The organism is Aerococcus sp. 150760013-2 (assembly GCF_053627715.1).
In genome coordinates this window covers 1-57671 of record NZ_JBSEYI010000005.1, presented here as the reverse complement: position 1 = coordinate 57671, position 57671 = coordinate 1, and the positions used below count along the sequence as shown (strand labels likewise).

Here is a 57671-nt window from a genome sequence, read left to right as displayed (position 1 = left end):
TGAAAAAAGAGGCACTACTATCGGTTGCTGGATAGTATTGACTACGGATGGACCGTGCGCCACCACCGCGCCCAACAATGGAAGGGTAGGCTGCATTAGCCACAATCAGTAAATCATCCGCAAATTCTGTCACATACGCTTCAAGGCGTAAGGCCTGCGCGTCATCTTCAAGTCCGGTAAAAGCAATTTGCCCACTCATCAAACGCTGGTTGACCTGGCTTTTAAAACCGCCTGCCTGCTGGATAATTTTACCGCCATTTGAAGCAGCCGCAATCACAGAAGGTTCCTCAGTCACCATAGGAATGTGGATTTCTTGATCGTTTATTAGAAAGTTTAAGGCCAAACCATAGGGAAGTCCGTAGGTTGAAAGGGCATTTTCAATCATATTATCAGCAATTTCAGTGGGTAAACCTTGGCCGTTTTTTAAAAATTCAGCTTGGTCACTAGTGATATGCTCTTGGTCCACTAAGACATCGATACGGTCTTGACGAGACTTTTTATAGTAGGATTTGAATGGATTTTCAGACATGATAACTCCTTTTTCAATAAAGAAACGGACCAGTATACCTAGCCCGCTTGGTTAAAAATAATATATATTATGACGCTTTTTGTAGGTAGATATTATCGTTCATTACATGACCATCAACGATTAAAATGAAAACTTGTCTAAAGTCATCGAAATCAATGCGGTTATCATGGCCTAAAAATTTTAAAGCACTCTTTCTTACGTGAACTTGGCCAATATGGGTTTCTAGTACCTCGTCGTAGGCGGAAAAATCCGTCTCATTGGTCCGCAAAACCAGGTCAACTTCCTGTTCATTAGAAATATGTAAATATTGTGTATCATTTAAACAAATATGTTCAAATTGTGATAATGATTGCAATTTATTGATCGCTTTATTCGAAAAAAATAGCTTCAAATTTCATCCCCCCATAGGCCTCAAAATAAAAGAATGCAAAAAATACGTTCTTAAGAATATATCATATTGATGATATTAATACAATAGTGTGGTTTTGATGAACCAGCGCTCAATTCTATTATACAATAAGTAAGAACGATTATAAAATGTTTGGGTTACCACTTGCTAAAGATGCAAGATTAGCATATACTAAAAGAAATAATATACTTGTGTGCACTAGGGGAGCTTTTGCTGAGATGTTTAAAAACAGACCCTCATAACTTGATCCGGTTTATACTGGCGAAAGGAAGTGTTCAATAGCCATTTGTTGGTGAATGATTTAATGCGTTAAATCGTTGAATACATTGAGAGGTCGTGTTTGTCACAATTGTGATAGATGCGATTTTTTTATTTGCTTTGATGATATTTCAAAATAGCTTTCAATGTGCTTACAAAGGAATGGAGAAGAAGAAATGAGATCAGTTAAGTTAAATGAAAATATCGAGGCTGCTATTGCAGCAGTAATTGCTTTTATAGTATCAATGATACCGATTGAAATTGGCCCAAGCTTTGGGGTCCAAATTTCACTAGCCATTATTTATATTGTAGCGTTTAGAAGAGGGATTCGTGCTGGTTTATTGTCAGGATTCTTGTTAGGACTGATTAAATTTATTTCTGGATTTGCCAGTATTTTAACACCAGTACAAGGTATCATAGAATATATATTTGCCTTTGCCTTAGCTGGATTAGCGGGTATTTTTGCCCTACAAATCCAAGAAGCAGCAAAGAATAACCATGAAAAAAACTTATTCCTATATGTAGGACTAGCAACTTTCATCGCCATATTTGCAGAATACTTTGTCCACTTCCTAGCCGGTGTAGCTTTTTGGGGCCAATTCGCACCAGAAGGCATGAGCCCATGGGTATACTCAGGTGTAATGAACGCCATGTCAGGACTTGCGACATGGGGCGCGTGCTATGCTATTTCTTACCTACTAATCAAAACCAATAAGAAAATTATCCTAGTTGAAAAATAAATATCCGCAAGCAAAACAGGGCCGTGACGTAGAAATCACGCCCTGTTTTTTGATGCATGTAGTTATTTGGTTAATGACGTAAATTCTTTGAAAATGTGCAGTGCAAATGCAAAACTTTGGTAATTATTGTTCTTAAATAATGCGTTACGTAGCGTTATCAATCTTGTGTTGAATAGCGGAGTAGCGTACGAGTGGTTTGACACTGTTTTTGAGAGCGAATGGATAGAATTATTAAATCGAATTAATATATTGACGGTAAAATGACTTGAAATAATATCCTTAGGGAGTGCAGAGTAAGGCAACGTTTCATGTAACCCCTAATTGTCCAAAATAAACTAGATTTTTCAAAATGATCTACAGTTAAAAGAAATTTTAAGTACAGTTTTTTCGAATAGCATTCCCGATATAGGTTGAAACTTACCTGGCATGCCGTCGCAGTGAAGTAGGATAGTCAGCCAAGCCCTTAGACTAAGGCTAAGGACTTGGCCCCGATGGATTTAAGGGCATGACAGGTAAAGTGAAAGCCGAAGAATTTCTAATTTTTAAAGAAAACAAAAAACCAGAGTGAAATAAATCACTCCGGTTCTTATGTAATGAAAGGAATTGAAAAAATATTAGTTTTCAGTATCTTCTACAATTTGGCCTTCTTTTTCATCGATTAATTCTGGTTCAGCAACCTCTGCATCTGGGTCAACTTCTTCTGGCTCTTCAACTGGAGCAGAAATAGCTACAACAACCTCTTCAGCATCTGTTACTAATTCAATATCGCTAGCAAGTTTTAAGTCACCAGCAGTTACTGAGTCACCAATAGCTAAGCCTGTAACGTCAACTTCAACTGAATCTGGCGCAGTTGCTGGGTCAGCAACAACGTTAATTTCAAGTGTTGTCGTAGAAGCTACACCTTCTTGATCTGCTAAAGCATCTTCGTTAACAATAACGATAGATAATGGCATTTCAAGTTTTTGGCCTTTTTTGATTGCTTGTAAAGAAATGTTGTAGATAGTTGGTTTCAACGCTGATTGTGAAATTTCACGTACGTAAACTGTATGTGTCTTACCATCTAACTCTAAATCAAATACTGAGTTAAGACCTAATTCACGACGAATTTGTTCTACATCAGATACTGACAATGAGATGTTAACTGGATCTAAGTCACTTGCGTACACAACGCCGGGAACTAAGTCTTCTTTACGTAATTGTTTAGCTGCTGAAGTACCAGCGCCATCACGTTTTTGAGCTGTAAATTTCATTCGAATACCTCCTGAGTATATACGTTTGTATTTACGTTTCCTACAATTTAAAAATTTAGAAACACACTTAATGTTAACATATATGAGTAATAAAATCTATTTTAAGCTATAAACATGCAATAATTCATTTGGATTGTCTAATAAGAGAATTATGAGAAAAGTAGCCCACACTGCCATAAAGGGACCTTCTGTGGTAAAATGAAGCAAATATAAAGAGTGACTGGTATGGATAAAAAGGGTAAAACGAGTCGCTTAGGAGGAATATGATGCAATTTAAAAGTACACGTAACCAGGATAATATCGTGACAGCTTCACAAGCCATTGTTCAAGGATTGGCAACTGATGGCGGGCTTTACGTCCCAACAGAATGGCCTAGCATTGACCTTGATTGGTCTGAATTAAAAGAGATGACCTACCAAGAATTGGCTTATTTTGTTATGTCTATCTTTTTTGATGACTTTTCTGAAGCAGATTTAAAAGCTTGTATTGATGGTGCTTACGATGAAAAATTCGATACAGATGTAATTGCGCCATTAGCAAAAGTTGGCGAAGACTACTATTTAGAATTATTCCATGGTCCAACGATTGCCTTTAAAGACCTAGCGCTACAAATCTTACCTCATTTAATGAAAAAATCAGCTGAAATGAATGCCAACGACAAAGAGATTGCCATTTTGACAGCTACTTCAGGCGACACTGGTAAGGCAGCAATGGCTGGATTCGCAGATGTACCAGGTACAAAAATTATTGTCTTCTACCCGCAAGGTGGGGTTTCTACCATTCAAGAAAAACAAATGGTAACACAAAAAGGGGGCAACACATTTGTGGTGGCAATTGAAGGGAACTTTGATGATGCGCAAACAGAAGTAAAACGCTTATTTAACGATGAAGCTTTACGCGCTGATTTAGCGGCAGAAAACATCCAATTCTCATCAGCGAACTCAATGAATATCGGGCGCTTAATTCCGCAAGTGGTGTACTACTTCTACGCATATGCCCAATTAGTGAAACACGAAGAAATTGAAGCGGGCAGTCCGGTCAACTTTGTGGTCCCAACAGGAAACTTCGGGGACATCTTAGCTGGTTACTATGCACAAAAATTAGGCCTACCAGTTGGTAAATTGGTTTGTGCTTCAAACGATAACACTGTCTTATACGACTTCTTCAACACAGGCGTTTACGACAAAAACCGTGAGTTCAAGTTAACTATTTCGCCATCAATGGACATCTTAGTTTCAAGTAACTTCGAACGGATGTTATTCCACGCTTTAGGGGATGACGTGGCCCAATTGTCAGGCTTGATGAATGACCTAGATCAAAAAGGGCGGTACGAATTCCCAGCTGAACTGAGCGAGAAATTTGCATCCTTCCTTGGCGAATTTGCCGACGAGGACCAAACTAAAGCTGAAATTGACCGCGTATACCAAGAATACGATTATTTAATGGATCCGCATACTGGTGTTGCATCAGCGAGTCTACAAAAATTGAAAGCCAAAGATGCCCTAAGTGGACCGAGCGTTGTTGTGTCAACAGCTAGCCCATACAAGTTCCCGCAAGCTGTTTTGACAGCTATTGGACAAGGTGTTGAAAATGCGACTGACGATGAATTGGTAGCCAACATTAAATCTGCAGGAAACCGCGATTATCCAAATGCCATCAAAGAAATCCAAATTGCTGAAGTACGCCACAACCGTGTGTCGACTGTAGCGGATATGAAGGAAACAGTTGTGGGTATTTTAACTAGAGAATAAGTCAATTGGAAAGTGTAGGAGACCATGCTTAAAGGATTAAATTTAACAGTCGTTGTCACAGGCGGCATCGCAGCGTATAAAATCCCAGATTTTGTCCGTACCCTCATTAAAGCAGGGGCTAATGTGCGCGTTGCCTTGACACCGTCTGCCAAGCAATTTGTCACACCATATACCTTTGAAGTCCTAACCAAATATCCACCATTAGTTGAAGGTGTCCACTGCCCGGATACCGTGGCCCATATCGCTTTAGCCGATTGGACTGACTACGCCATCGTTATGCCAGCAACCGCCAATACAATTGGGAAATTTGCCAATGGCATTGCGGATAACGAAGCATTGTCCATGATGTTGGCGCTCAATTCGCCACTTTTATTTATCCCGGCGATGAACGAGAAAATGTGGGCCAACAAGGCTACTCAACGTAACATAAGCCAACTCCGTTTAGACGGCCACATTGTGGTTGAACCAGATACCGGCTTCCTAGCTGAAGGTTACGAGGGGAAAGGTCGGATGCCAGCACCTGAAGCTGTATTCCAAGCCCTATTAGCCTATATTGCCATCGATAAGCAGGGGCAAACTCTTGATTTAACCGGGCATAAACTACTGGTATCAGCTGGCGGGACTACAGAGAAATTAGACCCCGTCCGATTCTTGACCAACCGTTCTTCTGGCAAAATGGGTTTGGCTATCGCCAATGCGGCCGCACTAGCTGGCGGACAAGTGACCCTAGTCCGTACTGACCACGCTAAAAATCTGCCTGTTCTACCCGGCATAGAAGTGGTCACCATCGAATCAGCTCAAGAATTGTATGACACCATGCACAAACATGTCACAGACAAGGATATTGTTATCATGTCTGCCGCTGTATCTGACTATCGATCTGCCCATCCAGCTGATCAAAAAATGAAAAAAGACCAGCTATCTAATCAAGATGGGTTGACCATTCAATTGGCCGAAAATCCTGATATTTTAGCTAGTTTGCCTAAAGAAGGCCATTATACAGTGGGTTTTGCAGCTGAAACTCAAAAGGTGATTGAATATGGCCGCAACAAATTATTTAAAAAAGGGGTCGACATGATTGTCGCTAATGACGTTTCAGACCAAACAATTGGCTTCAATACAGATGACAACCAAGTGACTTTAATCACTAAAGATAGTGAACGACCTTTAGAAAGACAAAGTAAAATCGGTGTAGCAGTTGAATTGTTAGCCCGTATACAAGATGAAATCAAATAACGCAAAAAAATGATGCCGGAATTAAAATCCGACATCATTTTTTTATATATACATAAGTAATTAAACTTAAATTACTCGTCGCCTAACAAGTTGGTATGCTCGTCAAGGGCGAATGGTGTTTCTTCACTGATGTGATCGTAGAACATGATCCCATTTAAGTGGTCAATTTCATGTTGCAATACGATGGCTGGGTAGCCAGAGAAACGTTTCTTATATTCGTTACCGTCAATATCGTTGTAAGTAACTGTAATGCGGGCGTGACGAGGGACATAACCTGGTACGTCGCGGTCAACGGATAAACAACCTTCACCTTCGCGAAGACAAACACCTTCAACAGAGTGGCTGACAACGCGTGGGTTTAGGAATACACCGTTTAATAGTGGCTCGGCATTTTCTGGATCCATTAAGTCTGGTACTAATAGGGCAGTCATTTGAATAGATACATCTAATTGTGGCGCAGCAATCCCAACACCACCACGTAAACCATATTTTTCAGCTAATTCTTCATCTTGGCTATTGCGTAAAAACTCCATCATATCATCCGCTAACTGACGAATTTCATCAGAAACTGGGAAAGTAATTTTTTCAGCTTTCTTTCGTAAGGTAGGATGTCCTTCGCGAATAATGTCTTTCATAGTAATCATCTGAACAACTCCTTTTCTTCTATCATAACTGATATATTTTCTCATAAAAAGTCCCTGAATGCAAAAATACCAAATCATGTATTCTTATTCACGAGATGTAACAGAAGATAAAAATAGACTAGTACAGTTGGTAAACACCTTAAAAACATTTGTTTTCTTAATGCGTTGAAAAATCCTATTATTTGGCAAAAGATAAAGATTACTACAAAATTAACAATGGAAGGGGTTTCTAATTGCGGTTTCTGTATTATAATAGATTTTGTTGCAAAAATTGCAAAAAGATTGAAAAGGCTCGCATGATTTGATAAAGTAAATCAGTAAGGTAAATAAAATAACACAGATTAACGATAGTATGTGTAATTTTTATAAAAGAGAGGAATGTGTTACAAATGGCTAAATTACCAGTGGATTATGAAGCGCAGCTAGATGCTATCAGTGCTCAATTTCAAATGGTTCAAATTTTAGATGAAGATGGAAATGTTGTTAACCCTGACATCATGCCTGATTTATCAGATGAAGAATTAGTTGAGTTAATGAAACGGTTGGTTTTCTCACGTACACTTCATGAACGCTCAATGGCATTGGCAAAACAAGGTCGTTTAGGTTTCTACGCGCCTACTTTAGGTCAAGAAGCTTCTCAAATGGCAAGTTCTTATGCATTTACAAAAGATGACTGGTTGTTCCCAGGATATCGTGATATCCCTCAATTAATCGCTCACGGTTTAAAAATCTCTCAAGCATTCTTATGGTCTCGTGGACATGTTGAAGGTAACAACTACCCAGCTGATCTAAATGCATTGCCGCCACAAATTATCATCGGTGCACAATATATTCAAGCGATGGGTTCTGCACGTGCACAAAAATTAAATGGTGACAAAGCTGTAACATTTACATATACAGGTGACGGTGGTTCATCTCAAGGTGATGTATACGAAGGTATGAACTATGCTTCTCGGTATAAGGCACCAGTCGTATTCTTTATCCAAAACAACGGTTTTGCAATCTCAACACCTCGTTACAAACAAACAGCTGCTGAAACTTTAGCACAAAAAGCTGTATCTGTAGGTATCCCAGGTATTCAAGTAGACGGTAACGATGCTTTAGCAGTTTACGCTGTATCTAAACAAGCACGAGAATGGGCATTAGCTGGTAATGGACCTGTTTTAATTGAAACAGTTACAAACCGTTTAGGCGCTCATTCTACTTCAGGTGATGATCCTAAGATCTACCGTACGCAAGAAGACATCGACAGCTGGACTAAACGTGAACCGTTAATCCGTATGCGTGTATTCTTAGAAGGAAAAGGCCTATGGTCTGAAGAAATCGAAAATGAATATGTAGAACAAGTTCGTGAAGAAATCAAAGAAGCTGCGAAAGAAGCTGACATGGCACCTAAACAAACAGTTACTCAATTCTTAGAAAACATGTTCGAAGTGCCTGGACAAAATATTCAAGAACAAATTGAAGCATATTCAGCAAAGGAGGCTAAATAATTATGGCTAACTTAACAATGATCGAAGCAATCACTGAAGCGCTAGACCAAGAAATGGCTCGTGATGAAAAAGTATATATTTTTGGTGAAGACGTTGGTAAAAACGGTGGTGTTTTCCGTGCGACCAAAGGATTATTCGACAAATATGGCGAAGAACGTTTAAGCGATACACCATTATCTGAATCAGCTATCGGTGGTATGGCAATTGGTATGGCATTACACGGATTCCGTCCAGTGATGGAAATCCAATTCTTTGGTTTCGTATTTGAAGTATTTGACTCAATTGCTGGTCAAATGAACCGTACACGTTTCCGTATGGGCCAAACTCGTAACTTACCCATCACTATCCGTTCACCATTTGGTGGTGGTGTGCATACACCAGAAATGCATGCGGACTCATTAGAAGGTTTAATGGCACAGACACCTGGCTTGAAAGTTGTTATTCCATCAAACCCACGCGATGCAAAAGGTTTATTAACAGCTGCTATTCGTGATAACGACCCAGTATTATTCTTAGAACATATGAAACTTTACCGTTCATTCCGTGAAGAAGTGCCTGAAGAACAATACGAGTTAGAAATTGGTAAAGCTAACCTAGTTCAAGAAGGTTCTGATGTAACAATCATTGCTTATGGCTACATGGTTCGTGAAGCAATCAAAGCGGCTGAAGAATTAGGTAAAAATGGCGTTTCTGCTGAAATCGTTGACTTACGTACAGTTTCTCCATTGGATATGGAAACAATTACAAAATCAGTTGAAAAAACTGGTCGCGTAGTAATCGTACAAGAAGCACAACGTCAAGCAGGTGTTGCCGATAAAGTAGCTTCAGAAATTTCTCAACGTAGCATTCTATCTCTAGAAGAACCTATTAAAGTTATAGCTGCGCCAGATACAGTTTTCCCATTTGGTATGGCTGAAAATGCTTGGTTACCAAATGCAACTGACATTGTTGCAGCTGCTAACGAAATTACAGGTAAATAGCAATTAGGGGCGTGACACCAATGTTAAAGCCCCTTTATTACTTGTTAAAATATAAACTTTAAGCTCAAATTAGAAGGGATGAATAAAAAATATGGCCTTTGTATTTAATTTACCAGATGTCGGCGAAGGTATGGCGGAAGGCGAAATCGTTTCATGGCTAGTAGCTGTAGGCGACCAAGTCAACGAAGAAGATCCAATCGTTGAAATCCAAAACGATAAATCAGTAGAAGAAATTTACTCACCAGTTTCAGGTAAGGTAACTGAATTACATTACAGTGAAGGTGATGTTGCCATTGTTGGTACACCATTAATCACTTTTGAAGGTGAAGGATTAGAAGACAACGCAGCTGCATCAGCGCCTGCAGAAGAAGCTGCACCAGCAGCGGAAGCACCAGCTGCACCTGCAACAGGTGGGGGCGTATACCAATTCACTTTACCAGACGTTGGTGAAGGTATGGCTGAAGGTGAAATCGTTTCTTGGTTGGTTGCTGAAGGTGACGAAGTAAATGAAGAAGATTCATTAGTTGAAATCCAAAACGATAAATCAGTTGAAGAAGTAGCTTCTCCTGTAACAGGTAAGATCGTTCGTATCTTAGTTGAAGCTGGAACTGTTGCTAACGTCGGTGATGTATTAGCTGAAATCGATGCACCTGGTCATAACTCAGAAGCATCAGCACCAGTTTCTACTCCAGAATCACCTGCACAAGAAACTAAAGCGGCAGATCCAGCAGCTGGCATATCTACAAACACATCGGCTGGTAATGTACCAGTTGCTTCAGACCCTAACAAACGCGTATTAGCAATGCCTTCTGTACGTCAATTTGCTCGTGAGCAAGGTGCTGACATTACAGCTGTTGCTGGTACTGGTAAAAATGGTCGTGTCTTACGTGAAGATATTGCCAACTTTAACGGCGCAGCAGCTGTTGCACCTGAAGCACCTGCTACTGAAACTGCACCAGCAGCAGCGACAACAGAAGCACCAGCAGCTAAACCAGCTAAGAAAGCTGCCGCAGTTGCTGACAACTCAGACCGCGTAGAACGTATCAAGATGACACCAATGCGTAAAGCAATCGCTAAAGCAATGGATACTGCTAACCATACAGCACCATCTGTTACATTGTTCAAAGACGTTGAAGTTTCTAAATTATGGGATCACCGTAAGAAGTTTAAGAACATTGCGGCTGAACGTGGTACTAAATTGACATTCTTACCATACGCAGTTAAAGCTTTAATTGCTGCAGTTAAGAAATACCCTCAATTGAACGCGTCAGTTGACGATGCAAGCCAAGAGTTTGTACATAAACATTACTACAACATTGGTATCGCAACAGATACAGATGCTGGTTTATACGTACCAAACATCAAGAATGCAGACACTCGTTCAATGTTTGATATCGCTGATATCATCAACGAAAATGCTGCTAAAGCACACGCTGGCGAACTTAAAGGTCCAGAGATGGCTGACGGTACAGTTTCTATTTCTAACATCGGTTCTGTTGGTGGAGAATTCTTTACACCAATCTTAAACTACCCAGAAACAGCGATCTTAGGTTTCGGTGCAATCAAATCTGAACCAGTAGTTAACGCTGATGGTGAAGTTGTTGCTGGTCGCGTATTGAAATTATCATTAACATTTGACCACCGTATCGTTGATGGTGCAACAGGTCAACAAGCGCTTAATGAAATCGCTCGTTTAATGGCTGACCCTGAATTATTATTAATGGAAGGATGATTTTAGAATGGTAGTAGGTGCATTCGCAATTGAATTAGATACAGTTGTTGTTGGTTCTGGACCTGGTGGCTATGTAGCTGCCATCCGTGCCGCGCAATTGGGGCAAAAAGTAGCTATCGTTGAACGTGAGTTCATCGGTGGTGTCTGCTTAAACGTTGGATGTATTCCATCTAAAGCCTTGATCCAAGCTGGTCATGCTTATCATAACGCTAAAGGCGGCGACGCTGTCTTTGGTGTAACTTCTGGTGACGTTAAATTAGACTTCGCGCAAACACAGGACTGGAAGAACAATACAGTAGTAAATACTTTAACTTCTGGTGTTGAAATGTTACTTAAAAAGAATAAAGTTGAAATCATCCGTGGTGAAGCTTACTTCAACAACGAAAATGAATTTACTGTAATGGGTGATGATGATTCTCATCAATTATACTCATTCAACAACGCAATCGTTGCAACAGGTTCTACACCAATCCAAATCCCTGGATTCAAATTTGGTGGCCGTGTTGTAGATTCAACAGGCGCTTTAAACTTTGAAGAAGTTCCTGAAAGCTTAGTTGTTATCGGTGGTGGGGTTATCGGTTCTGAATTAGGTATGGCTTACGCTAACCTAGGCTCTAAGGTGACAATCTTAGAAGGTTCTCCTCAATTATTACCAACATTTGAAAAAGATATGGTAAAAGTTGTAGAAAAAGAAATGAAGAACATCGGTATCGAAACAACTGTCAACGCTATGGCGAAAGAAGCCGTAGACAACGGTGACTCAGTAACAGTTAAGTACGAAGTTAAAGGTGAAGCTAAAGAAATCACTGCTGACTACGTATTAGTATCTGTTGGTCGTCGTGCGAATACTGCTGATTTAGGTTTAGAAGCAATTGGGATTGAGTTAACTGAACGTGGTTTAGTGAAAGTTGATAATCAAGGCCGTACTTCAGTGAAAAACTTCTTCGCAATTGGTGATATCACACCCGGTGCTGCTTTAGCGCATAAAGCATCTTACGAAGGTAAGATTGCTGCAGAAGCGATCTCTGGTAAACCAGCAGCTATCGACTACAAAGTGATGCCATCTGTAGCTTACACTACACCTGAATTAGCTTCTTACGGTTTAACTGAAAAAGAAGCTAAAGATCAAGGTTTAGACGTGAAAACTGTGAAATTCCCACTAGCGGGTAACGGTCGTGCATTATCATTAAACGCTGGCCAAGGTTTCATCCGTTTAGTAGCGACTAAAGAAGATGACGTATTAGTTGGCGCGCAAATGGTTGGTATCTCCGCTTCAGACGTTATGGCTGAAGTTGGTTTAGCAATCGAAGCAGGTATGAACGCAAAAGACATCGCCTTAACAATCCACGGTCACCCTACATTATCTGAAGCTGTAATGGATGCAGCTGAAGGATTATTGGGTATGCCAATTCACATGTAGGCCATTTTAATGAATCACAATTTGAATATTCAGACGAGAAAATCCCGTGTAAGTTTAACTTACGCGGGATTATTTTTTTGACCTTATCCCAAATGAGTTCTCTGAGTTTTATATTAAAAAAAGCCTCTAAAAGAAATTTGAATAAAGGTAAAAGGAAAGCCAACCAATATCAGCCTCAAATATAAACTAGCATCTGCCATAATAGTTTGAGCTCCTTGTGCAATATTTGCAGAAAACTAGGCGTAAAGATCAGTCCAAAGGTTAAAGCAAATGCGAATGGTATAGCGCCAAATAATAGGGTACCAGCATTAAAGTGCAATGAAAACTTGAAAAACTGATGGCTAAGTTATCTCTTTTACATATTTTCCGCTATAATAAAGATGAAAACAAAAGCGGAGGAATACGATGACTAACAATTATCAATATCCGATCGATTTAGATTGGACGAGTGAAGAAATGGCGATTGTGGTAAAAATGTGGAATGGCTTGGAACAAGCTTATGAATCAAGCATCAACCGCGAAGAATTGTTGAGTAGATATAAGGCTTTTAAGCAAGTTGTGCCAAGCAAAATGGAAGAAAAACAGTTAGGCAATAGCTTTGAAAAGATTTCTGGCTACCAACTTTATGGCACGATCAAAAAAGCTAAAAATTTAGAAACAAAATCCATTTCAATGCCATAAGGGTGAAATGGTAAAGTGTTGTAAGTAAAGTAGGAGGCATGTTAATAAATGTTAGAAGTGCGGGCAGCATTGGTGAGAGAGTGGATTGAAGAAGCAACAGCTTACATACATGATCAATTGGATGGTGAAATAGAAATCCAGAGTAAATCAAACCGAAAAGATTTGGTCACCAGTGTAGATAAGGAAGTCGAATTATTATTTAGACAGAAGATTGCAGAGAACTTTCCAGATGACCGTTATATCGGTGAGGAGAAAATGGGGGACACCCCGTCCAATCTGGCTGGCGGTGTGTGGATTGTAGACCCTATTGATGGGACAGCCAATTTTGTCTTACAACAAAATCACTTTGCCATCATGGTCGCTTACTACGAAGACGGCCTTGGAAAGCTAGGTGTCGTGTACGACGTGATGAATGACGATTATTTTGAAGCCACCGCTGGTCAAGGTATTAAACGAAACGGCCAAGTCTTTCAACCACCATTCAAGGACAAAATCCTAAAAGACTCTTTGATCGCGGTCAATGGGGGTATGGTCATGACTGACGCTTATAAAGTACAAGAACTAGTCAAAGAATCTATGGGTCTTCGCATTTATGGGTCAGCGGGCATTGAAATCATCGCCTTGTTGAAGGGTGAAATCGCCGCTTACGTATCACCAAGGCTGCAACCCTGGGACATTGCTGCCGGCCAAGTCTTGGCAAACGAAGTGGGCATTCAAGTGTCGCAATTTACTGGCGAACCGGTTGATTTATTAAACCAAAATCGGGTATTAGCAGCCTACCCGTCAGCATACCGACGAATGATTGAAAATTTGAAGGGTTCAAGATAAGCAAGCATTGTACTTTTCATATCAAGAGGGACTTGAACTTTGTGATTTATTTGGTCGACATAATCGAAAAAACTAGTAATTTCAATTGATAAGTGATACGATATTATGGCGGTTTTATTACGAGAAACTTTGTTAAAGTTTATAACTATGGGTTTTACGGTAAAACGGTTTCATAAACTTGACAAATAATTGATACAAATTTTGTATTTATTATATAAATGGAGGAATTTTTAAAAATGGCAAAACGTGAAGATATTCGTAATGTTGCAATCATTGCCCACGTTGACCACGGTAAAACTACTTTGGTTAACCAATTGTTGGAACAATCAGATACCTTAGATGAACGTACAAAAATTGATGAGCGTGCAATGGACTCTAACGATATCGAGAAAGAACGTGGTATCACCATCCTAGCTAAGAATACAGCTGTAAACTACAAGGGTCACCACATTAACATCATGGATACTCCAGGACATGCGGACTTCGGTGGTGAAGTTGAGCGTATCATGACAATGGTAGACGGTGTAGTTTTAGTTGTAGATGCTTATGAAGGTACAATGCCGCAAACGCGTTTTGTATTGAAAAAAGCGTTCGAAGCGAACTTAACACCAATCGTTGTTGTAAACAAAATTGATAAACCATCAGCTCGTCCATCAGAAGTTGTTGACGAAGTATTAGACTTGTTTATCGAATTAGGTGCAGATGATGAAATGTTAGACTTCCCAGTAGTATACGCTTCAGCTTTAAGTGGTACTTCAAGTCTTTCTGACGATCCAGCTGACCAATCAGAAACAATGGACCCAATCTTCGATACAATTCTTGATGAAATCCCAGCACCAGTTGATAACTCTGAAGAAGGTTTACAATTCCAAGTATCATTACTAGACTATAACGACTATGTTGGTCGTATCGGTATTGGTCGTGTATTCCGCGGTACTATCCGTGTAGGGGACCAAGTTACCTTAATGAAACTTGACGGAACTGAGAAAAACTTCCGTGTAACAAAACTATTTGGTTTCTTAGGTTTAGAGCGTGTTGAAATTAACGAAGCGAAAGCCGGAGAGCTTATTGCCGTTTCTGGTATGGAAGATATTTTCGTTGGGGAAACAGTTGTAGATTCAAGCATCAAAGAGGCTTTAGAGCCATTACGTATTGATGAACCAACATTACAAATGACTTTCTTAACAAACGATTCACCATTCGCAGGTCAAGAAGGTAAACACGTAACTTCTCGTAAACTAGAAGAACGTTTACGTTACGAATTACATACTGACGTTTCATTACGAGTAGACAATACAGAATCTCCGGATGCATGGATTGTTTCAGGTCGTGGTGAGCTTCACTTGTCTATCTTGATTGAAAACATGCGTCGTGAAGGTTACGAGTTACAAGTATCTCGTCCAGAAGTTATCATCCGTAACATCGACGGCGTGAAATCTGAACCATTCGAGTTAGTTCAAATCGATACACCTGAAGAATACCAAGGTTCAATTATCGACGCCTTAAACCAACGTCGTGGTACTATGGTAGACATGATCTCTACAGGTCTAGGTACAACTCGTTTAACTTACCATGTACCAGCTCGTGGTATGATTGGTTTCACAACTTACTTCATGTCATTAACACATGGTTATGGTATCTTGAACCATACATTTGACCACTATGCACCATACATTAACGAACCAATCGGTGGTCGTCGTAACGGTGCCTTAGTATCAACTGATACTGGTAAAGCAACTACTTACGGTATCATGCAAGTTGAGGACCGTGGTACAATCTTTGTTAACCCAGGTACACAAGTATACGGTGGTATGATTGTTGGTGAAAGTACACGTGAAAAAGATATTGTTGTAAACATTATCCGTTCTAAAAACTTAACTAATGTTCGTTCTTCAAACAAAGACCAAACAGCTTCAATCAAAACACCGAAACTACTGACACTTGAAGAATCATTAGAATTCATGAATGAAGATGAGTACTGTGAAGTAACACCAGAAAGCATTCGTTTACGTAAATCAATTTTAAACGAAGCTGAACGTGCAAAATCAGCTAAGAAAAAGAATCTAGGTTAATCAATACTCTATGAGGGTATAGAAGTAAATAAGATGATAAGGCGTGGACAAATTGTCTACGCCTTTTTTTGAGATTTAGATTGAGTAGTAGATCAGGTGCTAAAACCTCTTTTATTTTTTATAAAATGAAATAGGATGCCGTTAATGTAGAAGCGGATTATGCTATAATGGATAACTGAGTCATGGTTATCTATACCAATACTGACTTCTGGTAGCAATAAATGTATGGCATCATTTAAAATCCATAAAGGAGGGCGATTGTGTCAATGGAATCCAAGGAAAAAAAAGCCCAATCAAATAAGCAAAAACAAAAAGAAGCGAAAGTAAAGAAACAAGCAAAAAAAGAACGTAAAAAAGGCAAACAAGTTAAAGGTGGACCAAGCACGTTTCAGCGAATACTTGCGCATTGTGAGGATTTAAACGGAAAGATTTTGATACTATATGGCTTGTTATTAATAATTGGGTTACTGATGGTGACAACTGCTTCATCCTACCTAGCTACATCATCTGGACTGCCTACATACTACTATTTAGTGAGACAGGGCGGCTTTGCGGTTGTGGGTATGTTAGCTATCATTATAATTTATATTATCAAGCCAGAAATATGGCGACATCAACGTTTTCAAAGGATGTTATATTTAGGTATCACAGTCCTATTAGTTTTTACCTTCATATTTGGGGAAACTATTAATGGGGCTCAAGGTTGGATTGGCGTAGGCGCCTTCTCCATTCAACCCGTCGAGTTTGCAAAACCTGCCTTGGTTATCTTAGTAGCGAATTTTTTAGCTAAAGATGAAGTTCAGGCGGAGATTGCTGAAATAAACAGTCCATTTAAATTGATTACTCATTACAAAAAAGAGACGGCAGCTATTGGTATTTGGTTAACGCTCGTATTCTTCTTCCCTGATGTAGGTGGGGTGCTCATTCTTGGGTCTTTATTTGTCATCCTCCTATTGAATTCAGGTCTAACAATGAAATGGCTGACCAAAACAGTTCTAATAGCAATTATTATGTATATCGCAGTTATTATTGTCTTGAATCTATTTGATTTATCGCATATAGATAATTATCAGATTGCCCGCTTTACCTCTTTTATTAATCCATTCGCGGATGCACAGGATACAGGACTGCAATTAGTTTATGGCTATTATGCCTTATCAAATGGTGGGATCCTTGGCCGTGGTGCAGGAAACTCTATCCAAAAACTTGGCTACTTGCCTGAAGCGCATAATGATTTTATTATGGCAATTATTGGAGAGGAATTTGGTTTGTGGGGCGTGATGCTTGTACTTGTCTTGTACTTTTCACTAGTGGTTTATATCTTCCACAAGGCTATTAAAATGCGCCGTATATTTGACCAAACCGTTCTTGTTGGTGTTGGTTCATACTTTTTAATTCAAGCTTTTGTAAACTTGGGTGGGGTATTAGGCTTAATTCCCTTAACAGGTGTTACCTTCCCCTTCATGTCTTATGGAGGGTCTAGCCTTCTTGTAACGAGTATAATGACAGGTATCGCCTTATCCGTCATCGCCTCTGATCGTTCATGGCGGCGTAGTCTCCAGATGAAAAAGAAGCAAGCTCATCAAAATAGTCTGGCTGAAAATGAAAAATAACATCATCTCTAAGAGCAGATCTTTTAAAAGGTCTGTTTTTTTTATATTTACGGATAAAATTGAAAATCATTTCATTTTTATCCAGAAATAAACTTGCAAATTAAGTAAATGCAAAGGTAGATTCTAAAAGCGATTGCCAATAAGGGTTTTTATTACATTTGACTGATGCTGTTAAGCTTTATCAAACGAATTCTTTCATTATTCTGATATACATTAAGAGAACGATACTGAGGATGTAGGTGTCTATCTCTTAGGGCCTTAATACCATTCCTAACGGGGATTTTTGATAAAGATACCTAAATGACTTAGGTGACAAAGCCGTACTTGAAGTACAAAAGGGTGTTCAAGCTATATTTGGCGGTAAATCTGATATAATTAGCTAAAAAATCAACCAAATTTTAGGTCGAAAAGAATAAAATCAACAAAGAAGTTAGGTGTATAAATCCAGTTTCTTTTTGTTATAGGTTTCGTAATAGCTATCAATATTGATATAATATTCAGAGAGAAATGTAATCGGTTAGTTGATGATGAACTAGCGGTTACAATGGGAGGAGAAAGGGAATGAAACGTTTAATTTCGGCTAGTGCCAGTGAAATCAATAAGATGGATGCTAGTCAATTGAAACAAGCAATTTTTGCCAGTGAAGGACGGACAATTGTTGCTGAAACCGTAGTGACATCGCCACCTTTGATTCAAGGGCTGTCAAACCCTGAAGTGATGGCGACGTTTGGTGCAGACATCATTGTCTTGAATGAGTTAGATGTCTTCAACCCAGAAATTCCAGGTCTGGAAGTATTTGCGGGGTCAAAAGAGATCATCCGTGAATTGAAGCGATTAATCGGGCGATCGATCGCAATCAATTTGGAGCCTGTTGATGAAGAGCAGGAATTGCTTGAAAGTCGGGTGGCTTTAAATCCAGGTCGCTTAGTGTCTAAAGCGAGTTTACAAGCGGCGGATGATTTGGGTGTAGACATGATTTTACTGACAGGGAATCCAGCTACGGGCGTGACTATGTCAGCAATCAAGGCTGCTGTCAAAATGACGAAAAGCCATTTTTCAGGGCTAGTCCTTGCGGGTAAAATGCATGGGGCGGGGCTTACGGAGAGTATCGTCAATGAAGAGGCCTTGCTTGGTTTTATGGATGAGGGCGCTGATGGGGTCTTGATTCCGGCTGTGAATACGGTGCCTGGGGTGAATGAACTTGAAAACCAGGTGGTCACGAAAGGTGTGCATGCACGCGGTGGATTGGTGATGGCGACGATTGGGACTAGTCAAGAGTCTGCCCAAGCTTCGGTGATCGAGGCGATAGGTTTATCTAATAAACGTGTTGGCGTAGACTGTCACCACATTGGTGATGGTGCCTACGGTCGGATGCCTGATCCAGAAAATATCACCGCTTTGAGTTTGGCGGTGCGGGGTAAACGTCATACTTATTTTCGTATGGCTCAGTCCGTTAATCGTTAAACGTCATCAAAAAATATAAAAAACTGTCTTTATCAAAAGGGAGGATAAGATAATATGAAAAATTATTTACAAAATTTAGGGAAATCGATCATGCTACCGGTATCGATTTTACCTGTTGCTTCATTATTAATGGGGATAGGTTATTGGATTGATCCAGCTGGACTTTCTGGTGACGGGTCGAACCAAGCGGCTGTATTCCTGATTCAAGCAGGGACTGCCATTATCAACAATTTACCGATTCTATTTTCAGTCGGTATTGCTACTGGATTATCTAAGGATTCCAATGGGGCGGCTGGTTTATCAGGTTTAGTCGGTTACCTAATTGTAACAAACCTATTATCAACAGATGGTTTAAGTGTCTTACTCGACATGCCAGTTGAAGAAGTACCGATGGCTTTCGGCGCAACACAAAATGTCTTTATGGCCATTATTTCTGGTTCAGTATCGGCAGCCTTATATAACCGCTATTCAGGTACTAAATTGCCAACAGCGCTCGCATTCTTCTCAGGTAGACGGTTGATTCCAATCCTAACAGCAGGCGCTATGTTAATCATATCCTTACTGTTGTATTTCGTTTGGCCAGTAGCTTATGACGCTTTAGTAGCATTCGGTACTTTCATCTCAGGCCTTGGCGCGCTAGGTGCTGGTATTTACGGTTTCTTCAACAAGTTACTGATTCCAACTGGTCTACACCACGCCTTAAACTCAGTATTCTGGTTTGATTTAATTGGGATTAATGACATCGGAAACTTCTGGGCCTCTGAAGGGGTGAAAGGGGTTACTGGTATGTACCAAGCCGGCTTCTTCCCAATCATGATGTTCGGTTTACCTGGGGCAGCTTTAGCCATGTATAAAAACGCAGAATCAAAGGCTAAGAAAATTGCAGCTGGTACTATGATTGCTGGTGCTTTCGCTTCATTCTTTACAGGAATTACTGAACCACTAGAATTCTCATTTATGTTTGCAGCGCCAGGATTATACTTGGTTCACGCCTTCCTAACAGGGGTTTCAATGTTTGTCGCAGCAACCTTCCACTGGACCGCTGGATTTGGGTTCTCAGCAGGGTTAGTTGACTTTGCATTAAGCTTGAATGTGCCGATTGCTAACCAACCATTAATGCTGTTAGTTCTAGGTTTAGTGATGTTCGTGGTTTACTACTTTATCTTTGATTTTGCTATCCGTAAATTCGATTTTGCCACACCAGGACGCAGAGAAAATGCCGTAACTGAAGCAGCGATTACAGAATCTGATTCAGAAACTATTGCTGGCAAAGAGGGTGCTGCGTCCCAAGCTAGCGATGACAAATATTCACGCATGGCCAATGTCATCTTTGATGCCGTTGGTGGACAAGACAACATTCGAAGCTACTACAACTGTGCAACACGATTGCGTTTTGAATTAGATGATGTTGACCAAGTCGATCAAGCAAGAATCAAAGGTCTTGGTGTTCCGGGCGTCAATGTCTTAGACAAAAACCACCTACATGTCATTGTGGGTACAGACGTTCAATTCGTTGCCGATGAAATGAGAAGAATTAAAGCATAATTAATTTGAAAAAGAAGATGAGAAACTATATTCATCTTCTTTTTCAAATAGTCAGATATTCTTCCATCTTTCCCATCTCCTATGGTTTACTTTATATAAAAGGTGGACATTTTCTCTTATTAATATCTGGGATATTATCATTTGTTAATAACAAACTATACCTAGTCCTACCACTCATGAAGTTGAGATAGACAACATCTTGAGATATACTTCCCTTTGTTGTGATGTCGATATAGATAACAACTGTGGTGTTATAGAGATTGCTCTACCCGAAAAAAACATTGAAGAAAGACATAAATTACCTCAAAAAAATTGTCGTTAATATTTCTATTAAGGAGTCAAACGTGAAAAAAATAATAATTTTAATTTTTTGTTTATTAACTTTTAGTCTAGGTGGATGTACTAAAAAAACTTTATCCAATTTTGAAGGGACTTATAAATATGGTCAACCATTGGCAATTATTTTTAAGGACAGTGAAAGTATTCAAAAACTGGGAGAATTAGATGATAAAGAACTTATAAATACTTATGTTGATTGGATTGAAAATCCAGAAGAGATTCCAAATGTTGAAAAAACAGATGATTCATTTAACAACAGACAATCCTGGAGAGTAGATTCTGACGATAATATCTATCTAACAAATGAAGATAGCACAACTTCCAAAGATTCATTAAAAAATGATATAGCCTATAAAAATGCATTTATCTCAGTAAATAAAGGGTCAAATAATGTTCCAAATAATACATATTTATTCAATAAAAATAATTTATTTGTCATATTTACTAGCGAAATTCAGGGAGAAGATATTTTAGTTATTACTAAATACTTTAAAGAAGATTCTGAAGAATATTCTAATAGGGAGTCAGAATTTATTGCTGAATCAAAAATTGAAGCTAGAAAAGCCGAAGAAACCAGTAAGCAAGCAGCAGCTGAAACTAGCAAGGCCGAAGAAAGCAGTAAGCAAGCAGCAGCTGAAACTAGCAAAGCCGAAGAAAGTAGAAAGCAAGCAGTGGTTGAATCTAAAACAAAGACAAAAGAAGAACAGAAGATAAAGGAAAAAAACTCATCTGATATCAGTTCGGATAAGACATCTAATTACAGTAGTACTAGTGAACCAAGTTATTCCGAAGGTACCTATAATGATTTTTCTTCCTATAATGAATCAATCAAAGTAATAGATGAAGATATTAAAACGGCTTTAGTTGTTGTGACTCAAAAAGCAGTAAGAGAAAACGAAGGTTTAAGTGATATCTCTTGGCCATGGGGTCATGATGACTATAATATAAAAGAGATTGCACCAGAGATGTATTCTACTCAAGGTACATTTGAACATAAAGGCATAATCTATAATTTTGAATTAATTATTATCATGAGAGAGGATACGACTGGATATATCTATTTCTATAATGTTTACTAAGATCAAATAAAATATGTAAAATGAAGGGAATATCATATAGGATTTTTTGATTCTAAAGAAGAAAAAAGAGTTGAAATAAAGGGCCCCCGGTAGTTAGACTAATTTATGAGTGTTGGCTAAGTAAATCAAGCTAAAATTAAAGGACTTGGTGTCAATGTCTTAGACAAAAATCACTTGCATGTTATTGTCGGGACAGATGTTCAATTTGTTGCAGATGAAATGAGAAAAATTAAAGCATAATTAATTTGAAAAAGAAGATGGGTATACAAATCCAGCTTCTTTTTTTACGGCCAAAACGATCAAGAATAAAATAATATCTAAATAAATGATCTTTAATAGTTTTTAATAATTATGATAATAAAATGAGATTTCTTTCATTTTTCTATATCAAAATTGTTCAAAATATGGCAAACTATGATACAATTGGCAAGTGTAAACAAGCGTCAAGTAGTTAGAGACGTAAGAGAGGGAGTTACTATAAATGATCAAAAAAGTATTAGTTGCGAACCGTGGAGAAATCGCAATCCGTATTTTCCGAGCGTGTTTTGAACTAGGAATTAGTACAGTCGCAGTTTATTCACAAGAAGATGAAGGATCAGTTCACCGTTTCAAGGCGGATGAGTCTTATTTATTGTCTAAGGATAAAAAGGCTGTGGAAGCTTATTTAGATATCGAATCGATTATTCAAATTGCGAAAGATGTGAATGCCGACGCAATTCACCCTGGTTACGGCTTCCTGTCTGAAAATACTGAATTTGCGCGTCGTTGTGAGGAAGAGGGCATCAAGTTTATCGGTCCTTCACACGAAATTTTAGATATGTTCGGGGATAAAGTAAAAGCTCGTGAAGCAGCTAAAAAAGCGAATATTCCGTTGATTCCAGGTTCTGATGGACCAGTTGAAAGTCTTGAAGAAGTGGTTGAATTTGGTAAAACTGCTGGTTACCCAATTATCATCAAAGCTGCCCTAGGTGGTGGTGGACGTGGTATGCGTGTGGTACGTTCAGAAGATGAAGTAGCAGAACAATACCGTCTAGCGGTTTCTGAAGCGACTAAAGCTTTTGGTTCAGGTGAAGCCTACGTTGAGAAATACGTAGAAGGACCTAAACATATTGAAGTTCAAATCATGGCAGATGAGCAAGGAAACACTATGCATTTATGGGAACGTGACTGTTCAGTTCAACGTCGTCACCAAAAAGTGGTTGAGGTTGCGCCAACTGTAAACATGTCAATGGAACTACGTAACCGTATCTGTAATTCTGCCCGTGACTTCTTAGATTCAGTGGACTACGCTAATGCCGGAACTGTTGAGTTCTTGTTAGATGGCGATGACTTCTACTTTATCGAAGTAAACCCTCGTGTCCAAGTAGAACATACAATTACAGAGCAAATCACTGGTGTGGACATTGTCCAAACACAGATCCGTGTTGCAGCAGGTGAAAGCTTAAGTGAAATTGGTTTACCAGCACAAGAAGACTTACCATTAAATGGTTTTGCAATCCAATGTCGTGTAACTACAGAGGATCCAAATAACAACTTCTTCCCAGATACAGGTAAAATCAACACTTACCGTTCTCCAGGCGGTTTTGGTGTCCGTTTAGATGCGGGTAATGGTTTCCAAAACACGGTCGTTAGTCCGTACTTTGACTCAATGATCGCTAAGTTAATCACTTACGGTACAGATTTCGAAGATACGGTAGCAAAAACAGACCGTGCCTTAAGAGAGTATCGTGTGCGTGGTGTTAAGAACAATATTCCGTTCTTGCGTAACGTTGTAAATCATCCTGTTTTCCAAGAGGGTACTGCAAACACTGTATTCATCGACAATACACCTGAATTGTTCAACTTCCCTAAAGAACGAAACCGTGACCGAGGAAACAAAGTCTTACAATACATCGGGGACATTTCTGTAAATGGTTTCCCAGGTATTGAAAATGAAAAAGCAGAATTCTTAACGATTCCAACACCTAAGATTGAATTGGTGGACCGTAGTGGTTTATCTGCTAAACAAATTTTAGACCGTGATGGCGCAAAAGGTGTACAAGAATTTATTAAAAATTCAAATGACTTATTATTAACAGATACGACAATGCGCGATGCACACCAATCATTGATTGCGACTCGTATGCGTACGCGTGACATGGTGAAACCAGCTAAAATTATGGAAGATGCTTTGCCAAACCTATTCTCTATGGAAGTTTGGGGTGGGGCGACATTTGATGCAGCCTTCCGTTTCTTAACTGAAAACCCTTGGAGCCGTCTAGAGCAGTTGCGTGAAGCAATGCCAAATACCTTGTTACAAATGTTATTCCGTGGTTCAAATGCGGTTGGTTATACTTCATACCCAGATAATACTTTGAAAGCTTTCATTGACCAGGCTGCAGCTTCAGGAATTGACGTCTTCCGTGTGTTTGACTCATTAAACTGGACTAAACAAATTGAAAAACCAATTCAATATGTGAAAGATGCTGGTAAGATCGCTGAAGCGACAATGTGTTATACAGGTGATATCTTAAATCCAGAGCGTACTAAGTATTCTCTAGACTACTATGTAAATTTAGCCAAAGAGTTACAAGCTATGGGCGCAGATATTATTGCAGTTAAAGATATGGCTGGTTTATTAAAACCACAAGCAGCTTATGCTTTAATTTCAGAATTGAAAGACCATATCGATGTGCCAATTCATTTACACACGCATGATACAGCAGGTAACGGTATCTTAACTTACACTGAAGCATCACGTGCAGGTGTAGACATTGTGGATGTGGCAAGTTCTGCATTTGCTTCAACAACATCACAACCATCTATGCAATCACTATATTATGCGATGGAGTATAACGACCGTAAACCAAATATCCATGTACAAAATGCAGAGAAAATTAACCAATACTGGTTAGGTGTGCGTTCTTACTACGATGAATTCACTTCAGGTTTAGAGGGTCCAGAAACTGAAATCTACAATACAGAGATGCCTGGTGGTCAATATACAAACTTACAACAACAAGCTAAATCTGTTGGTTTGGGTAGTCGTTGGGACGAAGTAAAACAAATGTATCATGATGTAAACTTCTTGTTTGGTGATATCGTTAAAGTTACCCCTTCATCTAAAGTTGTTGGTGATATGGCCTTGTTTATGGTTCAAAATGACCTAACAATTGATAAATTCTTCGCAGAAGGGAAAAAATACGACTTCCCTCAATCTGTTATCGATTTATTTAAAGGTAAAATCGGTCAACCAGAAGGTGGATTCCCGCAAGATGTATCTGACATCATCTTAAAAGGTGAAGAGGCTTCTACTGATCGTCCAGGTGAACACTTAGCGCCAATTGATTTTGAAGCTACTCGTCAAGAATTGATTGCTAAATTAGGTGATGAAGATGTAGACGACCAAGATGTCTTATCTTACATTATGTATCCTGATGTTTTTGTAGACTACCGTCATAAACTTGAACGTTATTCTGACGTTTCAATCATCCCAACACCAAGCTTCTTCTATGGTATGAAGACTGGTGAAACTGTGAATGTTGAAATTCAAAAGGGTAAGGTCTTATACATCCGCTTAATCCAAATTGGTGAGTTGGATGAAACTGGTCAACGGATTGTCTTCTTTGAATTTAACGGACAATCTCGTGAAATTATAGTACATGACGCCAATGCTAAAACAACGGCTGCTGTTCGTCGTAAGGCTGATCACGGCAATATAAACCATATTGCAGCGACAATGCCTGGTACAATCCTTGATGTTCAGGTGCAACAAGGTGATGAAATTGAAGAAGGTCAATTACTGTTGATTTCTGAAGCCATGAAGATGGAGACTACTTTGAAAGCACCACGTAAGGCTGTTGTGAAAGAATTACTTGTTGCCAACGGCGACCAAGTAAATTCTGGTGACTTGCTATTAGTATTGGAATAAAATAAGAGGTAAGAATAGCGGGCCAGCAAGTTGAGGCCCGTTATTTTGCCATACAAAGGTTTAGGGGTTACGGACTTTGGAATTCCTGTTATAATGAAATTAAAGCGAGTGATTAAAGGAAGTCGATGATATGAGTATTTATGATGAAAGACAGTCACGGCAAGCGTTGATTGTGTGGATGTATTCTAATAAAAAGGTGAAACAGTTACAGAAGTATGGATTCGTTTATTATGTCTCGCGGAAGATGAAGTATGCGGTTTTGTATACGGATGTGTCGGAAGCGGACCATATTCAAAAGAATCTTGAGAAGTTACATTTCGTGCGTCAGGTGGATGTGTCTCCTAGACAGGCGATGGCGACGGATTATGCGACGGCTTTTGATGCCTATGCGGCAGACTTGATGGCCAAGAAGGATTCGGATGATAAAGATCGTTTGAATGAGCGGTATGCTTAATATATAATCAAATATATAGTAAATGAAAGTTTGAAGGGACCTTGGGATTGAATGTGCCCAGGGTCCTTTTTCAATAATTGGAGGAGAGTCAGGATGGAGTTTGCACCATTTTTCTATTTGGAACTTAAAGAACATATTTTAGATGTGCCTTATACCTTGGCTAAGCGGCGAATTCGTGTCCTCTTACCTAAGGACTATGAAGAAAATACAGATAAGCATTATCCCGTAGTTTATATGCATGACGGACAGAATGTGTTTCATTCCAGGGAAGCTTTTTCGAAACATTCTTGGAAAACAATTCACGCGGTCAAGCGGAATCCGGATTTACCAAGTATGATTATTGTCGGCATTGATAATGGCGAGGAGACACGGACCTTGGAATACCTACCGTGGACGGTTAAAGAAGCTTATGATTCAAGCCTATCTGGTCAAGGGGGACGGGGCGCTGAATTTTCTGAATTTGTGGTGACTATAGTCAAAGATTTTGTCGACAAACACTACCGGACTATACCGGACGCTGCCCACACGGCAATGATTGGGTCTTCCTTTGGGGCGACCATTTCCACGTATCTTGGCGCTGCCTATAAAGATCAAATTGGTCGTTTAGGGATTTTTTCTTTGACCAATTGGGCCGTTGCGCAAGATTTTGACCGCTATATCCAGCGAATTACTTTGCCCAAAGATCAACGAATTTATATTGAATGTGGTACTGAAGAAGGCGATGAAGTGGATGAGATGATTATTGGTCCATATACTGAACAAGCTTATATTACGGATGCCATTAAATATAGCCAACAGGTGATTCAGGCAGGTGTGGCGCCAGAGAATGTGTCCTTGAATATTTTCCATGGGGACGAACATTCAGAAGAATATTGGTCTAAGCACCTACCAGATTGTCTACGATTTATTACACAGGGCTGGCCATTATAAACTTTTATGATTTGGTTAATATTTGTTGGGTATTCTAAAAGAATTTAAACTTATCATTTATATAAATTTAGATAAATGACAATTTTACAACTGAAAGTTTACTCTTTATGACTTAATCGTATTTTAACGACTATGTCTTGGAAAATATTTATTGTCAAAATAAGAATACTGTAAATATCGATATGAGGATTTACATAGTCAATTTAGTTATTTAACTAAATCGACCATGCAAACCCTCTTTTTTTGTGGAAAATTTGAGATGACTATTATTTTTAAGGATAATAATTAGTTTTGAAAAAATGACTAAAATAAGAAATCTTAACTTTTTTATACTATGTTTATAAAATTGATGCGCATCAATTTTATATCTTTCAAAAATGAATACACTGTAGTTGTACAAAAGTATAGGAGGGGTTTATATGCAACAGATTATTTTGAAACATAAAAATCATATTACAGTTATCAGTGGTTTACTTATTATTATAGGTTTTATTGCACATTTCATTTTTACTAATACGGTTATCTTTAACAGTGCTTTTATCATTGCTTCCATATTGGGTGTTATGCCCATTGCAATACAGGCTTATCAGGCTATGAAAGTAAAAGTAGTGAGTATTGATGTTTTAGTAACGATAGCGGTTATTGGTGCTTTCTTTATTCAAAATTACGAAGAGTCAGCTATTGTTACTTTTTTATTTTTATTTGGCTCATATTTAGAGCAGCGTACACTTAAGCAAACACGATCTGCGATTAAAGAGTTGACAGAAATGGCTCCAGAGACTGCTTTTAAGCAATTGAACGAGGGGCAATTTGAAGAAGTAGATATTGATGAAGTAGAGGAAGGAGATATTCTTTTAGTAAAAACTGGGGCTAAGATTCCAGTAGATGGTAGGGTAACCACTGGGAAGGGACATGTAAATGAGGCTAATATCACTGGCGAATCTTTACCTCTAAAGAAAGAAAAAGGTGACGAAGTATTTGCCGGTACCATTATGGATAATGGGACTATTCAAATAGTCGCTGATAGAATTGGGGAGGATTCTACATTTGGTCGAATTATTGAATTAGTAGAAGAGGCACAAGATTCTAAATCGGAAGCTGAGCGATTTATTGACCAGTTCTCTCGTTGGTATACACCTGTAGTACTTTTCATTGGGTTATTAGTTTGGGTATTAACCAAAGATACGGCACTAGCAGTTACTGTATTAGTACTTGGTTGCCCAGGTGCCTTGGTCATTGGTGTACCGGTTTCAAATGTGGCGGGTATAGGAAATGGTGCAAAGAATGGTATTTTGTTTAAAGGTTCTGAAGTGATTAGTCATTTTGCGAATGTAGATACAGTCCTATTTGATAAAACAGGTACCTTAACTGAAGGAAAGCCTGAAGTGGGCGAATTTGTTTACTATGGAAATAATCAAGAGGAGGATTTGTCTCTACTATTCTCGGTTGAAAGGGAATCTGATCATCCCTTAGCAGACGCTATTACGAATAAGTTAGCGCAATATAAACTACGACCTGTAGAGCGTACACAGGTTATAAAAGGTGGGGGCATAATTGCTCACGTTGATGGACACATCGTTGCAGTAGGGAATAAAAACTTAATGGAACAAGAAAGGATACCACTATCTGCTGATGTGCTTAAAAAATTAGATACATTAGAAAGAGACGGTAGTTCAATTGTATTAACAGCAGTTGATCATCAGTTAATGATTTTAATGGGAATCCGTGACCAAGTTCGACCAGGTGTTAAACAAGACCTACAAAAATTAAAATCACTTGGTGTTAAAAATCTCATTGTATTATCAGGGGATAATCAAGGTACTGTTAATTTAGTTAAAAAGGAGCTAGGATTAACCGAAGCCCATGGCGATATGCTGCCTGAGGATAAGCAGTCATTTCTAAAAGAAAGACAGTCTACTGGTGAAATTGTTGCGTTTATTGGTGATGGTGTGAATGATAGCCCTTCTCTAGCTACTGCAGAAGTAGGGATAGCTATGGGAAATGGAACAGATGCAGCCATTGAAAGTTCAGATATTGTTTTGATGAATTCCAATTTTAATCGTCTCCCCCATGCTTTAGGCTTAGCTAAAGGGACATATGCGAATATGCGACAAAATATTCTTATTGCTGTTGGTGTGGTGATAATATTACTCTTTAGTTTAATATTCAGTGAATGGATGTCTATGTCAATTGGTATGTTAGTTCACGAGGCAAGTATTTTGGTTGTTATTTTAAATGCAATGAGATTAAGAGGATATCAATTAAAATAATTGATCTGTATCAATTATTTTAAAAAAAATACCTTATATAATTTATTTAAAGGAGTGATAGATATGACTAAAGCAACATTAAAATTAGAAACATTAACTTGTCCATCATGTTTACAAAAAATTGAAAGTGGTTTAAAACAGACCGCTGGTGTAGAAAAGGATTCTGTAAAAGTACTGTTTAATGCAAGTAAGGTAAAGGTGGATTTCGATGAAAAACAAGTCAATTTGAGTACAATTGAAAACGCTATTGAAAACTTAGGATATTCCGTTATTAGTTCAAAAGTAAAGGAAGGTTTATAAAATGACAACAGTAAACGAAAGACAAGAAAAATTAGCTGCTGAACAAGCCTATAAAGAACACATTCACCATACCAAGATTAATGCTGCAGCTGTTACAGATCATATACTGGCCAATATTCATACCTTACATGTAAAATTACATCAATATCACTGGTATGTAAAAGGGGCAAATTTCTATTCATTGCATGAGTTATTTGAAAAACTGTATAATGAGAATGAAACATGGTTTGATAAAATTGCAGAACGTTTACTAGCTTCGGGATTTAAGCCAGCATCAACAACTGCTGAATTTCAGGAATTTACAATAATTTCTGAAGATCCGTCTGAAAAATATTATTCTGCTGAAGAAATGGTCTTGCAGTTAGTAGAAGATTTTAGAACTAATCGTGAATTTACCGTTCGTGCATTGCGTTTAGCTCAAGAAGAAGCAGATGATGCGTTAGAGGATTTACTAATTAGTTATAAAGATTATTTAGATGTAAATATTTGGCAACTTCAAGCCTTTGTTAATAAGGATGCGTTAGAAGACGATGATTATATAGATAACGATTAATTAGGAGGAAAGTTGTATGGCACACCATCATCACCATAGTCATGTAGATTGTATACGGTTAGTACCAATTTTTAACCATCTAAACGAAGAACAAATGAGTTTAATTGCACAATCAGCGCATGAAGTACATTATGCAAAGAATGCGTTGTTATTTGGAAATGGTGATAAAGATGACACATTATATATCGTAAATAATGGGCGTGTACGTATTTATAACTTAAATGAATCCGGTCGTGAACAAACGGTACGCATACTAAATCCTGGTGATTTTATGGGCGAAGTGGCTATTTTTCAAACTGACAGTTACCATTCTAATTATGCTGAAGCAATATCAGAAGTAAGCATATGCAGAATCCATAAAAAAGATATGGATAACTATCTAGACATTTACCCAGAAATTATGAGACGAATACTTTCAGATGTTACGAAACGTTTACAGGTATCAGAAAAGCAAACGATGCAGGTTGGTATGGAGCAGGTAGAGTCTCGTATTATTAATTTTCTAGCAGAATATGTTGAAGATGAGGAAAATCATACTTATGTGACATTACCAATGTCAAAAAAAGAACTAGCTTCTTATTTGGGTACAACGCCCGAAACAATAAGTCGGAAATTCTCTTCGTTAGAGGATAAAGGTTTAATTAAACAACATACACATAAATATATTGAGATATTTGATCTAGATCAATTGCTATTTACTTTAGATTAATAATGGCCATATAGATACTTCGCTTTTATAAGAAAGATAATTCTGTATGGAAAATGATAATGTACATATTTATAAGATCTGATGCAATGAAGAATTTATAGGATGATAGTGTTGGCAGGGAGTCTTAGAGGATACCGCCAACACTATTTTTTTGATAACTAATGCTAAAAAAAACGAGAAATTCTACCATCATTAAATTAATCACAAAAAATGATAGGAAATTCTCGCAGAAAATATGTTTATTAACATTACCCATTTAGTAGAAAGATGAAATTATTACTTTTGTACTGAAAATGAGGGTGATAGAGAAGAAAATTAGAAACAGATTATCGATGTCATATTAAGCTAAATTAGATGTAGATTTCCGGTGTTGTCGAGTCTGTGGCTAGAGCATGACATCGATAATATAAGTGTACATATTGTAGATATATTAAGTGATCGAAGAAAAGTTCATCTGCTAAACTATTTCCTTGCCTATCCATTGCAGACAAGGAAATATGTAAAAAGTGTAGGGTCTGACATGTTTACGCCATATATGGAAATTATTCCAGTATTATTATTGATTATCATAGATGAAAAATTCAAAAGGTTCAGTACTTTTTGAACCATCAAACGGTTCAAATAGACCGGGTTGATGATAAGTTATGTTACCTGCACGGTGCATGCCTTTGTGGTCATAGAAAGGATAATTACATGAAGAGTCAGTGAATAGGTAGTAATTTTCCACATTTTTAGCTTCAAAATAATCTTTAGCGGCTTGGAATAATTTGCTGCCGATTCCTAGACCTTGAAAATTTGGATCCATAATAAATAAAACGATGCGACCATCATAGGCGGTACTTGCTTGCGCTTTTTCTAGTAATTTTGCATCGTATTCACTTTCTATTTTCATCCGGTCATAAAAATAGTCGGCAATTTCCTGACCTTGTGCGTGGATAGTTGCAGCTGCATCAACTGTTGACCGCATTAACATCCGTCCGTATTTAGGTTCTGAGTCAGCAGACGCTAAGATAACGCCAGCGATTTGTCCATCTACCTCAGCCACTGTTGCCATTGAGGCATCACTCAATGAGTTGTTTAAGTTTAAGTCAACGTAAGCGTTAGTTGCCTTCGGATATTCTTCATAGTCTGATTGAAACCAAGCGCCTCGGTTTAATGCGTGTAATGCTGGATAGTCTGCAGCTTGGGCAGATCTTAAAGTAACTTCTTGTGTCATAAAACACCTCCACTTTCTATTCTAACCGATGAGCATATTAAGTTCAAATGATATAGAGTGACCGTTATGTGGGGCTTTAAGAGGGGGAATGAATGCGTTTCCCATAACTTAGATGCAATTGCTTTTAGATAGATTACCGCTTATAATGAATGAGAGATTCTAATCAAAAATTAATATAAAATATAAGCAAAAGACCTTGAGCGGAGGAGCTTACATGAATTTTATTGTGACATCACCTTTTTATCCAGAGAATTTTCAATTATTTACTAACCGGTTAAAACAGCAAGGGTTCAACGTTCTTGGCATCGGTCAGGAACCCTATGATCAATTATCTCAATCTTTAAAAGATGATTTGACTGAATACTACAAAGTCAACGACTTAGAAAATACTGAAGAAGTCAAAAAAGCCGTTGCGTATTTATTTTTCAAGCACGGAAAAATTGACCGCATTGAGTCGCAAAATGAGCATTGGTTGAATTTGGAAGCTGAGATTCGGGAACAGTTTAATATTCCTGGCAACAAGCCCAAAGATTTGCGCAAGGTTAAATTTAAGTCTGAAATGAAGAAATTATTCGCCAAGGCAGGGGTTCCAGCTGTCCCTGGAAAGATAGCCAATAAGAAGGGGACGGTTAAGCGAATTGTAAAAGAATTGGGTTTACCCTTAGTGGCTAAACCCAATTCAGGTGTTGGTTCTTCAGGGACATACAAGTTAAAAGACCAAGGAGCAGTGGATAAATTTATTGCAGAGTGGGATGAGAAGGAGGCCTATTTCTTTGAGCCTTATATTGAAAATGCAAAATTACTATCTTATGACGGTTTAATCGACCAAAATGGTGAAATTGTCTTTGAAACAAGCTTGTATTACCGTGACCCAACTTTGGAGGTATTAAAGTACCAATTAGACTACGGCTATATTATTCAAAAGGAAATTCCAGAAAAATTACGGGCGTACGGTCAAGCTATCGTCAAACAATTTGGTATGAAGGAGCGGTTCTTCCATATTGAATTCTTTGAAAACGGGGACGACTACCTAGTGGTTGAATACAACAACCGAGTGGCCGGTGGTTATGCTATTGATATGTATAACTATGCCAATCATGTGGATTTATTCCGTCAATTTGCCCGCATTGTGGACGGTCAACCTTTTGAAACACCGACTGTACCTGCTCGTTATTGCGTGGCTATTACTCACCGTGATCAAAATACGTATGCCCACGATGAAGCGGCTATACGCAGTCATTACGGCGACCGTTTTGTCTTCTCAAAACGTTTACCAGATGCTTTTGCGGCCTTACAAGGTAACCAATTCTATGGTATTTTAGCGGATACAGAAGAGGAGGTTGAAGATATCTTCAACTACGTCCACCAACATAAAGAAGGCTAGCTTTACATTGACTGTCATTTTACCCAAAATTGGAGGAAACCCCATGAACGCAGAATTCTTACATCATTATTCAGGTCAGTTAAATCAAGAAATGTACTTAAATCGTTACGGGCACGCAGGTATTCCGGTAGTGGTATTCCCGTCATCTGGTGGTTCTAAAGATGAATTTGCGGACTTCGGCATGATTGAAGCCGCACATTATTTTATCGAAGAAGGAAAAGTCCAATTCTTCACCTTATCATCCCATGACCAAGAATCTTGGTTACACAAGGGCAAGTCCCAACATGACCGAGCTGAAGCCCACAATGCCTACGAACGTTATGTTATTGATGAAGCTATCCCATTCATCAAGCACTATACAGGTTGGTTTGACCCAATGATGACAACAGGTTGCTCAATGGGTGCTTACCATGCCCTGAATTTTCAATTGAAGCATCCGGATGTCTTTAATAAAACCCTTGCCTTATCAGGTGTTTACGACGCCCGTTACTTCGGTGGTGACTTCGGCGGTGACCTAGCCGTTTACTACAACTCTCCAGTGGACTATATTTGGACCTTAAACGATCCGTGGTTTACCGACCACTTGCGCCAAGCAGATATCATCGTTTGTACCGGTTTAGGTGACTGGGAGGCAGACGGTCTGCCCGGTTACTACAAGTTGCGTGAAGCTTTTGAGCATAAGAATATCCCAGCCTGGTTTGCAGAATGGGGACCAGATGTGTCTCATGACTGGATTTGGTGGCGCCAGCAACTGCCGTATTTTCTAGGCTATATGGTGTAGAATCTTTTAAATATTGATTGGAAAAGGACGTCAGGTGGTTAAGCAGGGCGTTCTTTTTTATGTGCTTCGAATCAGAAAAATGCTCAGCTTTATCTTGGAGATTCTTTTTTCAAAGGGTCACTTATAGGTGGGCGGTCTTTGATATGGTAAAATATAGACAAATTTTAAATCGTGGGGTGACAAGTCTATGCGCGTTATAGCTGGAAAATTTGGGAAACATCGTTTAAAGGCGGTGCCAGGGGATAATACCCGACCAACTACAGATAAAATCAAAGAATCATTATTTAATATTATCGGCCCTTATTTTGATGAGGACACAAGGGTTCTGGACTTCTATGCGGGGTCTGGGGCGCTTGGAATAGAAGCCATTTCAAGAGGGGCAGCAGTCGTTTACGGTTTTGAAAAGAACCGGCAAGCACAAGCGACGATTAAGGAAAACGTGGCTGCCGTGCGGATTGAGGACCAATATGTTTTGAAGTCAGGGGACAACCGCAAGGCCATCCAACAATTACGTCAAGCAGATAAGGACCTGCAATTTGACTTGGTTTTCTTGGATCCACCTTATAAAGGGCAACAATTAGAAGATGTGATCAACGGCTTTTTAGCAGATCATTGGCTGGCACCGGATGCCCGCTTAATTTGTGAATTAGACAAGCGAGACAAACTGCCGGAAGCTTTTGGACCACTCAAACAGATCAAAGATGTGACTTACGGAATCACTAGAATCCTGGTATACCAAATGGAGGAAGACTAGATGACAACAAAAGGAAGGGCCTTATATGCCGGGTCTTTTGACCCCTTAACAATGGGCCATGTGGACATGATTGAACGGGCAGCCAAGATGTTTGACTACGTCTACGTCGCTGTCGCAACAAATACCACCAAAACCTCTTTATTTACTGGCGAGGAGAAATTTGCTTTAGCTCAGGAAGCCACTAAACACCTAGATAATGTGGAAGTGATCTACTTAAAATCTGGCTTAACAGTGAATTTTGCTAGAGAATTGGACTGCGGTATTTTGATCCGCGGTTTGCGTAACGGCAGTGACTTTGAACAAGAAACCAACATCGCCTTAATGAACAAGCATCAAGCACCAGATATCGAGACCGTTCTCTTGTTATCAAGTGAGAAATATCGTTTTGTTTCAAGCTCTATTATTAAGGAAGTGGCGAAGTTTAACGGGGACGTGTCTGGCGTTGTGCCGCCAAATGTCAACGAAGCCATTAAAGCCAAATACGATGAATTAAATGGTTAAATTTTTTGGGTTATAGAACGATAAAGCAATACCAAATGAATAAATATATCAGTTATAAAAGACGTCTTCAATTAATTCAATCTAGGCGTCTTTTATTATATTTTTTTAAACCGTTTCATTTGAAATATGAATATATGTACACTACCATTGATTATGTAATACTTATTTAGAAGAAATTAATGCGACGTATGACATTATAATACATTAGGAGGACTGTCACATGTACATCAGAAAAGCAAAATTACAATATCATGCAAAACCTGAGAAAAGTAATCCTATTCTCGCACGACGTTTACAGGAGATTTTAGGGGGTCAATGGGGAGAAACTACAGGAATGTTGGCTTATACGCTTCAAGGTTGGAACACTGCTGGCAATGAAAGATATAAAGATTTATTATTAGACACTGGTACGGAAGAAATAGGCCATATGGAAATGTTAGCTACCATGATCAATGACCTATTACGTGACGCTCCTACTGATACGATAGAAGAATTTGCGAGAAATAGTGATCCAGCGACCGCTGCAATACTTGGTGGTATGGACCCTCAACATGCATTCGTCAACGGTCTTGGTGCCGGGCTATCTGATTCTAACGGCAATCCTTGGAGCGCAAATTTCATCATTTCAAGTGGGAATCTACTCGCTGATATGCGCTTCAACGTTGTCCGTGAATCACAGGCACGCCTTCAAGTATCACGAAACTTCTTGCAAACGGAGGATAAAGGTGTTCGCGATATGCTAAGTTACCTCATGGCTCGTGAAACGCAGCACCAACTTCAATTCTTAAAAGCTTGTGAAGAATTGGAAGAAAAATACGGTCCAGTTGTACCACATGGTACTCAAGACTTACAAAAACAAGGTAAGGAGTTTACACATACACTTTACAACTTCTCAGAAGGAGAAGCCTCTCAAGCACTCGAGGGGGAAACTGCCCGTGATGGAAACAAATTCCACTATAGTAGTGACCCCATTATGGCAGGTGGTGAACCTGATTTAACAGCTGCACCAGAAATATTAAGAAATACGCCGCCTGAAGATCCAAACACTGCTGTTGAAGAAGGACGCAGAATGCTTGAAGGTGAACAAAATACAAGTAAATAGTTAAAAAATAAAAATATACTTGGCTTAGACTTATGTGATATGCATAAGTCTTTTTTTGTGTGGCTTTTTCGCCGAAAGGAGATATGCCCAACAGACAGGGAAATATCCTCATTCCCTAAGGTCGAATATATGAGAAGTGTATTTTATGAGATTTCCTTATTTTGATTGACCTATATTAGAAAAGGAATGTTCAAAGTTTTGAAATATGAGCCGACGCTTTTAACTGATCTTGCCGTATATAATAGGTGAGGTGATCATCATGAAGCAGTTGCGGGCATGGCTAAGTCAATTTGCATTAGATACGAAAGAAAAGAATATCCAACAAGTGTGGTTCTTGTATAGACCCTACTTGCTGGGTATTTTTGTCGTCTTTGTGACTGTGAGTGGACTAGGGATTTACGGACTTAGTCAGGTATTTCAAGGCAGACAAGGCCAAACTAACGCCTTAGTGGTAGAGGCAGAAACGGACGAAGGAACATCTGACTTGCTAAGCTCAGAAGAGCACCTGTCGGAAAATGTTGTAGTTTCATCAAGTGCGGTGGGTGGTACAGCCAGCGAAATCTCTAGAGAAGAAGCTGATGAAGAAGCTGATGAAGAAAGCGAAACTATCGCGAGTAGCGCAGCCAATGAAACCTGGTATGTAGACATTAAAGGGGCTGTAAAAATCCCGCAAGTTGTCCCAGTGATCCCAGGTATGCGGGTTCATGATGTGGTTGAAATGGCGGGTGGGGTAACTGGTGAGGCGGACCAAAGTCAGGTGAATTTGGCGCAATTAGTCACTGATCAAATGGTGATTTATGTCCCTAAAATGGGCGAAGAGGTTAGTCCTTCAACTGAAGCATTGGTTGCTGATTCTCAGGTCACAGAAAGTGATGTATCCGTGCGTTCTGGGGATCCCAATAGTGACGGGGGCCTGGTCAATATCAATACTGCAGATGCTACAATGCTACAGACCTTATCTGGTATAGGCGAGAAGCGGGCGGCCGATATCATTAATTACCGGGAGACGAACGGTCTATTTGAAACCATTGATGACCTAGACCAAGTGTCAGGAATTGGGGAGAAAACGATGGAGAAGTTACGGCCTTTAATTACGGTGGATTAAGATGCAATATAAGTTAGTCCTCCATAGTTTAGGTGTTCTTCTACTTGCAGTTGTGGTCCTGACCAATAGTCCTTGGGTCTGGCTTTCTTATGGCTTATTTTTGGTCCGTGTGCTTGCTTTAAAAGAGGGTAGATTTCTGCTACAACTAGTGTTTGTACATTGTTTACTCGGCGCTTATTTTGCCTATCAAGATGCTAGTCGACACAGTATCCTAACTGGGGCAGAAGAAGAATTGGTTATGGATGTGGCCATCACTGATGTAAAAGTTGAAGGCAATCTGTTGTCTTTTCGAGGGACTACGCTCTTAAAGGGACAAAATGAAAAGGTACAAGTATTTTATATGCTTGAAGACGAAGATAACCAAAAAGCTTGGTTAGATAAAGAACAATCTTTTCAGGCTACCCTTACTGGCACATTAGAACAAGCGGATGAAAACCAAAATTTTCACCTGTTTAACTACCGGACTTATTTAAAACGGCAGGATATTTATTGGATTATGTCACCGGATGCCATTAACATTAATAGGGATTTGAATCACTGGCAATTTTGGTTAGCCAACCAAAGACAAGCCATAATCAATTGGCTGGGGACCATTCAAAATCCGACCGTATCAGCCTATACTTTGTCTCTCTTTTTCAATAAAATGGATGCACTTGAAGGGGAGGTGTTAGACGCTTATCAAGCGATTGGCCTGATTCATTTATTTTCGATTTCCGGTTTTCACGTCCAGTATTTCTTAACTTTTTTCAAGAAAATCCTTCTTCGATTAGGCATCACAGTAGAATCTTTTGATTATTTCGCCATTGCCATCCTACTCCTATATACCGTCTTTTTAGGTTGGCCCTACGGTATGATTCGGTCCTTTGTGGCCTATACCTATAACGTCCTCCAGAAGCGGCGGGGCAGGAAACCTTCATCACTCGTAGGCACTTCCTGGTCCATGATTTTACTCCTAATGATAGACCCACGCATCATCTTTACCCTGTCCTTTCAGTTGACCTATGCCTTGTCCTATACTATTTTATTTACCGGGAAATTTATCCAAGCCAAATGCCGGCACTCCCTACAAGTCGAAATCTGGCAAAGTTTCATCTGTAGTTTAGTCACCATTCCCTTTTTAACCATGACCTACTTTGAATTCTCTTGGGTGTCCCTTATCTTAAATTACGGCTACTCCTGGCTATTCGCCACCTTTTTATTTCCCGGACTCCTTTTGATTTTACTCATTCAAATCACCAGCTTAGGCACTTATTTCACCTGGCTACAAGCTGGATTAGCTTATTTGATTGAGGGAATAGAAATGCTAGCTCTTTTCGCTGAAAAATGGACTTGGTTTCAGTGGGTGACGGGTAGGCCACAAATTGCTGTCTTGGTATTTTTTGTGGTCACTTTGCTCATATATCTAGCGGACCTTTCAAAAGCGAAAGTTACTAAAAGCTTGCACGGACTATTAGCGTTTAGCTTAGTTTTACTGTATTTGAACCCTTATTTACACAGATACGGGCAAGTAGCCATGCTAGCGATTGGGCAGGGGGATACCTTTTTCCTAGAAATGCCTTACCAAAGAAAGGTCTATTTAATCGATTTGGCGGGGAAAATCAACTTCACTACACTTTTAGCTGACCAAGATCCGTCCAAATCATGGCAATTACGGGATAGTGAAAGTGTCGCTGAAAGGCAAATAATTCCTGCCCTTAAAGCAGCGGGGACAAGGACGATCGATGGGGTGTTTTTAACTCACGGAGACTTCGACCATATCGGATCATTTGGTGAAATTGCCAAGGCCTTTAAAATCGAAACCTTATATTTACCAATCGGAATGGACGCGGACACAGAATCCTTAACTAGCTTGCAGGAAGCAATCGAGGCGGGGAAAAATCCTAAAATGAAGATTACCTGGCTCAAATCTGGAGACCAGGTGGCCCTTGACCAAAAAACCAATTTACAGGTTTTAGCGCCGAATAAATCAGGTGCAGGAGAAAATGCGGATTCTTTAGTCTTATATGGTAGAATAGGACTTCATGACTTTCTATTTACAGGAGATATAGACGGGGCAGCTGAAAATGCGCTCCCGAGTCTACCGGTGGATATTTTAAAAGTGGCTCATCACGGATCAGACCATTCAACGCCAGCTGACTTTATCGAGAGAACTCACCCAAAAATCGCTTGGATTTCAGTGGGTAAGGACAACCGGTATGGCCATCCAGCTGACCGGGTGGTGGCTGATTTAGAAGCCAATCAAACAAAAATATATCGTACGGATACAATGGGCGCTGTCCACTATATTTACTGGCCCAAATCCGCTAAAATAGACAGTGTGCAATTAAATTAGGAGGTAGGTTATGGAATTACAAAAGGCATTACAGGCGCTAAATAACGGGCAAATTGACCCCATATATGTACTACAAGGGCCTGAAACCTACTTAATCAACCGGTTTCTAACGGCCATTGAAGCTCAGTACTTACAAGAAGACGCTAACGCCATGAATTACATGTCCTTTGATATGGAAGAAGATAGCTTGGCGGACGTGATGGTTGAAGCCAACACCATTTCATTTTTCAATGAACCAAGATTGATTTTAATGCGGCAACCAGCTTTTTTAACGGGGTCACAGAAGAAGAATGCCATCAAGCAGGATGACACGTCCTTACTCGAATACCTGGATAATCCAGCAGATGATGTGGTATTAGTCATTGTGGCTGATTATGAATCCTTAGATGGCCGGAAGAAAATTGTGAAGCAACTCAAGAAGAAGGCCACATTTGTGGATACCTCTGTCATGGCCGAACCTCAAGTGAAAGACTATATGCAGCGGTACGTGGCTTCAGAAGGCGTTGATATGACCAGAGAAGCCATGGCCCTATTCTTGAAACGGACCAATTACCAGCTTACCCAGTCCATTCGTGAGATGGACAAGTTGATTTTATATGTAGGGGACGAGAAAAGAATCAACCAGCGAGATGTTGACTTGTTGGTGACACCGTCATTGGATGACAATATCTTCCATCTGACGGACCATATTATGCGTCAAGATTCAGCCGCTGCTTTAAGGTTATACCGCGAACTAATCGCACAGAAAAATCAACCCATCGCCATTCTTGGTTTACTCCAGTCTAACTTCCGCTTGTATACGCAAATTATCCAATTGAAGAAAGCGGGTTATGACCAAGGATCAATGGCTGAAACCATTGGCGTTCATCCATACCGGATTAAAATGGCTGGCCAATCGATTAATCCTTATTCGCCGAATTTACTCATGGTGGGTTATATGAAGTTGATTGAATTAGACTTTGATATTAAACAGGGGAAAGTAGACCAGCATCTTGGGATTGAGTGGTTTATTTTAGACTTTTGTTCAGGTAGGGCAGCTAGTTAAGGCATATATGTGAGAAAAACAGGCAACAAAAAAAGCAGGAAAATGCGTACGTCATTTTCCTGCTTTTTATAATGATCGGTTTTGGTAACACCATTTACCAAGGTCGATTATACTTTTTTAGCTAAGCGAGCTTTTTCACGAGCAGCTTTGTTAGCGTGGATTAATCCTTTGCTAGCAGCTTGATCTAACATTTTAGAAGCGTTACGGAATAATTCGTCTTTGTTGTCTGCGTTTTCTGCAGCAGCTTGTTCAAAACGTTTAACAGCTGTACGTACAGAAGCGATTTTCGCGCTGTTACGAGCGTTAGCAGTTTCGTTTTGACGAGCACGTTTGATTGCTGATTCAATATTTGGCATTAAAAACACCCACTTTCCTGTCAAAATTATAAAAGTGAACTTGTCACTAACAGACAATATTATACAGAAATAATAAGAGATAAGTCAAGGTAAATTTAATGAGTCTTATCTAACCTGCTATAAACAAGTGATAATGTCTTATATATTCACAAGGGAAAATGTCTTGGGCAGATCAAACTTGGTGGAAATAGCGAACTAATAGATACCATCAAGAATATGACTTGTCTCTTGTAAAAGGATTTTGTTCAAAAATTTATTGGCATTGGCAAGGAAAAAAGGCTGGTGATTTTGAAAACTGATACCTGTTTCAATTGGACCGTCAGCCAAGTCGCGGACCCCCTTTTTCCAAGTGTTAAGGTTTCGGCTTTAATCACTTAGATGGTATAATATTAGGGTATGTAATTGTGTATTTTAAAAGGAAGAGAGGTTCATGATGATAAACCAATTTGATTTAGTTTCGGAATATGAACCGAGTGGGGACCAACCGGAAGCCATCAGAAGAATTGTGGAACAAGTGGAGGCTGGCGATAAGGCGCAAGTTTTACTAGGTGGTACGGGGACTGGGAAGACTTTTACCATGGCCAATGTGATCGCCCAAACCAACCGACCAACTTTGGTTCTAGCCCATAATAAAACCTTGGCAGGTCAGTTATACGGGGAATTGAAAGATTTCTTCCCGAATAATGCGGTGGAGTATTTTGTATCTTACTACGACTACTACCAACCGGAAGCATATGTGCCGTCAAGTGATTCATATATTGAAAAATCAGCTTCCGTGAATGACGAAATTGATAAGCTACGCCACTCTGCGACGTCTTCCATTTTGGAGCGACGGGATACGATTGTCGTTGCCTCTGTTTCATGTATTTATGGTTTGGTGAACCCAGTCGAGTACCGCGATCATGTGATATCAATTAGACAAGGGCAAACATTATCCCGCGATGCCTTTATGCGTCGTTTAGTTGAAAATCAATATGAACGGAATGATATCGACTTCCAGCGTGGGACTTTCCGTGTGCGTGGGGATATTGTGGATGTATTCTTATCATCTCATGATTCTTCATCGATTCGAGTGGAGTTTTTTGGTGATGAAATCGACCGCATTCGTGAAGTGGATGCTTTAACAGGTGAGGTCCAGTCTGAAGTAGAACATTATCCCATTTATCCAGCGACTCACTTTGTGGTGGACCATGAACAAGTAGAAAAATCAGTTAAATCAATTGAGGCTGAATTAGAAGAACGTTTGAAAGAGTTGAATGATGAAGGGAAGTTGCTTGAAGCGCAACGTCTAGAACAACGTACTCGCTATGATATAGAAATGCTTCTTGAAATGGGTTATTGTAACGGGATCGAAAATTACTCTCGTCATATGGACGGGCGTAAACCTGGGGAAGCACCATATACCTTGCTTGATTTCTTCCCAGAAGATTTCTTATTAATGGTGGATGAGTCACATATGACAATGCCACAGGTGCGCGGAATGTATAACGGAGATAAGGCTAGAAAACAAGTTTTAATTGACCATGGTTTCCGTTTACCATCAGCCTTGGATAACCGACCATTAAAATTAGAAGAGTTTGAAGGAAAATTAAACCAGACACTATTCGTATCCGCAACACCAGCGGATTATGAAGTAGAAAAAGCAGGCGAAGATGACATTGTAGAACAAATCATTCGACCAACCGGCCTGCTTGATCCTACTGTGGAAGTTCGTCCAATTGAAGGTCAAATTGATGACATTATTAGTGAGATTAATGACCGAATTGAACGAGAAGAACGGGTATTTATCACCACTTTAACGAAACGAATGGCAGAAGACCTGACCGACTACTTGGAAGAAGTGGGCATTAAGGTGAAATATCTGCATTCTGATATCAAGACGTTAGAACGTACAGAAATTATTCGTGACTTACGTCTAGGTGTATTCGATGTGTTGATTGGGATTAACTTATTGCGTGAGGGAATAGATGTACCTGAAGTATCCTTAGTCACGATATTAGATGCGGATAAGGAAGGATTCTTGCGTAATGAACGGTCGCTGATCCAAACTATTGGACGGGCAGCACGTAATCAAAATGGGCATGTAATTCTGTATGCAGATGGTATCACCGACTCTATGCGCCGGGCAATGGATGAAACGGCCCGTCGTCGTGCTATCCAACAAGCTTATAACAAGGAACATGGGATTGTACCGCAAACAATCAAGAAAGAAATTCGTGATGCTATTCGAATTACCCATGTGAATTCTGAAGAAATGAGTAATTCTCTAACAGAACAATTACGGGCTTTAAAACGGGATGACAGAGAACAAGCTTTACGGAATGTGGAATTAGAAATGAAACAAGCTGCCAAGGACTTAAACTTCGAAAAAGCGGCTGAACTGCGTGACATTATTATGGAATTAAAGGCAGAAATGAAGAAATAGCTCTTACTTGTCTTAGCTATCAAGTAAGAGTAGCTTGCGTTCGATATTTCATAAAATTTTTAATAACAAAAAAGGCATCGCTTTGTCGGCGGTGCCTTTTTCTTTGACTATTATTCTTTTAAGTTATTATTCTTTACTTCATTTTCCAATGCTATTTTATTTGCTATAAAAAGGTTAAAGTAACTCAAGCAGAGGATCAACCAAGTAGCGCCTATAGACCAACCGGCGATGATGTCAGATAGATAGTGGACGCCAAGGTATAATCGAGATGCACTGATGGCAACCACCATGAAGATGGTAAAGCCAATTAAGTAGGGCATCATCTTTGGGTACTTATCCTTAAAATAATACCAAATTAAGAAAGCTAGGGATCCCCATGCTAGTACTGCACCAGTTGCATGTCCAGAAGGGAAGGAGTAGCCCCCTTGGTCAACAAGGTGCGTCACGTAGGAAGGGCGCGCCCTTTGAATAATATTTTTAATTAGGTCAACAACAGGCCCAACGCCAACTAGAATAGTGAAAACTATCCAAAGTAATACTTGCCATTTTTGGCTGATACAATAGAAAATACCAGCTATAATCATCGTGAGAGGAATGATTCCTTGGGCATTACCAATGAGGGTGAAAGATTGTACAAACGTTGTAAAAGGCGCTGGACCCCATTGATAGAGATGTTGGCCAATATTTTGGTCGATTACTGTCAAAAAATCAACGTCAATCATTGCTGTTAAACAGATTAAAATAAAGGGTATTGCGGTGATGGCGGATGCTATTAAATAAGGTAGAATTGGATCTTTTTTCATTGCTGGCCTCCATGTCGATATTAAGCTTTATTGTATATATTGTATGAACATTTCGCAAGGGAATAAAGGCTGATGATTTTTTTGAGAATCCATTTGCATTATAAGTTGATTATGTGTATAATGTCAGATGACCGTTTACTTCGCGAGTTGAATCACCAACGCTTGTCGCAGTTTACGGCGAATATTATGAAAGAGGTGTTGTCACATGGCAATTTCAAAAGAACGTAAAAACGAATTAATCCAACAATTTGCACGTCACGAAGGAGATACTGGTAGCCCAGAGGTACAAATCGCTATCTTAACTGAAGATATCAACTCTCTTAACGAACATGCACGTACGCACAAAAAAGACCACCATTCTTACCGTGGTTTAATGAAAAAAGTAGGTCACCGTCGTAACTTGTTAGCTTACTTACGTAACAAAGATGTTCAACGTTACCGTGAATTAATCAAAGCATTAGGCTTACGTCGTTAATTCTTATAAATATGATCTTAAAGCGGGATACTTTTGTGTCTCGCTTTTGTTGATTTTTAACCCTTTTTATAGGAAAATAAACTAGTATGGAATAAAGGCGCCAACAGTTGTTCACTACTATGCAAATTTGTGAGTATCAAGTCTTGATCTTAGAAATTTGTTTAGTAGCAAACTTGTTGGCAGTATGCAAATAAAGGAGCATGTTAGAACATGGAAGAAAAGCAAGTGTTTAAAATGAATTGGGCCGGCCGCCCGTTAACGATCGAATATGGTCAGGTAGCTAAACAAGCCAATGCAGCGGTATTGGTTCGTTACGGAGATACTGTCGTATTAACTGCCGTAGTAGGGGCAAAAGAAGCTAAGCCAGGACAAGACTTCTTCCCATTACAAGTAAACTATGAAGAAAAAATGTACTCAGTAGGGAAAATTCCTGGTGGTTACATTAAACGTGAAGGTCGCCCAAGCGAACATGCAACATTAACAGCACGTTTGATTGACCGTCCTATCCGTCCAATGTTTGACGAAGGGTTTACCAATGAAGTGCAAGTGATTAATACTGTTTTATCCGTAGACCCAGACTGTTCACCAGAAATGGCCGCAATGTTTGGTTCATCAGCAGCCTTAACAATCTCAGATATTCCTTTCGATGGTCCTATCGCAGGGGTAAATGTTGGTCGTGTAAATGGTGATTTGGTGATTAACCCAACTGTAGAACAGCAAGCACAATCTGATTTAGAGTTAATTGTTGCTGGTTCTAAAGATGCCATCAACATGGTAGAGTCTTCAGCTGCAGAGTTATCTGAAACAGAAATGCTTGAAGCCTTAATGTTTGGTCACACATCAATCCGTGAATTATGCTACTTCCAAGACGAGATCCGTGAAAAAGTTGGTCAAGAGAAAATGGACGTCCAATTAAATACACCGGACAACGTGTTGGTTGCTGAAGTAACAGCACAATACAATCAACAAATGGTTGACGCTATCCAAACTTTTGATAAATTGGAACGTGAAGAAAATATCGAAGCGGTTAAAGCAGCGATTATCGACCACTACAGCGAATTATATGCGGAGCATGAAGATGTTGCAAAATTAATGGACCAAGTGCGCCAAATCGCTCACCAATTAGAATATAAAGAAGTTCGCCGTTTAATTACTGACGATAAAGTACGTCCTGATGGTCGTAAAATTGACGAAATCCGTCCATTAGCTTCAGAAGTTGGCTTATTACCACGTACACACGGTTCTGGTTTATTCACTCGTGGACAAACCCAGGCCTTATCAGTAGCGACATTAGCACCATTATCTGAAGAACAACGTATTGATGGTTTATCTGGTGACGTTACGCAACGTTTCATGCACCACTACAACTTCCCTCAATACTCAGTAGGTTCAACCGGCCGTTACGGTTCGCCTGGTCGTCGTGAAATTGGTCACGGTGCTTTAGGTTACCGCGCCTTAAACGAAGTATTGCCAAGTGAAGAAGACTTCCCGTATGCAATTCGTTTAGTTGCTGAAGTATTAGAATCTAACGGTTCATCATCACAAGCATCTATTTGTGCGGGTACTTTAGCCCTTATGGACGCAGGTGTGCCAATTAAAGCACCTGTTGCTGGTATCGCAATGGGTCTAATCATGGATGAAGACGAAGAAAACTATACAGTCTTAACCGATATCCAAGGTCTAGAAGACCACTTAGGTGACATGGACTTTAAAGTAGCCGGTACAGAAAACGGTATTACTGCGCTACAAATGGATATCAAGATTAAAGGGATCACGGAACAAATTCTACGTGAAGCTTTAGACCAAGCACATAAAGCGCGTGTTGAAATCTTGGGTCACTTAGCAACTGCAATTGACGCGCCACGTGCTGAATTAAGTCCTTATGCACCAAAAATTGAGCAAATGCAAATTGATCCAGATGACATTAAAGTGGTTATCGGTAAAGGTGGCGACACCATCAACAAAATTATCGATGAAACAGGTGTTAAAATTGATATCGATCAAGAAGGTGGCGTGAATATCGCTTCAGATAATGCGGCAATGATCAAACGCGCGAAAGAAATTATTGCTGAATTGACCCTAAAAGTTCAAGCAGGTGAAGTGTATGAAGGAACTGTCAAACGCATTGAAAAATTTGGTGCCTTTGTTGAGATCGCTAAAGGTAAAGATGGTTTAGTGCATATTTCTCAACTGCAAGAAGAACGAACCAATAATGTGGAAGACGTAGTGTCAATGGACGAAAAAGTCCGCGTAAAAGTGACAGAAATCGACAACCGTGGTCGTATCAACTTGACGATGAAAGGTTTAGACGCTGAGTAATATTCAGATATTTTATATAAGAGAGCATCCAGTTTTTTAACTGGGTGCTTTTTTATATAGAGATAAAGAAAAATAGGTCCAGTATCATCAATAAACGTCATCAATTGAAATATAAAAATTCGACTATTTAGGTTTCCATTCAAATAAAATGAGGTTGATGTTGTGCTACATTTACATAGTTCAGAGAAAATTTTGATGTGCTAACGGTATAAAATATTTATAGGGAAGTAATGAATTTGAAGAGATTAACTTCTAAGAAAAGTGAATAAATCAAAATACTGATACTTTTTCTATTCTCATGATATGGACTAAATAAGGGTGAAGACCATTAAATTGTTGATCGTGCAAACTGAAGAAGGGTAACAGATAATTTTTATATTAATTGAGTGTTTTCTCATTTTTATTTCATAATACTGTCATTTTCATTGAGAAAAAGGCTAAGCTCTGATAAAATGAAACAGCGAGTGCGAATACTATCGAATATAAATAAAAGGATGAATCAATTATGGCAAAAGAGTATAATGTAGCAATTGTCGGAGCAACAGGTGCAGTTGGGGAACAATTACGTCACTTGGTTGCAAAAGCAAATTTCCCAGTAAAAAATGTGAAACTATTAGCATCAGCGCGTTCAGCGGGTACAGCATTACCGGTGGGCGATAAAAATTATGTTGTTGAAGAATTGACAAAAGATGCTTTTGAAGGTGTGGATATTGCCTTTTTCTCAGCTGGTGGAGACCGTTCAATCGAATTTAGCCAAGCAGCTATTGATGCCGGTGCAGTTGTCATTGATAATACTTCTGCCTTCCGGATGGATGAAAATACGCCTTTAGTAGTACCAGAGGTAAACCCACAAGCATTGAAAAATCATAATGGCTTGATTGCTAACCCTAACTGTTCAACAATCCAAATGGTTGTGGCTTTAAATCCAATCCGTGATGCCTTTGGATTAGACCGTGTGATCGTGTCTACTTACCAAGCGGTATCAGGTGCAGGGGCGACAGCTATTGAAGAAATGCGTCAACAATACCGTGATATTGAAGCAGGTAATGATATTCAAACACCTGGCATCTTGCCAGTTGGTGGTGATGAGAAACATTATCAAATGGCTTACAACGTATTGCCGCAAATCGATAAATTCCAAGACAACCACTATACTTATGAAGAAATGAAAATGACCAATGAAACCAAAAAAATCTTAGGTGATGAGACGATTGGGGTATCAGCGACTTGTGTGCGTGTACCGGTTGTTTACGGCCACTCAGAGTCTGTTTACTTTGAAGTAGATAATGATGACGTGACACTTGAAGATATCCAAAATGTTTTACGAGATGCACCTGGTGTTGTATTGGAAGATGATATCAACCAACAACTTTACCCTCAAGCAGTAAATGCTGAGAAGAAAACGGAAACATTTGTTGGCCGTATCCGTAAAGATTTAGACTTCCCACGTGGATACCATATGTGGGTTGTTTCTGACAATTTATGGAAGGGTGCCGCATTGAATTCAATTCAGATTGCAGAACAAATGGTAGCTGATAAATTAATCTAGTTTATGTTATACTTAAGCTAGCGATGTGCGGGCAATATGGCGAAGCGTCATTGCACCGCACTTTTTTTGAGTAAAAAATATATCCGACCTGATTAACAATTTGCGTCAGCTTGGATACAGGCTGCACTAACTATTTAGCGTGCATCCAGACTTTATAAAAATAAACCCAATATATTAGGAGGCAATAATATGAGTGATATTAATATCATCGCTCTGGGTGGTGTCCGTGAAAACGGGAAAAACATGTACCTAGTCGAAGTTGACGAAGCAATCTATGTCTTAGATTGTGGTCTTGTATACCCACCAGATGAATTATTAGGAATCGATATGATGATTCCAGACTTTACATACTTAAAAGAAAACCAAGACCGTGTAGCAGGGGTATTTTTAACCCACGGCCATGCGGATGCTATTGGTGCTTTACCGTATTTATTAAAAGATATTCAAGTACCCGTATTTGGTACTGAATTAACAATTGAATTAGCGAAAATTCAAACCAAGAAAATTGGCTTGAAGAATTATCAAGACTTCCATATTATTTCGGAAGATAATGAAATTGATTTTGGGAATGTCGTGATTAAATTCTTTAAAACGACTCACTCTGTACCAGAATCAGTAGGGATTGAAGTATCTACACCAGAAGGCTCAATCGTTTATACTGGTGACTTCAAGTTTGATATGACAGTTTCAGATGCATATAAGACAGACTTTTCGCGTATTGTTGAAATTGGTCGTGACGGTGTATTCGCCTTACTATCAGATTCCAATGCAGCAGAAAATATGAAACCCAACGCCACTGAAATTGAAATTGAACAAGGTTTGTTGAAGGAAGTGCGCAATGCTAAAGGTCGTGTTATCGTTGCGGCGGTGGCTTCAAACTTAATGCGTATTCAACAAGTTTTAGATGTTGCAAGTAAACTAGGTCGTCGTGTTTTCTTAGATGATACTGAATTGGAAGAAATTATTGACGTAGCTATTCGCTTAGGCAAACTATCGATTCCGTCAAAAGACTTGATTACCAACTTGAAGGACCTTGGCCGTTTTGAAGATCATGAAATTATTTTCCTAGAAACTGGAAAATCTGGTGAGCCATTAACAACCTTACAAAAAATGGCCTCAAGCCGTCACACAACTGTATCCATTAAAGATGGTGATAAGGTCATTATTGTGACAACACCTTCTTATGATATGGAAAAAGTGGTAGCAGAAACTAAAAACGATGTTTACCGTGCAGGCGGTGAAGTGGTTGAATTAGCTCAGGCGTATGCGTCAAGTGGTCATGCGAGTCCAAAAGACTTACAATTAATGATCAGCTTATTGAAGCCAAAATATGTGGTCCCAATTTCAGGTGAATACCGTCTAATGTCTGCCCACAAACACTTGGCAACAGAGGTAGGTATTCCAGAAGAGAGTGTCTTCTTATTAGATAAAGGGGATATCTTGACCTATAAAGATGGCAATATCCATATCGGTGGTGCCGTACCAGCTTCAAATGTATTGATTGATGGATCAGGTGTTGGAGATATTGGTAATATTGTTCTTCGCGACCGCCGTATCTTATCTGAAGATGGTATTTTCTTAGTTGTCCTAACGATTTCGCGCCGTCTAGGTAAAATCTTATCTGGTCCAGAAATTATTTCTCGTGGTTTCATCTATATGAAGGCTTCTGAAACCCTATTAGATGAATCAAAAGACCTTGTCGTTGAAGTGACTGAGGAAAATCTTAAAGACAAGAACTTTGAATGGTCTAAATTAAAAGGTGACATCCGGGATGCGCTAAGTAAGAAATTATATAGTGAAACTCAACGCCGTCCGATGATTTTACCAGTCATTATGGAAGCTTCAAACTACCATCCTGACAAAAAAGATAAGAAAAAAGGGAAACAAAACTAAGGGGGTCCGGCATGAACGCGTCACAAAAATTAGTAGTCTGGGTTGAAGGATTATTATTTGTCATCCTGGCTTTATTAATTGAAAGTATCTTCCCAGTAACCATTACAAGTTACAATATTACCGTAGCGATTTCATTAACCCTATTGGTTTTCTATTCATATAGAAGAGGATCAACAGCAGGCTTTATCGCTGGTGCAGTACTTGGAGCAGTAGTGGGGTATTTACAAGTAGAGAATGTACAAACAGAGTGGATGGTGCTAGTGGCTAGTGCAATCCAAACAGCTATGGTTGGGTTATCAGGTAAATTTGCCCGAAACTTACAGCGGACGTTATTCAACCGCCGTATGTCTAGTGTATACCTAAACCTAATTACCGGGACAGTTATGACTTTTGCCGCATTCTTCATCCTAAAATTTATCTTTAATCAATATGTGCTAAATATTGGTCAAGTGGCTGACGGTACATATGCGATGAGTATGTTATGGTCATTCTTGGCTAACTTAGCCTTAGCTTTAATCATCCTAGTAATCATCTTGAACGTATCATCGAAATTTTGGATTCCAAAGAATACGCCATATATTTCGCGCAAAGAACGTTCGCGTTTATTGAATGACTAACTCGTTCATCATATCTTGTAACAATAAATAGTAAGTAAGAGCAAACAACTAGTCCTCGGCATTTTCAATCGACCATTTTGTTTGCTCTTTTACTTTTAAAAAGGGGAAAACATGGGTTTATATATTTTTTATGGGATTTTAATTCTTTTAGTGCTAAATACCATCGCCGCAGTTATTACCATCCTTAGACAAGACCGTCCTGTGGCGACTATTTGGGCTTGGCTACTGGTCCTTATATTACTACCGGGTGTTGGGTTTATCATTTACTACTTTGTAGGCCGGAAAATTTCCGACCAAAATATCTTTAGGATTCGTAACCAAGAAATTTATGGTTTAAATGGTCTAAAAGAAAAGTATTTAAATAAAGATGGTAAACAGAAAAATGTTGACCATTATCCGCGTGGTATTCAAAAAATGATGCGTGTCTTGTTTAAGAGTGACTATTCAATCTTGACTGAAAACAATCATGTCGAAATCTTTATTTCAGGCCAAGAAAAAATGGACCGACTAGTTGCGGATATCTATGCCGCGACAGATTCAGTGCATGTCCAGTACTACATCTTTACTGATGATGAAGTGGGTATGCGGGTAGTGGACGCCTTAATTGACCGAGCCAAAGCGGGATTAGAGGTCAAGCTGATGGCTGACGCAGTAGGTAGTCGTCGGCTAAGTAAGAAATCAGTCAAACGCATGGAAGAGGCAGGGGTACAGTTTGAAAGTTTTTTCTCAAAAAGTCCCTTTTTTATTTTTAATTTTCGCCTAAATTGGCGTAATCACCGTAAAATTGTGGTGATTGACGGTTTAGTCGGTTATGTAGGAGGCTTTAATGTAGCCAAAGAGTATATTGGAACAGGGCCTTTAGGATACTGGCGCGATACTCACTTCCGTCTAACAGGAGATGCTGTCAAAACCTTACAAAGTCGTTTCATGGTAGACTGGTTTGCTTCTAAGAAAGCTAAACCAAGTGATTTTGACCATGAATATTTCCCAGACCCAGAAGTAAATGGTGAAACAGCCATGCAAATTGTTTCATCTGGACCAGATGAAGAGTCAGACCAAATAAAAATGGGTTACCTGCAGATGATTAATATTGCAGAAGAGTATATTTATATTCAAACACCTTACTTTATTCCAGACGAAGCCATCTTTGAAGCAGTTGAGATGGCAGCCTTATCAGGTGTGGAAGTCCACATCATGATTCCATCAAAACCTGACCACCCATTAGTATATCGAGCAACAGAATACTATGTAAAGTCCTTACTGCCAGCTGGTGTTCACGTACATAAATACCGTGAAGATGGGTTCTTACATGCCAAAACAGTATGCGTAGACGGTCATGTTGCTAGCGTTGGGACTGCTAACTTTGACATTCGAAGCTTCGCCTTGAACTTTGAAATCAATGCCTTTGTGTATGACCGCAAAGTCGTTACCCAATTAGAAGGAATCTTCAAAAATGATTTGAAAGAATCAACTCAAGTCGACATGGACCATTTCGAAAACCAAACAAAATGGAAGAAATTCCGTCAAGGGTTCTCGAGATTGTTCTCACCAGTTTTATAATAGGCAAAAGAAAAAAACCAGCTATCTGATTAGCTGGTTTTTGCGGTGTTATGGAATTGTTGGTGATAACGATGATTAATTTAATCGGCGTAAACAGAACGAACAGCCATGATTTCATCGACTTTAATGATGCGCATAACATCATTATCAACATCTTCAAATAGGATAATGTCTTTATCTGTATATTTTGACCGGAAGATACCAAATAAAATATCTTTGGTGTTCATAGAACCGATTTGACGAGTAACGGTAATATATAGGGGTTCACCTAATTCGTTAGAATAGTTAATGTATTTGATTATGTCTTTGATTGGCATAATAGTTGTCAATACGTTGCTTTCCTTTTTCGCTTTGCGCTCTTCACTATTGAAAGAAAGGATATTTGACTGGCTAGATTGTTCAGCTTCAAGCAACATTGGATCAACTGGGATGAATAGATTACGGATTGATTGATAAGATAATGGGTTTTGCATGATAAGCCTCCTTATATTGAACAGTGGTCAGAACGATGGGTACGTAGTAACGTAACTTGATTTAGCAAACGTTTGTTCGCTTTACAATTTATATTATAAAGAACGTCCGTTCGGTATGCAAGTCTTTTTACGAACATCTGTTCACTTTTTACTCAGAAGCTTAAATATGGTATGATTCTAATTGAAAATTAATCCTAACATTAAAGAAAACCTTCAGGTCTTTGAGAAAAATAATTAAATTTGTGGTACTATTAATGCTATATAAAAATGTGAAGGGTGAAAGGTGTTCTATGAAATCGAAAGGACTATTAGTTGTATTATCCGGTCCCTCTGGAGTGGGGAAGGGAACAGTGCGACAAGCGCTGTTCGAGACTGATACGAATCATGATCAGTTTTATTATTCAGTTTCTGCAACAACCCGACAACCACGCCCGGGCGAAGTAGATGGAAAAGACTACTTCTTTGTATCGCGCGACAAATTCGAAGGTATGATTGAAGACGAACGTTTGTTGGAGTATGCTGAATATGTGGGCAACTACTATGGAACACCCCTTCAATACGTTGAAGAAATGACTGACCAAGGTAAGGATGTTTTCCTTGAAATAGAGGTTCAAGGTGCATTGCAGGTTAAGCGACGTATGCCAGATGGTGTATTCATTTTTCTTGCACCACCGACTATGCATGAGTTAGAATCTAGAATAGTTAATCGTGGTACTGACGCCCCAGAAGTCATTGAGAAGCGGATGCATCAAGCACGAGAAGAGTTGCAATTGGTTACGCAATACGACTATGTTGTGGAAAATGATAATGTAGACTCGGCAGTTGAACGAATTCAAACCATCATAAATGCTGAGCATTTAAAAACAGACCGATTTATCGACGATATTGTAGAAAATTACTTAAAGGAAGGCGACGAAAAATAATGATTATCTATCCATCAATTGACAAATTATTAGACCGCATCGATTCAAAATACTCACTAGTATCCATTGCTGCAAAACGCGCAACTGAATTACAGGTTGAGAAGAATCCAATGTTAAATGAATACCAATCACCTAAATTTGTAGGTCAAGCGTTAGAAGAAATCGCTTCTAATGACTTAGTGATTGATCCAGACTCATTATCGCAAAGCTAATTATCATTTTTAGAAAAATATAAACTTCATTAAGCCAAGTAGCTTTCCGTTGCTTGGTTTTTTTGCTAATTCAGTCTAGATATGTGAGGTGACTTAGCTAATGAAATACGCAAAAAAAGAGGTGTACCATCAAAACGGTCATACCTCTTATCATCAATTGAATATTATTTTTCAGAGACTAATTTGCCTTGAACATATACTTGTTGGATATTGGCTTGGTTAGCTAAGTATAGGATCTTTTCAAATGTTTGTCCTAGATCTTCAAAGACACCAAATCCGTGGATACGGTTTTCCTTAGCTTTTGTATCAATGACTTGGAAATCTGCCGTATAGCCTTCTTTGATTAAACCAATTGGTAAGTCAAGGGCTTCACCACCACCAAGTGTAGCGAGAGAAAAGGCTTCTACAACAGAAATGTGAGAATCTGGCACACCACGTTTGGCTTGCGGTAAACGGGTATCAACACCGTCTTCTAATTGACGTGAGCTCATCACAGCTTGTTTAATCCCGTCATATAGAGACGGTGAGAAACCACCGGAAATATCTGTTCCTAAGCCAACTTGTACGTCTAATTCTTTTAGGTGTTTAATGGGAATAATACTATTAGCAAAGTAAACGTTAGAAATAGGGCAGTGGGCAACCGCTGTTTGGTTTTCTGCAAAAATCGCAGCATCATCGTCATTGATAAAGTTAGAATGGGCCATAACTGATTTTTTACCGAATAAACCAAAGTCTCTAAGGGCTTCAGTGTCAGTTTTACCAAAGCGTTTATAAGTAAAATCATGTTCCCATTGCCCTTCACTACAATGCGTGTGGACGTGGGTGTCGTATTTTTGAGCTAGTGCACCTAAACCAGCTAAGGCCTCGTCAGTACAAGAGGGCGCAAACCGGGGCATGACAACAGGGTAGACGCCTTGAATGACGTCCTTACCATAAGCACGCACTTCTTGGATAAATTCTTCAGTTTCTTGTAGGGCAATCTCAGTTGACGCATCTCGGTAAAAGTCAGGGTTACCTTGTGGGTCATCCATAACTACTTTACCAACTAAGGCGCGTTGACCTTTTTCTGCAGCAATCTTAACCAATTCAAATGACGATTCTTTGTGAATAGTCCCGAAATAAAGGGCAGTAGTGGTGCCACGAGCGAGTAAGGTCGCCACTAAGTCTGTGTAAACTTCTTTCGCGAAGTCAATGTCTTTATATTTAGCCTCTAGTGGAAAAGTGTGTTCATTTAACCAAATATCTAATGGGACGTCTAAAGCAATCCCTGCTTGAGGCCACTGGGGTGCGTGGATATGGGTGTCAATAAAGCCAGGTAATAAATATTGACCGTCTGTTAGACGAATTAAAGTGCCACGTTCTTCAAATAAGGCGATTAGCGGTTGGTAATCACCATCATCAGCCGGTACAATTCTATCGATTACCCCATCTTGGTTGATGGTTATCAGTGCCTGTTCTTGGTATTCAAGTTGGCCGTGAGTTGGTGTGTGAAAATAAGTTGCGACAATGGCTTTTTCTAATCCAATCATGTTGTGCTCCCTTTAAATAAAAATATTTCCTTCTCTCTCATTTTAAGATAAATTAACGAACAAGTAAATAGAATTAAAGTTAAATGTTCGTAAATAAACTCTAATATCTCAAATTAATTAGATTTTAGTTACAAAAAGGATAAATTAACGAACGTATATACAAAGGGAAAGCGAAAATGTATGCCACAGGCAATTAATGTTAAATGCCAACCAATTACTATACAATAGGTAGATCAACTACTCTCTGTTAAAACAGAGAGTTTGTCCTAAACATGGTGGTTGTACAAACGATATAATATCTCCAACCGTTTAAAGACACTAAGGGATGGTTGACTGGCACCCCATCAGTAAGCGGTCTGTAGACACTTACCGAATATTGTTTTACGTTTAATAATTTTGTATTGGCACAACTTTTTCAAACCGCGGGTTTTTCTCACTCGACAGATATCGGTGACCCAATTCTTGAATATTGATAGCTGCCACACGGTCATCATTTGATTGATACCCACAATTTTGACAAGTAAACAAGTGCTTATCTTGTTGTCTATTAGCTCTATCAATTGATTCGCATTTCGGACAACGTTGGGACGTAAATTGTGCGGATACTTTTAAAACTTGCGAACCACTTTCTAAAGCTTTATACATTAACTTTTCTTCAAAATCGAAGAATCGCCAAGAATGGTGTTCATACCGTACATCTTGCTTACGGTGGTGAGTCGTGTTAAAAGTAACGTTCGTAAGATCTTCCACCACAAACAAGGTATTGGCCCCGTATCGGTCAACGAGTGTCTTTGATAATTGATGGTTCACATCATTCATCCAGCGGTTCTCTCGTCTTTCAATTGTTTTAAGGCGTCTACGACTTGATTTGGTGTTCTTCGCTTGTAAGGACTGGCGCAATTTCTTAAAACGCCGTCTTTTCTTCATCAAGCTTTTACCCGAATAGAAGGTAGTATGAGCTGTATCATCCGCAATAGTTAGTATCTGTCTTAAACCACGGTCAATGCCTACAATACGTTGAATATTAGTTTCATCTGGGCTGTCTATCTCTTTACTTGCGGACACGTGTAAGAACCACTTACCCTTACGACAGAGTAATTCAGCTTGACCGAACTTGTAAGCATTCTG

Annotated in this window: 50 protein-coding genes and 1 riboswitch (1 of these 51 running past the window's edge); of the genes, 39 read left to right on the top strand and 11 right to left on the bottom strand. The window is 39.2% G+C overall.

Features of this window, described 5'->3' with window-relative positions:
* Positions 1-529, bottom strand: the beginning of a protein-coding gene (locus ACUW85_RS03705) for a hydroxymethylglutaryl-CoA reductase, degradative (protein ID WP_149256216.1). 785 nt of this gene lie to the left of the window's left edge; only the first 529 of its 1314 coding nucleotides appear in the window; the start codon lies at positions 527-529; its stop codon lies off the left edge, out of view.
* A gap of 67 nt (positions 530-596) precedes the next feature.
* Complete coding sequence (locus tag ACUW85_RS03700; RefSeq protein ID WP_149256217.1) at positions 597-920, bottom strand: iron-sulfur cluster biosynthesis family protein; 324 nt, start codon at positions 918-920, stop codon at positions 597-599.
* A gap of 208 nt (positions 921-1128) precedes the next feature.
* A riboswitch (TPP riboswitch) is annotated at positions 1129-1225 on the top strand.
* A gap of 147 nt (positions 1226-1372) precedes the next feature.
* Between ACUW85_RS03700 and thiT the strand changes: the two genes are divergently transcribed.
* A complete protein-coding gene (thiT, locus tag ACUW85_RS03695; protein ID WP_016896470.1) occupies positions 1373-1936 on the top strand; it encodes an energy-coupled thiamine transporter ThiT in 564 nt (187 codons plus the stop codon).
* A gap of 614 nt (positions 1937-2550) precedes the next feature.
* On the opposite strand, the gene ACUW85_RS03690 is transcribed toward thiT, so the two are convergent.
* Positions 2551-3186, bottom strand: coding sequence for a 50S ribosomal protein L25 (locus ACUW85_RS03690; protein ID WP_016896471.1), 636 nt, complete (start codon positions 3184-3186; stop codon positions 2551-2553).
* Positions 3187-3452: 266 nt separating this feature from the next.
* Here ACUW85_RS03690 and thrC point away from each other — a divergent pair, with 266 nt between their 5' ends.
* Both thrC and coaBC read left to right on the top strand, forming a co-directional pair.
* The gene (gene thrC / locus ACUW85_RS03685) at positions 3453-4937 is read left to right on the top strand and encodes a threonine synthase (protein WP_182023249.1); all 1485 of its coding nucleotides are present in this window, start codon (positions 3453-3455) and stop codon (positions 4935-4937) included.
* A 24-nt stretch (positions 4938-4961) separates the two neighbouring features.
* On the top strand, positions 4962-6173 hold the full coding sequence (gene coaBC / locus ACUW85_RS03680; protein WP_182023248.1) for a bifunctional phosphopantothenoylcysteine decarboxylase/phosphopantothenate--cysteine ligase CoaBC: 1212 nt from the start codon (positions 4962-4964) through the stop codon (positions 6171-6173).
* A 71-nt stretch (positions 6174-6244) separates the two neighbouring features.
* On the opposite strand, the gene def is transcribed toward coaBC, so the two are convergent.
* On the bottom strand, positions 6245-6817 hold the full coding sequence (gene def / locus ACUW85_RS03675) for a peptide deformylase (RefSeq protein WP_016896703.1): 573 nt from the start codon (positions 6815-6817) through the stop codon (positions 6245-6247).
* 389 nt (positions 6818-7206) lie between these two features.
* Between def and pdhA the strand changes: the two genes are divergently transcribed.
* The 19 genes from pdhA to ACUW85_RS03580 all read left to right on the top strand — a co-directional run bounded on the left by pdhA (position 7207) and on the right by ACUW85_RS03580 (position 31793).
* The gene (gene pdhA, locus ACUW85_RS03670) at positions 7207-8310 is read left to right on the top strand and encodes a pyruvate dehydrogenase (acetyl-transferring) E1 component subunit alpha (RefSeq protein WP_182023247.1); all 1104 of its coding nucleotides are present in this window, start codon (positions 7207-7209) and stop codon (positions 8308-8310) included.
* Positions 8311-8312: 2 nt separating this feature from the next.
* Positions 8313-9290, top strand: coding sequence for an alpha-ketoacid dehydrogenase subunit beta (locus ACUW85_RS03665; protein ID WP_154838081.1), 978 nt, complete (start codon positions 8313-8315; stop codon positions 9288-9290).
* Between the two features lie 91 nt (positions 9291-9381).
* On the top strand, positions 9382-11022 hold the full coding sequence (locus ACUW85_RS03660; protein ID WP_182023246.1) for a 2-oxo acid dehydrogenase subunit E2: 1641 nt from the start codon (positions 9382-9384) through the stop codon (positions 11020-11022).
* A 7-nt stretch (positions 11023-11029) separates the two neighbouring features.
* The gene (gene lpdA, locus ACUW85_RS03655) at positions 11030-12442 is read left to right on the top strand and encodes a dihydrolipoyl dehydrogenase (RefSeq protein WP_149256224.1); all 1413 of its coding nucleotides are present in this window, start codon (positions 11030-11032) and stop codon (positions 12440-12442) included.
* Positions 12443-12847: 405 nt separating this feature from the next.
* Positions 12848-13123 carry a UPF0223 family protein gene (locus ACUW85_RS03650; RefSeq protein ID WP_149256225.1) on the top strand — a complete coding sequence of 92 codons (276 nt, stop codon included), beginning with the start codon at positions 12848-12850 and terminating at the stop codon, positions 13121-13123.
* Positions 13124-13171: 48 nt separating this feature from the next.
* The gene (locus tag ACUW85_RS03645; protein WP_048726278.1) at positions 13172-13951 is read left to right on the top strand and encodes an inositol monophosphatase family protein; all 780 of its coding nucleotides are present in this window, start codon (positions 13172-13174) and stop codon (positions 13949-13951) included.
* A gap of 236 nt (positions 13952-14187) precedes the next feature.
* Positions 14188-16023 carry a translational GTPase TypA gene (gene typA / locus ACUW85_RS03640; protein ID WP_016896710.1) on the top strand — a complete coding sequence of 612 codons (1836 nt, stop codon included), beginning with the start codon at positions 14188-14190 and terminating at the stop codon, positions 16021-16023.
* A 266-nt stretch (positions 16024-16289) separates the two neighbouring features.
* Positions 16290-17636, top strand: coding sequence for an FtsW/RodA/SpoVE family cell cycle protein (locus tag ACUW85_RS03635; protein ID WP_220456904.1), 1347 nt, complete (start codon positions 16290-16292; stop codon positions 17634-17636).
* A gap of 561 nt (positions 17637-18197) precedes the next feature.
* Positions 18198-19100 carry a DUF7916 family protein gene (locus tag ACUW85_RS03630; RefSeq protein WP_182023245.1) on the top strand — a complete coding sequence of 301 codons (903 nt, stop codon included), beginning with the start codon at positions 18198-18200 and terminating at the stop codon, positions 19098-19100.
* A 54-nt stretch (positions 19101-19154) separates the two neighbouring features.
* Complete coding sequence (nagE, locus tag ACUW85_RS03625) at positions 19155-20645, top strand: N-acetylglucosamine-specific PTS transporter subunit IIBC (protein ID WP_182023244.1); 1491 nt, start codon at positions 19155-19157, stop codon at positions 20643-20645.
* A 344-nt stretch (positions 20646-20989) separates the two neighbouring features.
* Positions 20990-22063: a cell envelope integrity protein TolA gene (locus ACUW85_RS03620; RefSeq protein ID WP_182023243.1), complete on the top strand. Its 1074-nt coding sequence runs from the start codon at positions 20990-20992 to the stop codon at positions 22061-22063.
* Between the two features lie 481 nt (positions 22064-22544).
* Positions 22545-25973, top strand: coding sequence for a pyruvate carboxylase (locus ACUW85_RS03615; RefSeq protein ID WP_182023242.1), 3429 nt, complete (start codon positions 22545-22547; stop codon positions 25971-25973).
* 130 nt (positions 25974-26103) lie between these two features.
* Entirely contained in the window at positions 26104-26427 is a 324-nt protein-coding gene (locus ACUW85_RS03610; protein ID WP_026466410.1) for a YlbG family protein, read from the top strand.
* Between the two features lie 93 nt (positions 26428-26520).
* Entirely contained in the window at positions 26521-27357 is an 837-nt protein-coding gene (locus ACUW85_RS03605; RefSeq protein ID WP_182023241.1) for an alpha/beta hydrolase, read from the top strand.
* Between the two features lie 419 nt (positions 27358-27776).
* Positions 27777-29627 carry a heavy metal translocating P-type ATPase gene (locus ACUW85_RS03600; protein WP_182023240.1) on the top strand — a complete coding sequence of 617 codons (1851 nt, stop codon included), beginning with the start codon at positions 27777-27779 and terminating at the stop codon, positions 29625-29627.
* 63 nt (positions 29628-29690) lie between these two features.
* Positions 29691-29927, top strand: a complete 237-nt coding sequence (locus ACUW85_RS03595; protein WP_149256232.1) for a heavy-metal-associated domain-containing protein — start codon at positions 29691-29693, stop codon at positions 29925-29927.
* 1 nt (position 29928) lies between these two features.
* Positions 29929-30480 carry a Dps family protein gene (locus ACUW85_RS03590; protein WP_149314747.1) on the top strand — a complete coding sequence of 184 codons (552 nt, stop codon included), beginning with the start codon at positions 29929-29931 and terminating at the stop codon, positions 30478-30480.
* Between the two features lie 16 nt (positions 30481-30496).
* Positions 30497-31189, top strand: a complete 693-nt coding sequence (locus tag ACUW85_RS03585; protein WP_048726303.1) for a Crp/Fnr family transcriptional regulator — start codon at positions 30497-30499, stop codon at positions 31187-31189.
* Between the two features lie 367 nt (positions 31190-31556).
* Complete coding sequence (locus ACUW85_RS03580) at positions 31557-31793, top strand: transposase (RefSeq protein ID WP_182023239.1); 237 nt, start codon at positions 31557-31559, stop codon at positions 31791-31793.
* Here the strand turns inward: ACUW85_RS03580 and ACUW85_RS03575 are convergent.
* Complete coding sequence (locus tag ACUW85_RS03575; RefSeq protein ID WP_182023238.1) at positions 31746-32405, bottom strand: GNAT family N-acetyltransferase; 660 nt, start codon at positions 32403-32405, stop codon at positions 31746-31748. The genes ACUW85_RS03580 and ACUW85_RS03575 overlap by 48 nt on opposite strands.
* Positions 32406-32619: 214 nt before the next feature.
* On the opposite strand from ACUW85_RS03575, the gene ACUW85_RS03570 reads away from it, so the two are divergent.
* The 8 genes from ACUW85_RS03570 (at position 32620) to holA (ending at position 41409) form a co-directional block, all read left to right on the top strand.
* Positions 32620-33789: an ATP-grasp domain-containing protein gene (locus tag ACUW85_RS03570; RefSeq protein WP_182023237.1), complete on the top strand. Its 1170-nt coding sequence runs from the start codon at positions 32620-32622 to the stop codon at positions 33787-33789.
* A gap of 43 nt (positions 33790-33832) precedes the next feature.
* Entirely contained in the window at positions 33833-34570 is a 738-nt protein-coding gene (locus ACUW85_RS03565) for an esterase family protein (protein ID WP_182023236.1), read from the top strand.
* A 187-nt stretch (positions 34571-34757) separates the two neighbouring features.
* Positions 34758-35324: a 16S rRNA (guanine(966)-N(2))-methyltransferase RsmD gene (gene rsmD / locus ACUW85_RS03560; protein ID WP_149358168.1), complete on the top strand. Its 567-nt coding sequence runs from the start codon at positions 34758-34760 to the stop codon at positions 35322-35324.
* Positions 35325-35825, top strand: coding sequence for a pantetheine-phosphate adenylyltransferase (gene coaD, locus ACUW85_RS03555; RefSeq protein WP_182023235.1), 501 nt, complete (start codon positions 35325-35327; stop codon positions 35823-35825).
* Positions 35826-36045: 220 nt separating this feature from the next.
* On the top strand, positions 36046-36927 hold the full coding sequence (locus ACUW85_RS03550; protein WP_149256239.1) for a manganese catalase family protein: 882 nt from the start codon (positions 36046-36048) through the stop codon (positions 36925-36927).
* A 259-nt stretch (positions 36928-37186) separates the two neighbouring features.
* A complete protein-coding gene (locus ACUW85_RS03545) occupies positions 37187-38032 on the top strand; it encodes a helix-hairpin-helix domain-containing protein (RefSeq protein ID WP_149256240.1) in 846 nt (281 codons plus the stop codon).
* Between the two features lies 1 nt (position 38033).
* Positions 38034-40364, top strand: a complete 2331-nt coding sequence (locus ACUW85_RS03540; RefSeq protein WP_182023234.1) for a DNA internalization-related competence protein ComEC/Rec2 — start codon at positions 38034-38036, stop codon at positions 40362-40364.
* Positions 40365-40374: 10 nt separating this feature from the next.
* Complete coding sequence (holA, locus tag ACUW85_RS03535) at positions 40375-41409, top strand: DNA polymerase III subunit delta (protein ID WP_182023233.1); 1035 nt, start codon at positions 40375-40377, stop codon at positions 41407-41409.
* Between the two features lie 107 nt (positions 41410-41516).
* On the opposite strand, the gene rpsT is transcribed toward holA, so the two are convergent.
* Positions 41517-41765: a 30S ribosomal protein S20 gene (gene rpsT, locus ACUW85_RS03530; RefSeq protein ID WP_149314758.1), complete on the bottom strand. Its 249-nt coding sequence runs from the start codon at positions 41763-41765 to the stop codon at positions 41517-41519.
* A 195-nt stretch (positions 41766-41960) separates the two neighbouring features.
* The gene (locus ACUW85_RS03525) at positions 41961-42092 is read right to left on the bottom strand and encodes a hypothetical protein (protein ID WP_259345368.1); all 132 of its coding nucleotides are present in this window, start codon (positions 42090-42092) and stop codon (positions 41961-41963) included.
* A gap of 103 nt (positions 42093-42195) precedes the next feature.
* Here ACUW85_RS03525 and uvrB point away from each other — a divergent pair, with 103 nt between their 5' ends.
* Positions 42196-44190 carry an excinuclease ABC subunit UvrB gene (uvrB, locus tag ACUW85_RS03520; protein WP_154837880.1) on the top strand — a complete coding sequence of 665 codons (1995 nt, stop codon included), beginning with the start codon at positions 42196-42198 and terminating at the stop codon, positions 44188-44190.
* A 110-nt stretch (positions 44191-44300) separates the two neighbouring features.
* Here uvrB and ACUW85_RS03515 read toward each other — a convergent pair whose 3' ends face one another.
* Entirely contained in the window at positions 44301-44993 is a 693-nt protein-coding gene (locus ACUW85_RS03515) for a phosphatase PAP2 family protein (protein WP_182023232.1), read from the bottom strand.
* A 205-nt stretch (positions 44994-45198) separates the two neighbouring features.
* Here ACUW85_RS03515 and rpsO point away from each other — a divergent pair, with 205 nt between their 5' ends.
* From rpsO to cls, 6 genes are all read left to right on the top strand, one after another.
* Positions 45199-45468, top strand: coding sequence for a 30S ribosomal protein S15 (rpsO, locus tag ACUW85_RS03510; RefSeq protein WP_003142464.1), 270 nt, complete (start codon positions 45199-45201; stop codon positions 45466-45468).
* 210 nt (positions 45469-45678) lie between these two features.
* The gene (gene pnp / locus ACUW85_RS03505) at positions 45679-47787 is read left to right on the top strand and encodes a polyribonucleotide nucleotidyltransferase (RefSeq protein ID WP_048726342.1); all 2109 of its coding nucleotides are present in this window, start codon (positions 45679-45681) and stop codon (positions 47785-47787) included.
* Between the two features lie 505 nt (positions 47788-48292).
* Positions 48293-49336: an aspartate-semialdehyde dehydrogenase gene (locus ACUW85_RS03500; protein ID WP_182023231.1), complete on the top strand. Its 1044-nt coding sequence runs from the start codon at positions 48293-48295 to the stop codon at positions 49334-49336.
* A gap of 189 nt (positions 49337-49525) precedes the next feature.
* Positions 49526-51229, top strand: coding sequence for a ribonuclease J (locus ACUW85_RS03495; RefSeq protein ID WP_003142460.1), 1704 nt, complete (start codon positions 49526-49528; stop codon positions 51227-51229).
* Between the two features lie 11 nt (positions 51230-51240).
* Positions 51241-51846, top strand: coding sequence for an energy-coupled thiamine transporter ThiT (locus tag ACUW85_RS03490; RefSeq protein WP_154837870.1), 606 nt, complete (start codon positions 51241-51243; stop codon positions 51844-51846).
* A 111-nt stretch (positions 51847-51957) separates the two neighbouring features.
* Entirely contained in the window at positions 51958-53406 is a 1449-nt protein-coding gene (gene cls / locus ACUW85_RS03485) for a cardiolipin synthase (RefSeq protein WP_182023230.1), read from the top strand.
* 80 nt (positions 53407-53486) lie between these two features.
* On the opposite strand, the gene ACUW85_RS03480 is transcribed toward cls, so the two are convergent.
* Complete coding sequence (locus ACUW85_RS03480; RefSeq protein ID WP_182023229.1) at positions 53487-53879, bottom strand: hypothetical protein; 393 nt, start codon at positions 53877-53879, stop codon at positions 53487-53489.
* 290 nt (positions 53880-54169) lie between these two features.
* On the opposite strand from ACUW85_RS03480, the gene gmk reads away from it, so the two are divergent.
* Positions 54170-54802, top strand: coding sequence for a guanylate kinase (gmk, locus tag ACUW85_RS03475; protein WP_016896747.1), 633 nt, complete (start codon positions 54170-54172; stop codon positions 54800-54802).
* On the top strand, positions 54802-55014 hold the full coding sequence (rpoZ, locus tag ACUW85_RS03470; protein ID WP_048726357.1) for a DNA-directed RNA polymerase subunit omega: 213 nt from the start codon (positions 54802-54804) through the stop codon (positions 55012-55014). Before gmk ends, rpoZ begins: the two co-directional genes overlap by 1 nt.
* Before the next feature lie 164 nt (positions 55015-55178).
* Here rpoZ and guaD read toward each other — a convergent pair whose 3' ends face one another.
* The gene (gene guaD, locus ACUW85_RS03465) at positions 55179-56543 is read right to left on the bottom strand and encodes a guanine deaminase (protein ID WP_182023228.1); all 1365 of its coding nucleotides are present in this window, start codon (positions 56541-56543) and stop codon (positions 55179-55181) included.
* A 387-nt stretch (positions 56544-56930) separates the two neighbouring features.
* Positions 56931-57671 (bottom strand): RNA-guided endonuclease TnpB family protein (locus ACUW85_RS03460; protein ID WP_453977967.1); only part of this gene is annotated, 741 nt, incomplete at its 5' end.

Coding starts and splice junctions, on each gene's coding strand:
- ACUW85_RS03565 (WP_182023236.1), top strand. CDS start 33,833: ATGAACGCAGAATTCTTACATCATTATTCAGGTCAGTTAAATCAAGAA.
- ACUW85_RS03575 (WP_182023238.1), bottom strand. CDS start 32,405: ATGACACAAGAAGTTACTTTAAGATCTGCCCAAGCTGCAGACTATCCA.
- ACUW85_RS03615 (WP_182023242.1), top strand. CDS start 22,545: ATGATCAAAAAAGTATTAGTTGCGAACCGTGGAGAAATCGCAATCCGT.
- ACUW85_RS03610 (WP_026466410.1), top strand. CDS start 26,104: ATGAGTATTTATGATGAAAGACAGTCACGGCAAGCGTTGATTGTGTGG.
- def (WP_016896703.1), bottom strand. CDS start 6,817: ATGATTACTATGAAAGACATTATTCGCGAAGGACATCCTACCTTACGA.
- holA (WP_182023233.1), top strand. CDS start 40,375: ATGGAATTACAAAAGGCATTACAGGCGCTAAATAACGGGCAAATTGAC.
- nagE (WP_182023244.1), top strand. CDS start 19,155: ATGAAAAATTATTTACAAAATTTAGGGAAATCGATCATGCTACCGGTA.
- ACUW85_RS03550 (WP_149256239.1), top strand. CDS start 36,046: ATGTACATCAGAAAAGCAAAATTACAATATCATGCAAAACCTGAGAAA.
- ACUW85_RS03480 (WP_182023229.1), bottom strand. CDS start 53,879: ATGCAAAACCCATTATCTTATCAATCAATCCGTAATCTATTCATCCCA.
- ACUW85_RS03495 (WP_003142460.1), top strand. CDS start 49,526: ATGAGTGATATTAATATCATCGCTCTGGGTGGTGTCCGTGAAAACGGG.
- ACUW85_RS03570 (WP_182023237.1), top strand. CDS start 32,620: ATGAATTTTATTGTGACATCACCTTTTTATCCAGAGAATTTTCAATTA.
- ACUW85_RS03595 (WP_149256232.1), top strand. CDS start 29,691: ATGACTAAAGCAACATTAAAATTAGAAACATTAACTTGTCCATCATGT.
- rsmD (WP_149358168.1), top strand. CDS start 34,758: ATGCGCGTTATAGCTGGAAAATTTGGGAAACATCGTTTAAAGGCGGTG.
- rpsO (WP_003142464.1), top strand. CDS start 45,199: ATGGCAATTTCAAAAGAACGTAAAAACGAATTAATCCAACAATTTGCA.
- cls (WP_182023230.1), top strand. CDS start 51,958: ATGGGTTTATATATTTTTTATGGGATTTTAATTCTTTTAGTGCTAAAT.
- coaD (WP_182023235.1), top strand. CDS start 35,325: ATGACAACAAAAGGAAGGGCCTTATATGCCGGGTCTTTTGACCCCTTA.
- gmk (WP_016896747.1), top strand. CDS start 54,170: ATGAAATCGAAAGGACTATTAGTTGTATTATCCGGTCCCTCTGGAGTG.
- rpoZ (WP_048726357.1), top strand. CDS start 54,802: ATGATTATCTATCCATCAATTGACAAATTATTAGACCGCATCGATTCA.
- rpsT (WP_149314758.1), bottom strand. CDS start 41,765: ATGCCAAATATTGAATCAGCAATCAAACGTGCTCGTCAAAACGAAACT.
- ACUW85_RS03605 (WP_182023241.1), top strand. CDS start 26,521: ATGGAGTTTGCACCATTTTTCTATTTGGAACTTAAAGAACATATTTTA.
- thiT (WP_016896470.1), top strand. CDS start 1,373: ATGAGATCAGTTAAGTTAAATGAAAATATCGAGGCTGCTATTGCAGCA.
- ACUW85_RS03660 (WP_182023246.1), top strand. CDS start 9,382: ATGGCCTTTGTATTTAATTTACCAGATGTCGGCGAAGGTATGGCGGAA.
- ACUW85_RS03500 (WP_182023231.1), top strand. CDS start 48,293: ATGGCAAAAGAGTATAATGTAGCAATTGTCGGAGCAACAGGTGCAGTT.
- ACUW85_RS03650 (WP_149256225.1), top strand. CDS start 12,848: ATGACTAACAATTATCAATATCCGATCGATTTAGATTGGACGAGTGAA.
- ACUW85_RS03590 (WP_149314747.1), top strand. CDS start 29,929: ATGACAACAGTAAACGAAAGACAAGAAAAATTAGCTGCTGAACAAGCC.
- ACUW85_RS03665 (WP_154838081.1), top strand. CDS start 8,313: ATGGCTAACTTAACAATGATCGAAGCAATCACTGAAGCGCTAGACCAA.
- lpdA (WP_149256224.1), top strand. CDS start 11,030: ATGGTAGTAGGTGCATTCGCAATTGAATTAGATACAGTTGTTGTTGGT.
- ACUW85_RS03540 (WP_182023234.1), top strand. CDS start 38,034: ATGCAATATAAGTTAGTCCTCCATAGTTTAGGTGTTCTTCTACTTGCA.
- ACUW85_RS03515 (WP_182023232.1), bottom strand. CDS start 44,993: ATGAAAAAAGATCCAATTCTACCTTATTTAATAGCATCCGCCATCACC.
- ACUW85_RS03600 (WP_182023240.1), top strand. CDS start 27,777: ATGCAACAGATTATTTTGAAACATAAAAATCATATTACAGTTATCAGT.
- ACUW85_RS03645 (WP_048726278.1), top strand. CDS start 13,172: ATGTTAGAAGTGCGGGCAGCATTGGTGAGAGAGTGGATTGAAGAAGCA.
- pdhA (WP_182023247.1), top strand. CDS start 7,207: ATGGCTAAATTACCAGTGGATTATGAAGCGCAGCTAGATGCTATCAGT.
- thrC (WP_182023249.1), top strand. CDS start 3,453: ATGCAATTTAAAAGTACACGTAACCAGGATAATATCGTGACAGCTTCA.
- ACUW85_RS03545 (WP_149256240.1), top strand. CDS start 37,187: ATGAAGCAGTTGCGGGCATGGCTAAGTCAATTTGCATTAGATACGAAA.
- ACUW85_RS03630 (WP_182023245.1), top strand. CDS start 18,198: ATGAAACGTTTAATTTCGGCTAGTGCCAGTGAAATCAATAAGATGGAT.
- pnp (WP_048726342.1), top strand. CDS start 45,679: ATGGAAGAAAAGCAAGTGTTTAAAATGAATTGGGCCGGCCGCCCGTTA.
- ACUW85_RS03585 (WP_048726303.1), top strand. CDS start 30,497: ATGGCACACCATCATCACCATAGTCATGTAGATTGTATACGGTTAGTA.
- ACUW85_RS03635 (WP_220456904.1), top strand. CDS start 16,290: ATGGAATCCAAGGAAAAAAAAGCCCAATCAAATAAGCAAAAACAAAAA.
- typA (WP_016896710.1), top strand. CDS start 14,188: ATGGCAAAACGTGAAGATATTCGTAATGTTGCAATCATTGCCCACGTT.
- ACUW85_RS03690 (WP_016896471.1), bottom strand. CDS start 3,186: ATGAAATTTACAGCTCAAAAACGTGATGGCGCTGGTACTTCAGCAGCT.
- ACUW85_RS03490 (WP_154837870.1), top strand. CDS start 51,241: ATGAACGCGTCACAAAAATTAGTAGTCTGGGTTGAAGGATTATTATTT.
- coaBC (WP_182023248.1), top strand. CDS start 4,962: ATGCTTAAAGGATTAAATTTAACAGTCGTTGTCACAGGCGGCATCGCA.
- uvrB (WP_154837880.1), top strand. CDS start 42,196: ATGATGATAAACCAATTTGATTTAGTTTCGGAATATGAACCGAGTGGG.
- guaD (WP_182023228.1), bottom strand. CDS start 56,543: ATGATTGGATTAGAAAAAGCCATTGTCGCAACTTATTTTCACACACCA.